Raw genomic sequence first — 57,671 nt, 5'->3', positions numbered from 1 at the left:
CACTAAAAAACTGATGGGTAAGCACTACACCCTGATACAGGGTGGGCATCTGATCCCGATGGAAGTGCCCTTGCAAACAGCGGCTGCAGTTAGGCAGACGCTGACTGAATTGAATTTATATCCGAAATAAAAAATGATGAGATCAAGAAAATTAGTTTTATCTTTGTCTGCGCTGACGACGTTGTGTCTGAGCAGCTTTGCTTTTGCCGACGACAGCCATATCTTGCCATCCTTGTCTGAGTTTGTTCAGGTCAGGGAAGCTGGAAAAACCATCTGGCAACTGGAAATTGAAAACGATAGTCTGTTGATGAATAAGGACGATCGTTTTTATACCAGCGGTAATCATTTGCAGCAAAGCTTTGTCCGTCAGACAGCCGAGCAATCGACCGAATACGGATGGCGTATTGGGCAGGATTTATATACATCGTCCGACATCAAACTACTGCCGTCGCAGTTGGCGCGAAATGACCATCCCTATGCCGGCTGGTTATATGCCGGGGTGTTCGGTCAGAAAACGCAGATGACAGGACGCAGCTGGCGCTGGAGCGTGGATGTTGGCTGCCTCGGACCTTGCGCTGGCGGCGAGTGGACGCAAAATCATCTGCACCGTATTTTGCAGCAGGCGCAGCCTCAAGCCTGGAGCACGCAATTGCGCAACGAGTGGGGTCTGGTTTTGGGTACAGAAATGTCGCCGGGACGTTTATTGCCGTTTGAGGGAGTGGATATTTCGCCACGCTTCAAAGCGCGGTTCGGCAATATATTTACGGATGCCAGCGCGCAGCTGGAATTGCGTGCCGGCACCTTGAATCGTCTGCCGCATCAGCCTGCAAGTTATGCGTTTGCCAGAGCAGAGGCAAAAGTCGTGGGCTATAACGCAACGATACAAGGCGGCTACTTCAATAACGAACAGGGAAAGCTCACACCCAAACGATCAGGGGGAGAAATAGAGCTGGGTTATTTATGGCAGGCTGAAAAATATGCCGTCAGTGCATCCGTGTTGCGAAGAGCAAATGAAATCAAGGAAATATCAGATGCGACTGGCGCGCAGAATTTTGTCAGATTGCAATTTTCTTATGCGATGTAAGGCAAAATAAGTTGTTAGTGCGAAGGGGGAATTCGCGTACATGTCCGAGAGTGATGTATAATTCGAATTTCCCGCTTGTGCCGTTCGGCACCTTCTGCAATGACTAAGTTTGTATTCGTTACGGGGGGCGTAGTCTCCTCATTGGGTAAAGGCATCGCTGCCGCCTCTCTCGCCGCCATCCTTGAATCACGCGGCCTCAAAGTCACTATGCTCAAACTGGATCCGTACATTAACGTTGATCCGGGTACCATGAGCCCATTCCAGCACGGTGAAGTATTTGTTACCGATGACGGTGCTGAAACTGATCTGGATCTGGGACACTATGAGCGTTTTATTTCTTCAAAAATGAAGAAAGTAAACAATTTCACGACCGGTCAGATTTATGAATCCGTGATCCGCAAAGAACGTCGCGGCGAATATCTCGGTAAGACCGTGCAGGTGATTCCGCATATCACCAATGAAATTCAGGAATTTATTTACCGTGGCGCTGAAGGCGCAGATGTGGCGCTGGTTGAAATCGGCGGTACCGTCGGTGATATCGAATCATTGCCTTTCCTCGAAGCCGCACGTCAGTTGAGTCTGCGCGCAGGGCGTAACGCCGCTGCCTTCGTGCATCTGACGCTGGTGCCTTACGTCGCCGCTGCCGGTGAATTGAAAACCAAACCAACGCAGCACAGCGTACAAAAATTGCGCGAGATCGGTATTTTCCCTGATGCCTTATTGTGCCGCGCTGACCGCCGTATCCCTGATGATGAACGGGCGAAAATTTCTTTGTTTGCCAACGTTGCAGAAGATGCAGTGATTTCTGTGTGGGATGCCGACACCATCTACAAAATTCCACAGATGCTGCACGATCAGGGGCTGGATAAAATCGTTTGCGACAAACTGGCTTTGTCACCGAAGCCAGCAGATTTATCTATGTGGGATAAATTGATCTATGCGCTGGAAAATCCAAAAGAAGAAGTCACTATCGGCATGGTTGGTAAGTATGTCGATCTGACCGAGTCTTATAAATCGTTGACAGAAGCGTTGCGTCACGCCGGTATTCATACCGAAAGCCGCGTGAATATCGAATACGTTGATTCCGAAGAAATCGAAGCACATGGTACTAAAGCGCTGGAAAAATACGATGCGATTCTGGTACCAGGCGGATTCGGAAAACGCGGCGTCGAAGGTAAGATTCTTGCTGCGCGCTATGCACGCGAAAACAAAATACCTTACCTCGGCATCTGCCTCGGTATGCAGGTTGCGTTGATTGAATATGCCCGTAACAAAGCTGGACTGACATTGGCAAATTCCACAGAGTTTGACCCTGAGACAGAACAGCCAGTGGTTGCGCTGATCAATGAATGGCAAAATCATGATGGCAAAGTTGAGAGCCGCGATGAAAATTCGGACCTCGGCGGCACCATGCGTCTCGGTGCGCAGACTTGCGACATCAAACCCGGCACGCTGGCTGCAGAAATTTACGGCAACTCAGTGACCGAGCGTCACCGTCATCGCTATGAAGCGAATAATCATTACCTTGATCGCGTAGAAGCGGCTGGTCTGGTTGTTTCTTCCCGGACGGCGACAGAAGGTCTGTGCGAGATCATGGAGTTGCCACGCGATGTACATCCTTGGTATATGGGTGTTCAATACCATCCTGAGTTCAAGTCAACTCCACGTGATGGCCACCCATTGTTCATTTCTTTCGCCAAAGCTGCACTTGCCCATAAAAAGGCTCAAGGAAAATAAGCATGAAATTATGCGGATTTGATGTTGGTCTCGACCAGCCATTCTTTTTGATCGCAGGCCCTTGTGTAATTGAATCTCAGCAAATGGCGTTTGATACTGCAGGTCAGTTGAAAGAGATCACGCAAGCATTGGGGATTCCGTTTATCTACAAATCCTCTTTTGACAAAGCGAATCGTTCTTCCGGTACTTCTTTCCGTGGACTTGGCATGGAAAAGGGGTTGGACATTCTGGCTGAAGTTAAAAAGCAGATTGGTGTTCCAGTATTGACGGACATCCATGCGATAGATGAAATCGCGCCAGTTGCGGCGGTGGTCGATGTGCTGCAAACGCCCGCTTTTCTGTGCCGTCAGACTGACTTCATCGAAGCTTGTGGTCGCTCCGGTAAGCCAGTGAATATCAAGAAGGGGCAGTTTCTGGCACCGCATGATATGGTCAACGTGATTGCTAAAGCGCGAGCTGCGGCGAAAGCGGCAGGCCTGAATGAAGATAATTTCATGGCCTGTGAACGTGGTGCTTCGTTCGGCTATAACAATCTGGTGTCAGATATGCGCTCGCTGGCAATTATGCGTGAAACCAATTGCCCGGTCGTTTTCGATGCAACGCATTCTGTGCAATTGCCAGGTGGGCAAGGTACAACATCAGGCGGGCAGCGTGAGTTCGTGCCTGTGCTGGCGCGTGCCGCGGTTGCGGTTGGTGTGGCTGGCTTGTTCATGGAAACACATCCGAATCCGGCAGTGGCAATGTCTGATGGCCCGAATGCAGTACCTTTGGGACGCATGAAAGAGTTGTTATCCACTCTGATTGATCTGGATCGCGTGGTTAAAAAGAACGGATTCCTCGAGTCCAGTTTTTCATAAATTGACATGTGTATGATACGCCGCAGTTGTCAGTGAATGGCAGCCGGCGAAAGATAAAGCGACGTTTTCTCCGCGATGTCCGGCTCTGTGATGAGTGGGGCGTCGCGATAGTTTTATCTGCAGCTTGGTTTTCCGCTGTGTGCAGAGTCAGAACAGGTTTTACTTTGTTATCTATATTGATCGTTGAGGAGAATTAAATGAGTGCCATCGTTGATATTATCGGTCGTGAAATTATCGATTCACGCGGTAACCCGACAGTTGAATGTGACGTTTTGCTGGAATCAGGTGTCATGGGGCGCGCGGCGGTACCATCCGGTGCTTCTACCGGTTCACGTGAAGCAATTGAATTGCGCGATGGCGACAAATCCCGTTACCTCGGTAAAGGCGTTTTGAAAGCCTGCGAACACATCAATACTGAAATCGCTGAAGCGATCATGGGTCTGGATGCAAACGAGCAAGCCTTTCTTGACCGCACGCTGATCGATCTCGACGGTACAGAAAACAAAGGCCGCCTCGGTGCCAATGCGATTCTGGCGGTATCGATGGCAGTGGCGAAAGCCGCGGCAGAAGAAGCTGGCTTGCCTTTGTATCGTTATTTCGGCGGTTCCGGCGCAATGCAATTGCCTGTGCCTATGATGAACGTCATCAACGGTGGTGCCCACGCAGACAATAATCTGGATATTCAGGAATTCATGATTATCCCGGTTGGTGCGCCGACTTTCCGTGAAGCGATTCGCTACGGCGCGGAAGTATTCCATGCCCTGAAAAAAATTCTGCACGACAAAGGTCTGACAACAGCCGTCGGTGATGAAGGTGGTTTTGCTCCTTCCGTTGATAATCATGAGTCTGCGATCAAAATGATCATACAGGCGATTGAAGCAGCAGGTTACGAGCCAGGTACACAGATCGCTCTGGGTCTGGATTGTGCTGCATCTGAATTCTATAAAGATGGTAAATACCACCTCGAAGGCGAAGGCCTGACTTTGTCTTCCACTGATTTCACTAATCTGTTGGCGACCTGGGTCGATAAATATCCGATTATCTCTATCGAAGATGCAATGGCAGAAGGCGACTGGGAAGGTTGGGCGATTCTGACAGAAAAACTGGGCAAAAAAGTACAGTTAGTTGGCGACGATCTGTTCGTGACGAACACCAAGATCCTGAAAGAAGGCATACAAAAAAATATCGCCAATTCTATCCTGATCAAAATCAACCAGATCGGTACTCTGACTGAAACTTTTGCTGCGATTGAAATGGCAAAACGTGCTGGTTACACAGCAGTGATTTCTCATCGTTCCGGTGAAACTGAAGACAGCACGATTGCTGATATCGCGGTTGGTATGAATGCATTGCAGATCAAAACCGGCTCCATGTCGCGTTCTGATCGTATGGCAAAATACAACCAGTTACTGCGTATTGAAGAAGATTTGGGTGAAATTGCGAGCTATCCAGGCCGTGATGCATTCTACAATCTGAAGTGATCTGGTAACATGGTGCAAAAAAGGGGAACGCTGTTCCCCTTTTTACTATTTTTATTCTGATGTGAGTCTTTGTGCGACTGATTGCTGTTTCCTTCGTTATTTTGCTGGCGCTGATCCAATATCCTTTGTGGTTGGGGAAGGGCGGCTGGTTGCGTGTGTGGGAATTTGAACGTCAGGTCGCTCAGGCGCAAAGTCAGAATGAAAAACTCAAAGAACGTAATGCCAAACTGGAATCGGAAGTCGCCGATCTGAAAACTGGTACCGACTCTGTCGAAGAGCGTGCCCGGTTTGAATTAGGCATGATCAAAAAAGATGAGATTTTTGTTCAGATTCTGGATAAAAATGCGCCATCTCCCGCTTCTGTCACCAGCACTTCTCCCGCCGAAAAGTCGCAAGCCGTCATTAGTCACTGATTCATCCCCGATTTGACGCTGATGCAACGCGGATGTTGTTGCTATTCTTTTTTTCTGTTTTTTTCTTAGTTTTATTAACGTGAAGTTGCCACGTCTCGCGTTATCATAAGAAAACAGTTGAAAAATATCCAATGATGTCAGTCTTTCTGTGTGCCTGAATTCTGCATGATGAAAACGGGCAAACAGCTTGAATGTAATGATGCAGGAGTCGTGAATATGATACGAGTAGTCGCTGTCGTTGGTGCCGGTGCGATGGGGCGCGGCATTGCGCAGATCAGTGCTCAGGCTGGCTTGCAGGTATTGCTATTCGACACAAGTGCGGCGGTTGTTGAAAAAGCCCGGGCTGACATCTTTGCTCAGTGGGATAAGCTGCAGCAAAAAGAAAAAATCACCCATCATCAATGTGCTGTCGCCAAGTCGAAGCTGCATATCGTCGATGAGTTGCAGGCACTGGCTGCTAGCGATCTGGTGATCGAAGCCATCGTCGAAAATCTTGACATCAAACGCGATCTTTTCCGCCAGCTTGATCAGATTGTCCGTGACGATTGCATACTGGCGACGAATACGTCGTCCCTTTCTGTGACGGCGATTGCCGCCTCCGGCAAGCTGCCGCAACGCGTGGCGGGACTACATTTTTTCAATCCCGTGCCGCTGATGAAAGTGGTTGAAGTCATTGACGGCTTGCTGACCGATGCGACGATAGCGCCACGGCTGATGAGTTTTGTTGGCGAACTCGGTCATACGCCCGTCAGGGCAAAAGATACCCCCGGCTTTATCGTTAATCACGCCGGTCGCGCATACGTGACGGAGGCGTTGCGGCTGCTGCAGGAAAACGTGGCGGACTTTTCCCAGATCGACCAGATCATGCGCGACGCTGCCGGGTTCAGGCTGGGCCCGTTTGAATTGATGGATCTGACCGGCCTCGACGTCTCACATCCGGTGATGGAAGCGATCTACCACCAATATTATGAAGAGCCACGCTATCGCCCCAGCGTGATTGCGGCACAACGCGTGCAGGCGGGCATACTCGGGCGCAAGACGGGGCGCGGGTTTTACACGTATCCGCCAGAACCTGCCGCACCACGGCTACCTGACAACACAGCTTGGACAGGTAAAGTCTGGCTCAGTCATGAAAATGTGCTGGCGCTGGATGCCCTGACTGATTTGTTTGTGCGTAGTGACGTCATCATCGATGAGAATGAGACGCCATCGCCAGAGTCGATCTGCATCGTCAGCCCTGATGGCGAGGATGTGAGTACCTGTGTTGCGCGGCTGGGATTAGACGCTCGCCGTACGCTGGGAATCGATAGTCTGACCGGTTGTCACGGCCACCTCAGCCTGATGTTGAATCCGGCGTCCGATCCGGCTTTGGCACAGCGATTGGCGCTGAGTTTGGGTAAATACGGGCAGTCTGTGAGCCTGATACACGATAGCTACGGCTTTGTCGTGCAGCGTATGCTGGCAAGTATCGTCAATGTTGCTTGCGATATTGTGCAGCAGGGCATCTGTACACCGCAGGATCTGGATAAAGCGGTCGTTGCTGGCCTGGCTTATCCAATCGGGCCGCTCGCGTGGGGCGACAAACTGGGTGCTTTGCGTATACTATTGATACTAAGAAATTTGTTGAACAGCACAGGAGACCCTCGTTATCGCCCTAGTCCGTGGCTGGTGCGCAGGGCGCAACTGGGTTTATCGCTGTTGCATGTATCACCTGCAGAAGGAATCTCTGTCAGTTAAGAGATTCCGGTACGGTAGCCCGATACATGGAAAACAAATTTCAAGAGACAGCAATCAGAGTGGAAAGCAGTGCATGAATCAGGATAAATCACTGGCGTATGAAGGCACATCAAAATACGTTGCCAGCTTCATCCGTCCGATGTATCGCGGTTGATGTGTTTGCGAGACTTTGATTTAAAAAATTCAAAAATCATTCAGGAGAATTTGATGGCCAAGGCAGTATTCAGTTGGGAAGATCCTTTATTGTTGTCCTCGCAGTTAACGGATGAAGAGCGCATGGTACAAGATGCTGCCCGCGCTTATTGCGAAGAAAAGTTGGCGCCGCGTGTGCTGGAGGCTTTCCGTCACGAGCGCACTGACCCATCGATTTTCCGTGAAATGGGCGAGCTGGGTCTGCTTGGTTCCATGATCCCTTCCCAATATGGCGGTGCCGGTCTGAATTACGTTTGTTATGGCCTCGTCGCACGTGAAGTCGAGCGTATTGATTCCGGCTACCGCTCTATGATGAGCGTGCAAAGTTCGCTGGTGATGGTGCCTATCAATGAATTCGGTAGTGAAGCGCAAAAACAGAAATATCTGCCGAAACTGGCATCGGGTGAATACATAGGATGCTTCGGCCTGACAGAGCCAGATCACGGTTCAGACCCTGGCAGCATGGTGACGCGTGCCAAAACGGTGCCGGGCGGCTATTTGCTGACGGGTGCAAAAATGTGGATAACCAATAGCCCGATTGCCGATATTTTTGTGGTGTGGGCAAAGACCGATGATGGTCGCATCCGCGGCTTTATTCTGGAAAAAGGCTGGGAAGGCCTGACTGCCCCGGCGATACACGGCAAGGTCGGCTTACGTGCATCGATTACCGGTGAAATTGTGATGGATGAGGTATTCGTTCCCGAAGAAAACCTGTTGCCGCATGTCGAAGGCTTGAAAGGGCCATTCACCTGTCTGAATTCAGCGCGTTACGGTATCGCCTGGGGTGCGCTCGGTGCGGCAGAATTTTGCTGGCACACGGCACGTCAGTACACACTTGACCGCTTGCAATTCGGTCGCCCGCTGGCAGCAAATCAGCTCGTGCAGAAAAAACTGGCGGATATGCAGACCGAAATCACACTGGCGTTGCAAGGTTGCCTGCGCTTGGGACGCATGAAAGACGAAGGCACGGCCGCAGTCGAAATCACCTCCATCATGAAACGTAATTCCTGCGGCAAATCGCTGGAAATCGCCCGCACTGCACGCGATATGCTGGGCGGCAACGGTATTTCAGATGAATACGGCATTGCGCGCCATCTGGTGAATCTGGAAGTCGTGAACACCTACGAGGGCACGCATGATATTCACGCCCTGATTCTGGGCCGGGCGCAAACGGGGATCGCTGCTTTCTGATTGCGTTGCCATTCGAAAAAAAACCGCAGTGTTCGCTGCGGTTTTTTTATTTCTGGATACTGCTGGCAACTGCATCGTATCGGCCGGGTGTGGCGCGCACATCTGCCTTTCAGATTCGATGAAATAGCAATTTCAGGGGAGTATATTGCGTTTTATGCTTATTCTCAGCGTAAATGCTGGGCTTTTAAATATACTCCGGGGAGTATATTTACCCTGTTTTTAACTGTTTTTACCTATTTTTGCCTGCCTGCGACGAGTTTGGAGCAAAGCTGGCGTCAGTGAACTGCCAGCTTTTGACAGGCAGCGCTGAAGAAAAAATGGCGACGAAATGCGTATTCCAGTAAAAACCAACCATTCTCGTTCAATGGCGGTCAGTGATTCCGATCCGCAGTAGTCCATTGATTCCAGTCGGATACCGAAACGCCAGAGGTGATCATGTGAATTTGGAATGATGATTTTATATAACCGACGGCTTTCGCCCCTAAGCGGACGGTCAAACCTACTCCAACTCCGACTCATAAATTTCGGCCTCGTACAAGCTGTTGCCTGATTCAGTGAAATACGCCAACACCATCGGCAACCCAGCCGGACCAGTGAACCCCTGGTCTAGGACGACCAAGTCCCCGATACGCGGAAGTCGACCTTCCGGTGAGAGCACCCTATAGCGCTTTGCGGGCAACTCCACTAGTAGTTTGGCACGAGGGGCGGATTCATTCGAGAACATAGTACGCGCAAGTTCAGAAAATTTATGTGTGTTGAGTAGAGGACAGTTTCTGGCCGAACTTGGCTCACCTTATAAGCCGGCTTATAGTGGGTCTAGGTCAGTTGGAAATTGGCTGGCACGTTGCCAGCCATCATCATCCAGGTCGTCAACTACATCTCGTCTGTGCCAAGCTCGATTCAAGTGTGAAAACACATGAGCAAGGTCTATGCGAAAGTTGACCTCATCATAATCGGGTTCGCTGCTCATCTTCGAAATCAGCGAGGTCAAGTGTTCTTGGGCATCTTCCAGCTCGTACATCAGCATAGCCCAGCCAACCGGGGCCTTTTCATTACTAATCATGCGACAGCCTTAGTTTGTTTTCAATATGTCGTGAACTTCCGCTCCTGGCCATTAGTGGCCTAAATAAGCGTTAAACAAGTTCCACCTGCGGCGACCAAAATGCTTCCAATTACCAACACCTCAAATAATCTTTTTCGTGGTCTAGGTTTATCAATCTTAAGATAGCCGAGAAACCCGATAAAAGTGGCTACGGCAGATAAACACGTAGCGACAACTGTACATAGAATAAATATTGCAAATATTCCTGTACCACAGACAAACTCACCATTACTCGCAAGTTTCTTGGCCCACTGAGAAAATAGCCAATTTTGATATAAAAAAAATACTATTGGTGCGAGTGAAACTGCACCTAAAATCCAGGATCAGCCCCTTAACGTTTTGACTGCTTCAAAAACTCTCACAATAATCCTAATTTTGTTTGGTTTGTTTTCGCCCCTGACAGGCAGCTCCTGGCACATTCTTCCACGGGTACGCCTTGCGCTTCTCAACTGAAGAGGAACTTGCTGACCTCGAGATTGAGCTGGGCGAAAAACGGTTCGCGTTTCTCAATAGTATCTACGACGTTTGGCGGCAGTTCGTTCATGAAGGAGAAGTGACCTGCACCCTCAATAAAACGGGCGTCCACCAGCGAACCCAGGGTGTTTTTTAGAAATACGGTCTGAGACGGGAGGGTAATAGAATCTAGCAAACCGGCCCACGCTTGTATCGGAGTGCGCACCTCATCAAGAGCGCCAGGCACTGTGAAGAAATCCATTGCCGGAGTGAACACCACCATTCGTTCTATTCTTTTGTCTGTTTCAAAGTCTAGCTTTTTGCCGTCATGCATCCACATTTGACCGCCGGCCAAACCAATCAGTATCGCTGAGCCTATCGAATGTCCGACGGCGTAGATAGCTTGTTCCGCTCGCGCTGCGAAATCGAGTGCGAGACGAAGCCTCCGAATCCTCATTGCCAGTTCAGTCGCCGAAACCAAGCGGCTAGTCATCCGCTCGAAGTGGGGCGCTATTACCGTACATCCCTGCTCAGCCAACATGTTCAACAGAGGCATGTGGCGACACGGGTTCCCACCGCCCCCCACTGCGAAAAGTACAGTCCGGGATGCACCAGGTGGCTGGAAGATGGAAACCGTAAATTCTCCCGTATCGTCTTTAAGTACAATTTGCTTGTTCATATTTCCGATATCCGAAAAAAGGCGTTTTATAAGGGCACGATTCATTTGGCAGAACAACATCAGATTGGAGAGTGGCGTGATTGTCCGCATTTGTCCGAACTCGCACTGTGTCCGTGAGGATAGTATCTTGCTTTGCTGAGAAATATGCGAAATTTTATAACTTCGAACGGCGATGCCGACAATTCCACGAACACTAGCCGAGCTTCAAACTATCCTTAGAATGGATGGCATTGGGCCGGAACGAGCGGCATGGTTGGAGCGAGAACAGCCGGCGGAAGTAGATGAGAATACACAGTGAAATAAAAAAAGCTGCCAGAGTGTGGCAGCCTTCTTTGAAAAAGCACGGCAGATCAGTGCTTGCTGTCGCCCGGGGGCAGGATGCCTTCTGCCAATGTTTTAGCAACGAATAACTGGGCGCAATCAACCGGATCGAAACCGTAATGTTTGCCGCAAAAATCGCAATTGATATCGAGTTTGCCGAATTCTGCAATCGCGCTTTCCACTTCATCAATTCCCAGCATTTTCAGCATGTCGCCGACTTTTTCGCGGGTACAGCTGCAATGAAAACTTGGCTGCAGCGGCTCGAACACGCGCAGGGTCTGTTCCCAGAATAAGCGGTGCATCAGCGTGGCAATATCGTGATTCAGCATTTCGTCTTTTTTCAAAGTGTCGCCCAGCATCACCGCGTGATTCCAGGCTTCGGCTTCATCCTCGACCTGCGATTCGCTGCCACCGATTTTCGGTAACTTTTGCAGCAACATACCGCGCGTGACTTTATCGTTTGCCGCCAGCCAGAGTTTGGTGTCGAGCTGTTCTGAGCGCTGCATATAGTTTTCAATGACGGTCGCAATGCTGTCGCCATCCAGTGGAACGATGCCCTGATACGCCTGTTGCCCCGGCATTTTGTCATTCGGATCGAGGGTAATCACGAAGCGCCCATGTCCGTGCGCATGCACCAGATCTTTCAGGGTTTCATGGTCTTCAATCACAGCATCGTCTGCCAGTTTGGCGGTGGCACGCAGGCGCAGTTCAGAGTCGCATTCAACCACCATCAATTTGACCGGGCCATCACCGTGAATCTGCATGATCATCGTGCCGTTGAACTTCAGATTGGCAGAGAGCAGGGCAGCGGCGGCCATCATTTCGCCCAGCATCGTTTGCACCGCAGGCGGATAGGTTTGGTGCGACTGCATTTGTTGCCAGGCGCTTTCCATTTCGACCAGCTCGCCGCGTACGCCAGCGTGTTCGAACATAAATTTTTGTAAGGTATCTGTCATGGTGATTCTGTTTTTCTGAAGCGGGTAAAAATTTTCAGGACCTCGCTAATACAAGCCAGCATCCTTTCATTTTTAATCAATATTAATCAATACGTTTGAGTTGTGTTTTATACGCCTGGCCGCGGCTAGCATAGTTTTCAGCGTTGTAGCGCATGCCCAGAATGTCTTGTTCTGTCAGTTGGCGCACGGCTTTGGCCGGGGTGCCGATAATCAGCGAATTATCGGGGAATTCTTTGCCTTCGGTGACCAGCGCGCCAGCACCGACCAGACAATTTTTACCGATCTTGGCGCCATTTAATATCACCGCCTGTATACCAACCAGTGAACCGTCACCGATGGTGCAGCCATGCAGCATCGCCTGATGGCCTATCGTTACGTTTTTGCCTACGGTCAGTGGATAGCCGGGGTCGGTGTGCAGGATGCAACCTTCCTGCACATTGCTTTTTTCGCTGATCGTGATCAGTTCATTGTCGCCGCGTATCGTGACATCAAACCAGATGCTGGCTTGCGCTTCGATTTTCACCTTGCCGATAATTTTTGCGGTATCGGTGATGTAAGCGGAGGCATCGATTTCCGGCGCGATATCGCCTAATTGGTAGATGGGCATGATAATTCCGTAAAATAGCGGCTGATAAAACTTTGTTTGCGGTCGCTCACACAGGCAAGCGCTGATGTGTGTGACGATAGTAACAAAGACTGCGTTCTGATCTGGTATTGATGCAGCATGACCGTGACTCGGATGAAGCTGCGGACTGGCTGATGCATCGACAAGTATTTAACCCGTTATTTTAACGCTCCGCGCCCGATGATGCCGGAGTAATTAGGATTGACGGAAAATTGCCCCGGCAAGGCGTGGCGACGAAGACAGTACGAATGTACGGCTAGGAGCCATAACGCAGCTGGGGCGGTTTTCCGTTAGTCCGATAATCGATAAGAAGAGTATTTTGCAAACACATTCACCTATGGAATTACGCGCTACGGTGCTGACTGCTCTGTTGGCCAACGACACCGGCGTTAAATGCGCGATCCTACGGGCGATAGCGGATGATGCGCCTGTCGATACGCAGCAACAGTTCGCGATTCCCGACGGCATTCCCGGGCGTCCTGCGAAACCAGAGCTGATTCCACCCGGCCAGGTCGGGCGCAGGTCGATGCAGACGCTGGAGGGCAGACGCATACTGATCCACGCACTCGCGCATATCGAGATGAATGCGATTAATCTGGCGGCAGATATTCTGTGGCGTTTTGCTGGGATGCCAGAGCAGTTTTATCGTGACTGGCTGAAAGTGGCGAAAGAAGAGGCGTATCACTTTCAATTACTGGAAACCCATTTGCATTCGATGGATAGTCATTACGGCGCTTATCCTGCCCACAATAGTTTGTGGGAAATGGCAGAAAAAACCCGCGACGATTTGCTGGCAAGGCTGGCGCTGGTGCCGCGCACACTCGAAGCGCGCGGGCTCGATGTGACGCCGGGTGTTTCTGCGAAGCTCGCGCAGGCAGGGGATAAAGCCGGAGCCGATATTCTGATGATTATTTATCGCGATGAAATCGGCCATGTCGCGATTGGCAATGCATGGTACAAGCGTTTGTGTGATGAGCAGGGGCTGGATGTGATTGCGACCTATGCGCGCCTGGCCACACAATACGCAGCACCGAAATTACGCGGCCCTTTCAATCTGGAAGCCAGACGTAGCGCCGGTTTTAATGAAGATGAGCTGACCGCATTGCATCAGGCTTAATCTGCGTTTCTCTGCCTGATTTGCCAGTTGTCGTTCAAATGGTATTAACGCAAAAAATCCCCGGAAGGCAGCCTTCCGGGGTAAAACCCTCCTGCTATTACTCTTGCTCGCGGCGCATAAGGGATAAACCGCCGCGTGTATTTGCTCTGCATTTAATCTGCGCGCCATTGCGCTCGATCTACACTCAGTCGCCAGCCTTGATGCTGCCTATGCCTTCGACCGATTTACTCAGGCTGCGCGGATTGCCGTAATACGTCAGACTGCCTATGCCCTGCACCGAAGCATTCAGCCTGTCACGCGCATACACAGAAACGGCACCCACGCCTTCGATGTTGGCATCAACACGCTCGGCCAGTAATTCCTTGGTATCGACTAAACCGATACCGCGTGCCGCGAGATGCAGCGAACGGGTTTTGCCACTGGCCACCAGCTTGCCTGCACCTTCATAAGAAATAGAAAAATCATTGGCATTGATATTTTTCAAGCGCGTCACACCTGCGCCTTCCATTTTGAAACTATTTAATTCCGGCACCGTGATGATGACTTGCGCATCATCGGCAATGCGCACCGAATTTTTTTCTTTATACGAGATCAGCAGTTCATTGCCAAATACTTCCGTCACCACCTTGCCGGTAAATTTGTCATTGCCACGGATAGTGATGGACTGCGCTTTGCCAACTTCGACCGTGACATTAAACGCACTGCGGCTGCGGATGGTATTGAAGGCAGGCACATCGCGGCTGACATCTTCTGCCGATGCGATGCAAGAGATGAACAGTAAAGGCAAAATCAACATATAGCGCATGAGGCTCTCCGGTAAAGTTGAAACGGTGGTGATCGAGTATGAATCCTTGCGTCAACGAAGCGTGATCGCTGAGTGATGGGTCAGAGTATGTGCCGCGAAAAATGGAAAGCCCAGCGATTTGCGATGGAATGCAAAATCCGTGGTTTGGGTTGCGTAATCAACGGCCCGCCCGGTGGCGCAGGGTGATGAAGGTTTCCCAGTTCTGTCGTTTTAATACGCTAAAACTGAGGTGCTTTGATCGTGCACTTCGCCTGAGTTTGCTCCCAATGGAAGCGTCAGCGAAAATTAATAACTACAAGCGTTTTGAGAGGGGCAACCTTGTTGCCGGAATTGCATTGATATGTTAACGTTGGTTTCTTTCATTTTGAAAAGTTAGTAACCTTTACCCCCTCCCACACACACTTCTGGAGCAAGCAATGACTACTAAAATTCCCGTCACTAAGCAACAATTACTGGAGATTGCAAATGACGAGTTTGCTAAAGACGCCAACTACAAACCACATCTTAAAATAACAGATGCTAGGTATTTAGGAGACTCTCTGTTATTGGAAATTTCTATAATTAATGACGAGGACGTAGCACCGATTTTAGAGTCTCAAGAATTTGCCAATAGGATTTCCAATAAATATAAACTTATTGATTAAGGAAGTGTGAACTTCCCCTATTTAAAAGAACGCTTAAAAGCGCGGCGCACTTATTCACGTTAAACCACAAGGCTCTATATGCACTATCTACGCAATTCACATGACATAAAAAAGCAGCTTGGAATCTTATTTTCTGGACCGGGAGAAAAATGGGCAGTTGTTGGTTTTGTTGGCTACAACGCATTAGATCATCTTCCTTCTGGCGTCGAGAATCTAAACGTAATATGTTGGCCGAAAGCGGGAGGAACAAATCCTGATGGGGTGCGCCGTCTAATTGACAGCGGAATTTCCGTCTATTTCTGTGATCGCTTACATCAAAAAATATACTGGAGACAAGGCGTCGGCTTAATCGTCGGATCAGCAAACTTGTCTGAGAACGCATTAGGCGAAGGAGGACTCCATGAGTTTGGAGTCTATTGCGATGACACGCATTTTGATATTAATCAGGTAATTTCGGCCCTTGACTATGCAAGAGTTACACCAGAAGCTCTTTCGAAATTAGACGTTGAGCATGCCGCATATGCGCGGCAGAAGGAAAATAGTAACGAAGGTGAATCTAATATAGACCAATCTTTCTTAGATTCTACAAAAACGAGACTTCCAAAACAATGGAAGCTAGTTGTTTGGTCTGAGCTACGAGAGGACAGTACACAAATTCGAGCCGAAATCGAAACCCATTTCGGAAAAAGAAACTGGGCCAATGACAACGACGTTGACTCGGACGCATTTAAGGTTGGAGACTTTGTTCTTCAAGTCAAGACTAATGATGAAGGAATTATTGAGAGAGCAAATGCACGCTGGCTTCTTGTTGATCACATAGTCGGAAAACGTAACAACCGCGTTATTGTCCAAGTACACAAAATAGATAATAGAACACCGCCTCCGTTTGTGATTGACTCCCAATTTCAGAAAAACCTTAAACATGCCTTCAACGCAACCGACGATTGGAATGAAATTCACGACACTGACTACTCAGTTTTGCCGGCGTTCGTTAGTTCAATCAGAGCTTTGTACGGCGATGTGGTCTAACACTGCAATTGATAGGGCCTCACTTCACGCGTCGGCTCATCCGCACCACACGCAAAACAATCATCGTCTTAAACGCTCAGATAATCGCAAACTACCCCGCATGTTTTTCGTAATGCAGCAAATCCATCCAGGCACCGTGACGCAACACGGCCTGTCGCGAATGGCCGTATTGTTGGAATCCGCATTTGCGCATCACGGCCTGTGATGGCAGATTATCGGCAATCACCACGGCTTCGATGCGCCAGAGATTGAGTGAGCGGAACGCCTCTTCGACCACATGATTGACCGCCTGACTGGCGTAGCCTTTGCCGCCGTGTTGTGCGCTGAAGCGATAGCCGAGTGAGGCTTTAAAATAATGTTCGCGTTCTGCGCCGCGCAGAGTCACGCGGCCGACGATGGCATCGTTGACCCAGGCCAGATAGTGATATTCCTTTTGTGCATTTCTTGCCCATTGCGCTTGTTCCAGACTGCTGCGAACGGCTGCGGCGGTATAAAAAGCGTCACCACGACTGGCGATCCATTGTTCAAAATGCGTGCGGTTGTCGAGTTCAAAGGCGAGCAGGGCATCGGTGTGCTCTGGCATGGCGAGTGTGATGCGTAAGTCGTGGTTCATGTGCGTTTCAGATCGGGGTGTTATCGTTTGATGTCTCATTGATGTAGGGCTTACGCAAAGTTGTACCAGCAAGGCATGGCGACGAAGACAGTACGAAAGTACGGCCAGGAGCCACAACGCCGCTGGGGCGGCTTTGCGTAAGCCCTGTGATGGTTCAGCGATATTTCAGCGGTGTTTAAGATGACATATAAGCGTGCCATTCGTTGCTGTTTGCAGTTTATCTGAATCCGGCGGGCTGCTATGATGAAACGGTATTCAACCTGAGAGAAAATCATGCGCGTTCATCGATTGGCGGTCATTCACTGTTTTTTGCTTTGTCTCGCCTGTATTACGCCTTTGATCGTGCATGCGCAGACGCCTGAACTATCGCCGGATGGCGCGCGCAGTATTTTGTTGACGGGGTTTGCCGTGAACAAGCAGGCGCAACTGAAAGACATCGATAATATTGCGCAAGGCTTGCCAAGAGAAATCGGGCATCGCCTTGAAAAGCAGTTATGGAAAGTGAAAACGACGCCGGATTTATTATCGACGGAGTGGCGCTTGTCTCCGGCGAGCCCGCAACTGCTGGGGCAAATTGCCCGCTTATACGATGTGCGTTATGTGGTGGCCGGTGAAGTCCGCGATGCTGGTATCAATACGCAGCCGATGTTGTGGGGATTACGTGAAAAGCACAGCCGGGTGATTGATATTGAAATCAGGGTTTATGATGCGCGCGCTGGCAGCCTGCTGGGGCGTTTTGATTTCAGCAGCAAGGCCAGCGGTGATGTGCTGATCGGGGCGGAACATGTCTTCGCCGGTGATGCGTTCCGTTCAACCGCGTATGGCAAGGCGATTGATGAAGTGATAGAGCAGGCGGCGCAGGCGATCAGCGCCACCTTGCTGAGTCAGGCGCAATGAGCCGCTGCTTATCTGCTACGCCTTCGCGGCTCAATCGCCGTTTTTATTCGCACGTTCCAGCTCCTGCAAACGTAATACCCGCCTTTGCACTTTGCCTGTCGTTGTCATTGGCAGGGCAGCGATAAATTCAATTTCTTTTGGATATTCATACGGTGCGAGTTTGCCGCGCACGTGCGCCTGCAATTCCTTGGTCAGCTTGTCATTCGCTTTGATGCCGGGGCTTAATACGACATAGGCTTTGACCAGATTGCCGCGTTCTTTATCTGGCTTGGGTACGACAGCGACGTTGGCGACTGCCGGGTGTTTGATGAGGCAGTTTTCTATTTCAGACGGGCCAATTCTGTAACCGGCTGCTTTAAACATATCGTCGGCACGCCCCTGATACCAGAGGTAGCCATCATCGTCGCGCAACGCCAGATCACCGGTACGGCACCAGTCGCCGGTAAATTTATTACGGGTCGCTTCATCGTTTTTCCAATAGCCGAGGAAAAATACTGGGTCGGGGTGACCATGAATGTCGTAGCGGTTGACGGCGACTTCGCCGGTTTCGCCAATGCTGACTTCATGCCCGTCATCGTCAATCACTGCAACCCTGTGACCAGGGTAGGGGCGTCCCATGCTGCCGGGCTTTGCGGGCCATTGCTGATGGCTATTGCCGACGATGTAATTCATCTCTGTTTGTCCAAACATTTCATTCGGCGTGACTTTCAGTGCTTTTTCACACCAGTGAAACACAGCATCACCAACGGCTTCCCCAGCGCTCATAATCGTGCGTAATTTCAGCCTATATTTGTCGCGTGGCGCGGGGACTGCCTTCATCATCATTTTCAGGGCAGTCGGAAACAAAAAGGTGTTAGTCACCTTGTATTTATCGAGCAGGTAAAACGCGGTTTCGGCGGTAAATCTGCCGTGATAACCGACGATAGGTTTGCCAAAATACAGTGCCGGTAACAATGCATCCATCAGGCCGCCAGTCCACGCCCAGTCTGCCGGAGACCAGAACACATCGTGTTTTTTCGGGAACCAGTTTTGCGAAGCAACGAAGCCGCTGAGATTACCTATCATCGCTGAATGCGGGATCAGTGCGCCTTTTGGTGCGCCGGTGGTGCCGCTGGTGTAAATCAGGATCGCGGGGTCGGTCGCCCGTGTTTTTTCACAGGTGAATTCGGCGGGCATGTCGGCGACATAGGCTTCCCATTCCAGCGGATGAAAATCGGCAGGCGCATCGGGACAATCGACTGTTATCACCGTTTTTAAATGCGGGCAACGAGCTGCAATCTCCAGATACGCATCGAGGCCACTGGCATCGAGCACCAGTGCGACGGCTTCGCTGTGTTGCAAGCGATACTCAAGCGCTTCCGGGCCAAACAAAAAAGACAGCGGCATCGCAATCGCACCCAGTTGCAGGCAAGCCATCAGCGTAATGGCTGTTTCGGGGCGTTGCGGCATGATGCTGGCGACGACATCGCCGCGATCCACGCCTTGCAGACGGAGTAAATTAGCGAGCTGATTCGCCTGTCTTTGCAGCTCTGCATAGGTCAGACGTCCGCTGATTCCTTCGCTGTTTTCATGAAAAATAGCAACGCGTTTTGGGTCGTCGGCCCAGCGGTGGCAGCAGACTTCGGCGATATTAAAATGTTCGGGAACGTTCCAGCGGAAGTCTTGGTACAGTTGCGGATAGTGATCAGGTGGCGTTGATTTTTTCTTTGAGGATGTTGTTTTCAGCGGCTTCATTCTGTCTCCGTTATAATTATCGAACGGTCGTTCTATTGTTGTTATTGTTTTGACGGCCTACATTTGCATCCTACTGCATATCTCTGCGTCTGAAGATGGATGGCACAGAGTTTCTTGATGAAAAAAATTAATTTGCCATGACAATTGCCCGTAATGCCTCACGCTCTGAATTTATTCCCATCCGTGGTTTGCAATACCATATCCGCCACTGGGGTAATGAAGACGCGCCAAAAATCTTTATGCTGCATGGCTGGATGGATGTGTCGGCCTCGTTTCAGTTTGTGGTTGATCATCTGCAGCAAGACTGGCATGTGATCGCGCCTGATTTGCGCGGTTTTGGTCTGACGGAAGCACCGGGCAGCGATACCTACTGGTTCCCTGATTATCTGGGTGATCTGGATGCGATTTTGCTGCACTACGCACCGGAAGGCGCAATCAATTTGCTTGGTCACAGTATGGGTGCAAACGTGGTCGGCTTGTATGCCGGTGTGCGTCCTGAGCGGGTACGGCGATTGGTGAATCTGGAAGGTTTTGGTTTGCCGACGACATTCCCGGCACAAGCACCGGGGCGCTACGCGAAATGGCTGAATGAATTGCACCAGCCGCCGGTATTGCGCACCTATGCCTCGCAAGCAGAGGTGGCAGCGCGTCTGCAAAAAACTAATCCGCGCTTATCGGATGAGCGTGCGCATTTTTTATCGGCGTTCTGGTCGAAACAGAATGCCGACGGGCGCTGGGAAATTCTTGGTGATCCTGCGCATAAACAAACCAGCCCTTTGTTGTTTCAGGTAGAAGAGGTGATGGCGTGCTGGAAAAAAATCAGCGCGCCAGTGCTGTGGATGCAGGCCGATGATACCGATGTCTGGCACTGGATGGGACCAAGAGAGCAGGCGCAGATAGAAATTGACCGTCGTCTGACCCATATTCCTGATCTGCAAAAAGAAATGATCGCTGATGCAGGACACATGTTGCATCACGATCAGCCAGAATTACTGGCACAATTGATTGAAGCGTTTTTCTTAAAATAAAGCACGTCCGGCACGCTATCGATGGCCGTGTAATTTGTATCAGTGCTGCGGTCTCAAACGATATGTTTTAAAAGATGTCATTTAAAGGATGTGTTTTGCCGGATCAGAATTTATTTGTCTCAACTGTTGACGAAGCACTGCCAGAGCACGCGCCTGACAATGAACAGTTTCAGCGTTGTCTGGTCATGGCGGGCGGTGGTTTTCGGTTTGGCTATTATCTCGGCATGTATCGCGCATGTCAGTTGCAGGGAAAAGCGCCGGATGTGATCGTTGCCAGTTGCGGTGCGGCGATTGCCGGCGCACTGATTCGCCATTTGCCGGACGATGTGCAACGCCTGGCATGGATCAGTTCGCCGCAGATGCATGCATTCTGGCGTGGCTTGCAAGCGAATCCCGATATCAGTTTATGGCGCGCAATCCGGGCCTTAGCCCAGCGCGCTTTGTTCGCCAACGATGCCAGACGTATTCCTGATCTGTTTCAGGATTATTTGTTCGATATTCCACCTGATTTACCGCTGCCGCCGGAAATGAGTTATCCCGCTGCGCCTGCGCTGGCGATTGTTGCGGGGCGTTTGTTATACGGGCAGGACGAAGTAGGCACACTCCGGGGCGGGAAAAAATTATTTGCTGAAACCATTTTTACGGAGCCGCGCGTTGCTGGCTTGTTAGCTGGTATGCCTTCACCGATTGCCAGTGATGCCCACAAAAACAGCGTGGTTGCGCCGCAAATCGAGTTTGAAACGCAGATCGCGGTTGCCGATGCGGTGCGCGCCTCGATTGCGGATATGTATTATTTCCGTTGCCATCAGATCGGTGAGCATCATTATTCGGGCGGTGTGATTGATCTGTTTCCGATAGAAATCGCCCGCCGTCTGGCGAAGGAAGTCATGATGGAACGCAAGGGCTGGTATGGCCGGCATATAGAGTTGCCTGCATTGCGCATGGTGTTGGGCATCAACGGTAATCACCGTCTGCGCCATGTCTTGCAGCAAGAGGCGGATGTCTGGATCGATACTGCGGACATGGAAACGGCACTGGTGCAGTATCAGATCAGCAAGCAAATTCAGTGGCTGCGTAATCGTATCGTCTTGCGTGTGCCTGAGCGTTACGATGACTTTGTTGCGATGGTCAGATTGCAATGGGAATACGGTTATCAACGCGCCTCGCAGGCGCTGGCGCAGGCTGCAGGCAACAGGTGATGACTTTGGTCTGAGCCAGTTCAGGTGCGGCTAATTTCTTTTGATAAGGTCAATTTTGTGCCGCGCTCGGTCTGATACGTGTTTGCCCGCTCGGTCGGATGCCGACATCTGGAGTACACTGGCAGTCTTCCTGTTAGCAGCAACTTTGCGTATTTCTGATCATGAACGAAAAAAATTCCTACGGTTTTACCACGACTATTCTGCATAGCGATAGACAAAAAAACATTGAACACGGCTCTGTCCATAAACCTGTCCATACTTCCGTTTTGTTTGGTTACAAGGACGCGCGCGATTTAGCTGCCGTCTTTCAGGGCAAACAATCCGGTTATCGTTACGGACGTCAGGGTAATCCCACGGTGTCTGCGCTAGAAGACAAAATCACCTGCATGGAAGCGGGTGTCTCGACGATTACCTTTGCGACTGGCATGGCGGCGATTGGCGCGGTGTTTCAGGCATTGTTGCGTGCGGGCGATCACATCGTTTCATCGAAATTCTTATTCGGAAATACGAATAGTCTCTGGCAAACAGCGAGTACACAGGGTTTGGACGTATCTTTGGTGGATGCCACTGCCGTTGCCAATGTTGAAGCCGCGCTGACGCCAGCGACCCGCATGGTGTTTGTGGAAACCATTGCGAATCCGCGTACGCAGATCGCTGATCTCAAGCGCATAGGCCGCTTATGTCAGGAACGCGGCATTTTATTTGTCGTTGATAACACAATCACCTCGCCGTATTTATTTCAGCCTAAGAGCGTGGGGGCCAGTCTGGTCGTCAATTCGCTGACTAAATATATCGCCGGACATGGCAATGTACTCGGCGGGGCATTGACTGACACTGGCTTATTTGACTGGGCCGCGTATCCAAATATTGCCGATAATTTCCGTAAGCAGGCACCTGCTCAGCAAGGCATGGCGCAGGTGCGTGCCAAAGCCTTGCGTGATTTCGGCGCGACCTTATCGCCTGAAGCTGCTCATCAGATCGCGGTTGGCGCTGAAACCATGGCGTTGCGGATGGAACGTGAATGTGCGAATGCGATGGCGATTGCGACGATGTTGGCAGCAGACCCGCGCGTGGCAGCAGTGCATTACCCGGGGCTGGCATCGCATCCGCAACATGCGCTGGCGAATGAATTATTTCTTGCCTATGGCGCTTTGTTCAGTTTTGAGCTGAAGCCGGAAATCGATTGTTTTGATTATCTGAACCGGCTGAATCTGGCCATTAATGCGACCCATCTCGGCGATACGCGTACGCTGGTGATACCGGTGGCGCATACCATTTTCTTTGAAATGGGCGCTGAACGCCGTGCCGAAATGGGGATTGCTGATTCTCTGATCCGCGTTTCTGTCGGCATCGAAGATACTCAGGATTTGCTGGACGATTTCAGTCAGGCATTAAATTCCTGATCATCTGCGCTTGCTGTGACTGCCGCCCGGCGTCTGTTGATGCACAGAATACGTTCAGAAGGTAAAAATATACTGGGGGGAGTATGTTAAAACATGCCTCTATCCCCATTTAAATATGTAGGGAGTAATTGATTTCTGGTCGATACTCCCTATTTAGGACTGACGTAAAATCGCCCCTGCGGCGTTATGGCTCCTAGCCGTACTATTCGTACTGTCTTCGTCGCCATGGTGTAGCCAGGGTTTCAGGCAACATGTTGCCTGCTGGCGAAACGGACATCGCTTACCAGCGATGTTTCCCAAAGCAGAAAAAAGCTTTTTAGTTTTACCGGGGCAAATTGCGTCAGCCCTATTCTTACTCATGTCAGCAGTGTGGCAAGGCTTTTGGCGCTGTTTATGTAGCTCAGCGACCTGCCAGAGATGTTGATATTGTTGTTTTTCCTGATGTAGTCGATGTTGATCTTTCTGGCAAAGGTAGGCGAATGATATTTGGTTTATCCTGGCGTATGACCATGCGCGACTGGCGTGCGGGTGAGTTGCGGTTTCTGATCATTGCATTAATGGTTGCCGTGGCTTCCTTATCTTCGGTCGGATTTTTTACCGACAGGCTGCGTAGTGGTCTGAACCGTGATGCGCATCAGTTGCTGGGCGCGGATTTGCTCGTCAGCGCAGACCAGCCGGTGAAACAGGAATGGCGCACCGAAGCGCAACGGCGCGGCTTGCGTATCGCAGAAACTGTCGTTTTCCCCAGCATGGCAATTGCCGGTGAGGGCGATCAGGCACAAGCAAAGCTGGTGTCCTTGAAAGCGGTCAGTCATGCCTATCCTTTACGTGGCAATCTGAAATTACATCAGCTTGGCGGCGCGCAAAACAAGTCAGGTGCGGCTGAAGTTCTGACGCAGGATATTCCGGCTTCACGCACAGTCTGGCTTGATCCTGCTTTGCAACTGGCGCTGAATCTGACAGTCGGCGATAAACTGAAGCTGGGTGATCTGGAATTCAGTTTTACGCAGACGATTGCGAACGAACCTGATCGTGGCGCGGGCTTTATGAATTTTGCGCCGCGCGCGATGATTTCATTAGACGATTTAGCCGCGACTGGCTTGATACAAGATGGCTCACGCGTAACTTATCGCTTGCTGATGGCGGGTGATGCGAAAGCGATTGCGGCTTATCAGACGCAACTCAAACAAACGATAGAACGTGAACAACTGAAAGGCGTACGCTTGGAATCGCTGGATTCCGGTCGCCCTGAAATGCGCGCGACGCTGGATCGTGCTGAGCAGTTTTTATCGCTGGTGAGTCTGTTGTCGGCGATGCTGGCGGCAGTGGCGATTGCGATGGCCGCACGGCGTTTCATGCTGCGCCATCTGGATGCCTGTGCGATGCTGCGTTGTCTGGGTCTGACGCAAAATCAGGTCAGCGCCATGTATCTGATCGAATTTCTGATGCTGGGGCTGGTCGGCAGCGTGGCGGGCGTCGTGCTTGGTTATGCCGGACATTATGTGTTGCTGGAATGGCTGGGCTCGCTGGTCGCCAAAGATCTGCCGCTGGCGGGCTGGTTGCCTGCAGCGCAGGGTGTTGCGACTGGTTTGTTGCTGCTTGTCGGTTTCGCGTTGCCGCCGGTGATGCAATTGCGCAATGTGCCGCACAACCGCGTCATTCGTCGCGAACAGGATGCACCGCAGCCGCTGACACTGGCGACCTATGCGCTGGGTCTGGCGATGTTTCTTGGTTTGCTGTTATGGCAGACGGGCGATCTCAAACTCGGCATGTTGACTGCGGCGGGTTTCCTCGGCGGCATGCTGTTGTTTGCACTGATTGCGTGGGCGGGCGTGCTGTCGCTCAAACGTATGCGGAATCTGTTTCATTTTTCTGCGTGGCGCTTTGCCGTCACCGCATTGCAGCGGCGCCCGGGTGCTACGGTGATACAAGTCGTTTCGCTGGCATTGGGCTTGATGGCGTTACTGTTGCTGACTGTGGTGCGCGGTGATCTGATCACTGCGTGGAAAAAATCGACACCGCCGGATGCTCCGAATCAGTTTGTCATCAATATTCAGCCCGATCAGAAAGACGAGATCGCGCAGCGTCTTGCGAGCTTTGGGCAGCCACGCATGTACCCGATGATACGCGGTCGTCTGATCGCGGTGAACAGCAACGCGATTGGCCCTGATACTTATGTCGAGGATCAGGCGCGACGCATGGTGGACAGAGAGTTTAATCTCTCGACGATGACAGAATTGCCGGAACTGAATAAGCTGACCGCTGGCAAGTGGTATGACGATGCCAATGCAACGGCACCTGAAGCATCTGTGGAAGAGGGGATTGCCAAAACACTCAAGCTCAAACTTGGCGATCAGTTGACGTTTGATATCGCAGGACAGCAGACCACGGCGAAAATCACCAGCTTGCGTAAGCTGGACTGGGGTTCCATGCGTGTGAATTTTTTCGTGGTGATCAACCCCAAGGCCATGGTTGATATGCCACAAACCTGGATTACCGCATTTCGTGTCCCGCCATCGCAAATGGCGTTCATTAATCAGTTGACGCTGGATTACCCGAATCTGACGGTGGTGGATGTCGGTGCGATGATCAAACAATTGCAGGATGTGCTTGATCAGGTGATTACTGCGGTTGAATTTTTATTTATGTTCACACTGGCTTCCGGCGTTCTGGTGTTGTATGCGGCACTGGCTGGCTCGCAGGACGTGCGTATGCGTGAAGCAGCGTTGCTCAGAGCCTTAGGCGCGACCCGTTCGCAATTATCGCGCGCGCAGTGGGTGGAATTTTTACTGATCGGCGGCCTCGCTGGTTTACTCGCTGCCAGCGGCGCTTCGGCAATAGGCTGGACATTGGCGAAATTCAGTTTCAATTTTGAATGGACGTTTTCACCGCTGGTCTGGATCGCAGGCTTGTTTGTCGGCGCTATCTGCGCGATGATCGGCGGCTGGCTGGGTTTGCGCAATGTCCTGAATCAGCCGCCGTTGTTGAGTTTGCGCGAAGCCTGAAGACAAAATAGCAAATACAAAATTTATAGAAAAAATGTGAAAACAGATTGTTGCGAAACATAAAGGAGTTTGCATGAACCAAAATACAAAAGACACGATCCGTTTGTACGTTGACGCAAAGTACACCAGCCCGTATGCGATGTCGGCCTATGTGGCCTTGCTTGAAAAAGGTGTGAAATTTGAGTTGGTGACTGTCGACCTGGCGGCGAAAACCCATCACCAGACTGCGTACACCAGCATTTCATTAACACAGCGGGTACCGACGTTGGAGCGTGGAGATTTCAGTCTTTCTGAATCGTCGGCGATTACCGAATATATTGACGAAGTTTTTCCGGGGACGGCTTTATATCCGAAGTCGCCAGAACTGCGTGCCCGTGCGCGCCAGGTGCAGGCATGGCTGCGCAGCGATCTGATGCCGATTCGCGTTGAACGCAGCACGCTGGTGAATTTTTATGGACAAAAGTATCCTCCTTTGTCGGCGGAAGCCAAAGCTGCGGCAGACAGTCTGATATTTTTTGCTGAATCCTTATTGCTACCCGGAGCAGAAAACCTGTTTGGCGACTGGAGTATTGCCGATACTGATCTGGCATTGATGCTGAATCGTCTGGCGATGCATGGCGATGAAGTTCCGGCGCGTTTGCGTGACTATGCGCAGCATCAATGGCAGCGTGCTTCAGTACAAAGCTGGGTTCATCAGAAACGTCCGGCTTTATAAAAACCTATCGCAGACGCGTATCTGACGGCGGACAGATAAAATAACAGCAAAACAGTGACTTACACGTTTAGTGGCAAAGAGTGAACAATGAATCAAGACGAGCAAACAGCAAACGCAGCAACAACAACGGCGACAACGACGACAAGCGTTGACATCGAAGAAGAAAAATCCAATCTGTATGAACTGATCGGCGGCGCTGAAAAATTGCGCGAAATGGTTGATCGTTTTTACGATCTGATGGAGCTGGAGCCTGAATTTGCTGGCATACGGGTCATGCACCCGACGCCGCTGGATAGTTCGCGTGACAAGCTGTTCTGGTTTTTATCCGGCTGGATGGGCGGTCCGGATTTATATATCAGCCAGTTCGGTCATCCGCGTTTGCGTGCGCGTCACTTGCCGTACGCGATTGCCAGTGATGAGCGCGATCAATGGCTGCGTTGCATGGCGTGGGCGATGCAGGATGTCGGCATTGCAGAACCCTTGCAACAACACCTGATGCAGTCGTTTTATCAGACCGCTGACTGGATGCGCAACACACCGGGTTAAGCGCGAATGCGGTTCAGGCAGAAAAGCCGCCTGATGTTAGGTGTATCTCTTGTTTTTTTGTAGTCGATATTTTTCATCCATGACTTTATTTGAAATCCTGATTCTGCTTGCATTGGCGGTTCTGATCGTCTTAACCGCGATCGTCTTGCTGCGTCATCGTTCAGGGCAGAGTGACGTGCCGACATTGGATTTGCTGGCGCTGCAAAATTTTTTACAGCAGGCGCAGCAACAGCAAATGCTGAGTCAGGAGCGTACTGAGCGTTCTTTGCGTGAGCAAGTGCAGTCAACCGCGCTGGCAACACGTCAGGAATTAGGTGCCAATTTCAGTCGGTTTCAACAGGGGCTGGCAACACAATTAACCAGTGTGGCGACCTTGCAGAAAAATCAGATCGATGGTTTTTCCCAGCAGTTAGTCAAGCTCAGCGAAAGCAATGCACAGCAGTTGGAGCAGATGCGTCTGGCCTTGATACAGCAAAGCCAAAGTGCGCGCGAAGAGCAGGGCGTCAGTCTGAAAGCATTTGCGGACACGCTGAATCAGACCTTGACCAGCCTGACCGAATCCAATGCCCAGCGTATGGCGGAAATCCGCGCGACGCTGGAACAAAAAATACAGCAACTGCAAATCGAAAATGCCAGCAAGCTCGAGGAAATGCGCAAGACCGTTGATGAAAAACTGCATGCAACACTGGAACAGCGTTTAGGTGAATCATTTAAGCTGGTCTCTGATCGTCTCGAAAAAGTGCATCAGGGGCTGGGCGAGATGCAGCAGTTGGCGATAGGTGTTGGTGATTTAAAACGTGTGCTCACCAATGTGAAAACCCGTGGCACCTGGGGTGAAGTGCAGTTGGAAATGGTGCTTGAGCAAATGCTGACACCAGATCAATATGCGAAGAATGTGGAAACCATACCTGGCACAGGCGAACGGGTCGAGTTTGCGATTAAATTGCCGGGTAAGGAAGATGACAAAGCACCGGTCTGGATGCCGATCGATGCCAAGTTTCCGAAAGAGCAGTATGAGCGTTTGCTCGATGCCGCGGAGCGTGCCGATGCCGAGGGTGTGGCGACGGCCGGTAAAGAATTGGAGCGTGCTATACGTGGCGAAGCAAAAACGATTTCCGAAAAATATCTGTCGCCACCATTGACGACCGATTTTGCAATTCTGTTTTTGCCGACCGAAGGTTTGTATGCGGAAGTCATGCGTCGCCCCGGTCTGGCCGATGAATTGCAACGTTCCTGCCGTGTTTCTATCGCTGGCCCCTCGACTTTATCGGCCTTGCTGAACAGTCTGCAAATGGGCTTCCGCACGCTGGTACTGGAGAAACGTTCATCTGAAGTCTGGCAGGTGCTGGGTGCTGTGAAAACCGAATTCGGCAAGTTTGGCGATGTACTGGCCGCGACCAAACTGACGCTGGAACGGGCGGCGAAAAATATCGACAATGCCGAAGTCCGGACTCGTCAGATGACGCGCAAGCTCAAGCAAGTAGAGGCGTTGCCGACCGATGTTGCGCAAAGTTTGCTCGGCGTTGCTGAAGATGATTTAAGTTCAGAATAGCGATTTCGCAGCATAACTCTTTTTATTCTGCTGCATTTTGAATTGCCCGCGCTCAGATGGATTGCGCCTGATCTGGGCTTGTTTCGTATCTGGCGATAGCATACGCGCTGCGGCCGCTTTGTTTAGCTTCATACATGGCCAGATCCGTTTCAGCGAGTAATTTTTCCGCTGAAAACATGCCCCCGGACGCATAGTTGATACCGATGCTGGCACCAGTGCTTGCGCTGATTCCATGACCAATATCGATAGGGCGACATGCTTCGGTAATGATTTTGCCGGCGATTTCTATCGCCTTCTCCTGATCGCTCATGTCGCATAACAGAACGACAAATTCGTCGCCGCCAAGGCGGGCAATGAAGTCGGTTTTTCTCAATATGCTTGTCAAGACATTGCTGAAATGAATCAGCACCATGTCACCTGCTTTATGACCGTAAGTGTCGTTGACTTCCTTAAATTTATCGAGGTCGATCAATAGCAGAAAAAATGGAGAGGGATGCCCGTGCGCGTTTTCCTTCATCAGATGAGCGAGTTTACGCTCTAAGCCCAAGCGATTGTTCAGTCCGGTTAAATGGTCGGTGATCGCCAGTTGCTGCGCTGCTTCTTCTTTGTACTTGCGCTCAGTAATGTCGTTGATTAAGCCTTGCAGTAACTCATTTTCAGCCACATGCAAAACAATATTGATCCATTTTTTCTCGTTCAGTCTGCCTGGCTCTATGCAAAAATCTTCCGATACCACCCGGGATTCATTTAAGGCCGCATCGATCATCAGATGCAGACGTAATTCCTGCCCGCTGATCAGCTCAAGCAGCGCCGCGGAAGGTGCGCCGTCGTCAGTTGCAATGTTGAGCATGCGTGTCAGAGCCTGATTGTAAGAGAGTAGTTCACCCTTGCAGTTCATTTTGAAAATACCTGTTTCAGCATTTTCAAAAAAGGTTTGAAATTTTCTTTCTTCTAATGCATGTTGAAGCCGCAGATTTTTTTCTTCGTCGAGCGACGAAACCAGATCGGCGATAATTTGATTCACGTCGTTAACTAAACGCCCCAATTCATTTTCCTTATTGTTTTCAGGGTGTTTCAGTAACTCGCCTTTTTGTGGTGACAGGGCATGTAATCTGTCAGATATTATTTTGATCGGGCGCGTAAAAAAGACGAAGACGATCAACGATAAAACAGATGCGATCAGCAAATTCTGAAACAGCAGCAATTCAACAATAAAGAGGGCTTTGTCGGTACTGTTTTTGTTGACGGTCGCCTGATTGATTTCCATGTTTACCGTACATACTTTTTCTCTGGGATTGAACGGCGAGAAAATCTCTCTGCTGATGAAATCCGGATAGTGCTTGAAGATGAACGGCAATTCAAATGATGTGGGAATCGAAGTTTTTTGTGAGACAGCCAGCGTTGTTTTCCCGCTATGAATCGTAACTTTGCTGACGACATTATTTTTACTGATGCCGTTGACGACTTCATTGGCAAGATTTTTGTCAGACAGGTAGCAGGCAATGCTGGCGGTATTTTCTGCCGAATTCAGCAGATCCTGCATGGTGCTGATGGTGTGCTTTTGTTCGTCATCAAAAAAATAAACATAGCTGGCCAATGAAAAAAAGATGCCGATGACCAAGCTGACTCCCAGCAAGGCGAGGGAGCTGCGTATCGCGATATTATTTCGAATAAGTTGGCGCATGCAGAAGGGGAATCAGTTGCTCAGAAGGAGTATGAGTTTAACTCTTTTATCGATTTTCTTACTGTCAATATAGGCAATTGCACCTTTATTCTCACTGACGAGATTGATTGCATCTTCCATGCTGTTGACTTGTAATGGCGGTTGCCCGAGTCCGGAGAAACGTAATCTGGCCCAATACGAATTGATTTCTGCCAGTTCTTTACCTACCAGCAGAGAGTAAAACTGCATTTTTTCATGATGGGTATTACTCAGATCGATGGGCATGCCGGTTAAACCATTCGGTAACTTTCTGGTTCTTCCCATATAAATGTTGATGACTTCGTCTTTGCTGAGTTTGTCTATGCCGCTATTGGGGTTCGCAACCACAGCAAGCTCTGCTGATGCATTGCCGCTGATCAGCAGCAACACCAGACATAAAAATTTGATCAGGTATGGCATGCAGATTCAGAATACAAAATTGTAGGCAACACTCAGCAGGTTCGCATGGCCATCCCATCCTTCTTGTGGATTGCGAACCAGGAAATGCTTCTGACTGCGGATATGATCCAGTTGCACTTTGATATTGGCGTTGTCGCCGAGATCGTAACGGATACCTGCGGTAAAAGTCTGCTGACCGTTTGGTATCAGCTGTTTGTTGATTCCGGAGATTGTATTCTTTAGACGCGGTGACAGTGCCGGGTCTGTCGTTATTTGCTTATCAGCACCTTGCTGGCGGGAAGCTGAAACTGTAGCGTAGGAGGTCCATTTTTTTATGCGGTAACTCATCGTCAGATACGCTGCATCTGAGTTTTGCAATAGCACTGAATCAGATTCTATGCGGCCCAGCATGAATTGCGCCTGAAGCGATCCATGGTCAAGCACGGCGCCAATTGACGTATATTTTAATTTTTTTCCATGCGTAGTCAGCTGATCTGCGATACCCGACGATGCCGGAACGGTTGCTGCGATTGACGGGGATGTTAGCTCTGCCACAATGGGCTCAAACGGCCGGTAGTCGTCGGCGAGTTTCAGTTCAGAATAGCCTGCCCTGATTGTCCAGTTTTTTTGCTGGTACTCAAGATGAGCGCCGCTTAACTCCGAATGATTCAGCGAGTAGTATTTTTCCGGTGACCCGAGGTAAATTTTTTCACGTGCTAATCCATAAAAAAATTTCGCCTTGAGATTACCATTTCCCAGAGGGTGGGACAGCACTGTGTCAACACCGTCAAAATAAGACACAACGAGTCTGCCGAAAAAGTCTACTGGCGGTCGTACCCATGTGTAGGAGTAGCCGATATTTCTGGAATCTGCCAGCATATAGACGTCAAATCCTAAACGCCCTGCGCGTAGTTGAAATTTGTCGTCGGGGCTGTAGCTGGCATAGGCCCAAGTCACAGTGGGGGTGAAATTATCTGCACTTTTCCGGCTGACGACCTGGATTGCCGCATCAAAATTGTCGCTGAAACTGCGGTTGATTTGCAGGCCCAGATTACTGTCGATACCAGCATCGGTCTGTCGCGTGTAGCCAACCCCGGATTCCTGCGATAAATCACGCACAATGTCTGCCTGACGGGTATCGCTGTGTGATATGCCCAGGGTGCCGAAACCCGTAATTGAATAGTCTTTTTCGTCAGCAGCGGCAGTGTTTTGTGTGCTGAGTACGGCAAGCGCCAGGATGGAAAATTTTAATGACCAGGCAGACATAGATGCATTTTTATATTGCGCTACCCGTTGTGTTTAGCAGCGGGTAGCGGATTCCGGCAGTGTTGAATAATGCTCTGATTGTTGTCTGAACAAAGAGCTTATTTCTTTTCAGCTGGCTTTTGTTTGGCGATGATCAGATCTTTGATGCCGTTGTACACGTCTTTAGTCAGAATTTTTTTCGTCAGCAATTCATCTTTACCTTTGTAAGGGCGACCCTTGATGATGGCATCAGAACGGACATCGCCAATTTTTGGCAGGGTTGCCAATTCTTCTTTGCTGGCGTTGTTAATGTCGAGCAGTTCAGTTTTAGCGCTTGCGGAAGCAGAGGCCGCCGCTGGCGCTGGTGCTTTCTTTACCTCATCTTTAGCATGAACGGCACCAGTTGCGAGTAAAGTAAAACCCGCACATATCAACAATTTCTTTAACATATTCTTCATATTAACTCCCATACCAGGTTGAATAACTAAGGCCATGTTGTACGTGATGCGTACATGATTTAATCGATATTTATCGACGAAATGCTATTGGTATGGATAGCATACAGCAGCTATCCATACTCTTGCATCTTATTGCGTTTGCTTTGCTGAAGTAATGAAGACCGGAGTCACGGGAACATTACTCAAACCACCTTGTGTTGATACTGGTACCACGCGGATCAGATCAACCACATCCAGACCCGCAACGACTTTACCAAACACCGCATAACCGGCATTCGTGCTGCTGTAATCAAAAGCAGTGTTATCGACAGTGTTGAAATAGAATTGAGATGTTGCAGAATCGGCGACGCTGGTGCGTGCCATGCCGATGGTGCCACGGGTATTGCTCAGACCATTACTTGACTCAAGCTTAATTGCCGCAGAGGTTGTTGCCAGTTGCAGATCAGAGGTATAACCACCACCCTGAACCACAAGATTGGCTTCAACACGGTGGAAGATTTTATTTGGATAAAATCCGCTCTCGACGTAATTAAGGAAGTTATCAACGGTGACTGGCGCTTTGGCCGGATTTAATTCGATGACGATATTACCTTTGCTGGTACCCATCGTGACTTGTGGCTGAGCGCTCAGTGAGGATGTCAGTGAAGCCTGATACAAACTACCGCCGTTGGCATTGGTGATGGTTGCTACGCCTGTACCGACACCGACGATTTTGCACGTGAATGTACGTTTTGTGGCAGAACCGCCTGCGACTTCCGTCAGGCTAAGGCAGAGTGGGTTAGCAACAGTAATTCCCTTATCCAGATTCTGGCCATTGACTGTCATCGTGTATGTTTTACGATAAGCAATCTGGGAGTTTTCGACGCTGCTGACCGTGGCAAGCACGGTCGTCGTCTCTTTAGATCCACCGCAGCCGCTTAGTAAAACGAGGGATGTACATGTACCCAGTAACCATGTTGAAGCTTTCACTCTGATCTCCGTCTAAATAGAAAAATGAATTGTACTTTGTCTCATGCCAGAATAGCTGGAAATGATGGTTTTATAGCATTCCGTCGAACAGCAGAACTGTGACTTTGTCGCCTGCCGACACCTGATCCTGATCGTGCTGCAAAACGATCATGCAATTGGCTTCGGACATCGAGCGCAGGATACCGGAGCCTTGTGAGCCGGTCACGCTGACTTCCAACTCGCCATTGGTGTTCGTCGTGAGAATGCCGCGTTGGTATTCAGTGCGTCCGGGGCGCTTGCGTATGGCGGTTTTGCTGATGACTGGAATCAACGGTAGCGGTGCTGCATTTGCCCCCATCATGTGCAGCAAAGCCTGGCGTGCAAAGAAATAAAACGTCACCATGACAGCGACCGGATTACCTGGCAAGCCGAACAGATAGGCGCTTTTCCCTTGCGAATGAATTTTGCCGAACGCCATAGGTCGTCCTGGACGCATACCGATAGTCCAGAATGCGACATCGCCCAGCTTGCCCATGATTTGCTTGGTGTAGTCGGCCGCACCGACGGAAACACCGCCCGAGGTGATGATGGCATCGGCGTTTTCGCAGGCGGAGCGGAAAGCGGCTTCCAGCTCGGCCGGATCATCCTTGATGACGCCCATATCTATCATGTCGCAACCAAGACGGCTCAGCATGCCATACAAGGTATAGCGGTTGCTGTCGTACACACAGCCTTCATCCAGTGGTTCGCCAAGTGAGCGCAGTTCGTCGCCGGTTGAAAAAAAAGCGACGCGCAGACGACGCTGTACCGGCACTTCGGCAACACCGAGCGAGGCCAGCAGACCCAGATCTGCCGGGCGCAAAATTTTACCGCGTTGCAAAGCTGTTTTGCCGTTCGCTAGGTCTTCACCTTTCAGGCGCCGGTTGTCGCCTGTACGCACTTTCCCGGCTGGAACACCGACCTGGTCGTCGCTGGCATTTACAGTAAATTCTTGTGGAATCACGGTGTCGCACGACGCTGGCATGACCGCGCCTGTCATGATGCGCACACATTCTCCGGCACCGACGTCGCCGTGATAGGCTCGTCCGGCAAAGGCCGTACCGACTATTCTGACATCACGGACGCCGGTAGCTGGCAGGTCGCTGCCGTTGAGAGCATAACCGTCCATCGCCGAATTATCGTGTGCCGGAACGTCAATACCGGAAACGATATCTGTCGCCAGCACGCGGCCTAATGCCTGTCGTATCGCCAGCTTTTCGATTGCCTGAATCGGTGTGATGAATTGCGCAATGATGTCTTGCGCTTTGGTGACGGGAAGTGCATGCGGATCGTAATCCGACATACAACTGACGATGTCGTGCAAGCTGGATGGGCTGGAAGCGTGAGTCATATCAGGTCTCGAATTGTCGTAGTTCTTGCAGGGTATTAATATTACGAAAGCCAGTATTGTCCTCGAAAACGACTTCAGCAATACGCAAATGTTGGAACCATGCGTCAACTTTGCGTCCGCCCTGCATCAGAAAAGTTGTCAGGTCATCCAGTAACGAGGCTTTCATCAGAGAAAATACCGGATGAGACTGACGGCGGGCAATGCCATCTTCATATTCTGTGGTGACTGCAACTGCGAGATCGGCATCATTACTCAGCAGACCTAACGATAAGCGCTCGGCCAGATCAGTTGGCAAAAAAGGTGAATCGCATGGCACTGTCAGCAGATACGGTGTTTCGCAATGCACCAGACCGGTCTGTACCCCCGCCAGCGGGCCAGCGTAGCCGTCGATCTGATCGGGCCAGACTTGCGTGCCGAAACTTTCATAGACCGCCAGATTCTGATTCGCGTTAATGATCATCTCGCCGACTTGCGGTGACAACCGCATCAAGGCATGCAGTGCCATCGGCGCACCGCGAAAACTCTGTAAGCCCTTATCGACCTGGCCCATGCGGGTGCCACGTCCGCCGGCCAGAATCAAGCCGGTGATCAGTTGTTTGTCTATGCCAGTCATGTTGTTTGTCTTTACTCTGAAGTGTTTGTTTATTGTGGCGCTGATTTTTTGGACGGATCTGCCGCATTGCTGCTTTTCAAGCAGAGCCGTTGCCAGTCAGCCGCCGATGTACGACATTTCTATCTTTTTACGCTGTTCCTGATCGGCATCCGTTTGTTGGCTGCGCAGTTCGGAATAACGATCACTTCTCGCTTGCCAGATGCTGGCGACGACATTGGCAATCGCGAGGTCGGAATGGTTCGCCGGGTCGCGCAACAATGCCCGCAAATCATGGCCGTGGGTGGCAAACAGGCAGGTGTACAACTTACCCTCGGTGGATAAGCGCACACGGCTGCAATCTTGGCAGAACGCATGGGTGACGCTGGAAATGACGCCGATTTCGCTCTCGCTTCCCAGATGCTGCCAGCGTTCTGCGGTTTCCCCTGTGTAGTTAGCGGCCATGGCCTTGAGCGGCATGCCGGCATCCTGAATTCGCTGAACGATCTGCGCCGATGGGATAACTTCATCCAGTTTCCAGCCGTTCGACGCGCCGACGTCCATGTATTCAATGAAGCGCAGTATATGAGGCGTGTCTTTGAAATAGCGTGCCATGGCCGCGACTTCATGGTCGTTGACTCCCGCCTTGACGACCATGTTGATTTTGATCGGGCCTAGCCCCGCCGCCTGCGCAGCATCGATGCCATCGAGTACCTGCGCGACAGAAAAATCGACATCGTTCATACGTTTGAAAATGACGTCGTCCAGCGAGTCGAGTGACACCGTTACGCGATTTAATCCGGCATCTTTCAGGCTTTGCGCTTTTTTTGTAAGTAGCGAGCCATTGGTTGTCAGCGTCAGATCGGGTGGGCTGCCATCGACCGTGCGTAGATTAGCCAGCATCCCGACTAGTCTTTCTATATTTTTTCTGAGCAGGGGTTCGCCCCCGGTCAGGCGAATTTTTTTGACGCCATGTGCAATGAAAATGCGCGCAATGCGGGTAATTTCTTCAAAACTCAGTAATGATGTGTGCGGCAGATATTGATAGTCTTTATCGAAGACTTCTTTTGGCATGCAGTACACGCAACGGAAGTTGCAGCGATCTGTGACCGAAATGCGTAAATCGTGCAATGGCCGCGCCAGCGTATCGCTGAGAAAACCGTCAGGCTCGACGAGCTGGGTCGGTATTTTCAGTTGCGATAACTGCTGTCTCAGGTCGGTCAGGGGGATAAATTTTTCCGTCATTGAAGTGCTAGCTCAGACTGTTTTTTGCATAAGCCGAGACAATACCATGAGAACGAAAATAAGATTTCTCCCCGCTTGTTTCAGGTAGATTCAGATCAATTTTTGGCACAACAAGCCAAGCACGCCAAATATGGCCAGCAAAGTTATTGTGCCGGGTTTGAAGCGAAATACGAGGATACAGGCGAGCAGCGTTAAGGCGATGGCGGGTACATCCCATTGTTGTTGCTCAGTATAAAAAACGTGGCTCGCAAAGAATACTGCCAGGCTGACGATCACGCCGACCACCGCGGCTGAAATAGCACTCAGCGGCGCGGTGAAGCGCAGTTGGTTGCGGGTCGATTCAACCAGTGGGCCACCGGCCAGAATAAAAATAAACGACGGTAGAAAGGTGAAGAAAAAAGCGATACAGGCGCCCAGCAATCCGGCCAGTAACTGGCTTTCTGCGCCCAGCGGCATTTGATTCCAGCCACTGACGAAGCCGACAAAGGCCACCACCATAATCAGCGGTCCCGGCGTGGTTTCACCGAGCGCCAGACCATCCATCATTTGCGCCGCGCTCAGCCATTGAAAATGATCGACCGCTGACTGAAAAACATACGGTAGCACGGCGTAGGCACCGCCGAAACTCAGCAATGCTGTTTTCGTGAATAACCATGCCATCTCGGTCAATGGATTGTGCCAGCCCGTCGCATAAGCAATCAGGCTCCAGCCGCCAGCGCACAATACCAGGCCAGCGAGAGCAACCAGTATCAGATGGCGCAGTGAAAAACGTGCATGCTCCGGCGTTGGCGTGTCATCGTCGATCAGCGCGCGTGGATGGGTTCTTTGTCCGCTGTCTGCCGCTGCGTGTGACGGTGGTAACTGACAATGTTGTCTGAACAAGGCGCCAGCGCACGCGGCGAGCAGAACGATGGCGGGGAAGGGCAGCTTAAGCACGGTGATGGCAATGAAAGCGCAGGCGGCAATCCCTTTCAGGAAATGCGTGCGCAGGCTGCGGCTGCCGATACGCCAGGCTGCTGCCAGCACAATCGCGACGATCGCCGGTTTAATCCCATACAACACGCCGGAAACGATATGGTGTTTGCCGAACACCATATACGCCCACGACAGACCAATCAAAATAAACAGGCTGGGCAGGATAAACAAGATACCCGCCATCAGCCCGCCTATGGTTCTGTGCATCAGCCAGCCGATGTATACCGCCAGTTGCGTGGCTTCCGGCCCCGGCAGCAGCATGCAGTAGTTGAGTGCGTGTAAAAAACGTCGCTCGGAAATCCAGCGTCGCTGATCGACCAGTTCTGCATGCATCATCGCTATTTGTCCGGCTGGACCACCGAAACTGATAAAACCTAATTTCAGCCAGTACCAGAATGCCGTTTTGAGAGAAATAGCCTGATCAGGATGGGTGGTCGGTTCCATGGCGTTGATATTGATGTTGGCTGGTGAGGGTTGAATGCTTAAGATTGCATCGGGGCGGTGATTTCGCGTCAGCATGCAGTTGTCGCGACGCACGGTGTAAAAATGCCTGATTATCGGGATAAATATACTCCCGGGAGTATATTTACAAGCCCTTTAAACATGCTGAGGATAGCCCGATTTATCTAAATAATGGGGGGAGTATCCAATAAAAGTAAAAAAGTCGGCAAACTTTTTGAGTTTGCCGACTTTGTGTAACGCCGCATATCAGCGTTGGATAACCGCGTTATGTTGCGTTTCCGATTAATGGCGCGTTTCAACCAAGACCAAAGGCTCAGTCGATGCCGGAGGCAATGGCTTGCGTTCGCGTGGCACACGTGCCGGCGCTGTTGTCTGACTGACGCTGTCCTGCGCTGCACGCAGCTTCTCAGGGTTGGTCACGGCCAGCTCCAGACCTGCTGCGCTCAGCATTTGCTTCAGTTCTTCAACAGGCATGCTTGCTGCTGCAGGCTTGGTGCGGACTGTTGCTGGTGTTGCTGCCACCGCTGCCGGAGCAGATTCGACCAGCGTTGGCGCTACTGGTGCTGCCGGTACTTCTGCTGCTGTTACTGCTTTTGCTGTTTCAGCTGCTTCTGTTGCGACAACTGCTACAGGCTCAACGCTGGTAACGACGGCTGGTGTTGGTTCAGCCGCAACTGCTACCACTTCAGTCTGCGTTGCTACTGCTGCGGTTACTACCGGTGCGATCACTGCCGGCGCCACGACTTCTGCTGGTGCAGAAGCAGGTGCTGCTTTTACTTCGGCAATCTCAACCGGCGCAGCAGCAACATTAACAACATCGACCGATGCAGGTGCAACTGGTGCGCTGCCAGCTTCTGTGACCGGCGCTGGTGCAGGCGCTGGAGCAACTGATACGGCAGGCGCTTCCTGAACAGACTGAACAACTGGAGTTGCTGCGATAGCTGCTGCTGCAGTTGTAACAGGTACAACAGGTACAACTGCAGGTGCAACTGCTTCGATGACAGGTGCCGGCGTCACTATCGTTACCGGTGCAACTTCACTGCCTGCTTCGGTAGCGACCGGGACAAAGGCTTCTGTGCCAGATTCAGCAATCACTTCGCCTTGCTCATTCAATTCACCTGGTTCGCGATCACGGCGATTGCGGTTGCGGCCACCACGACGGCGACGACGACGGCGCTCTTCGCTTTGCTCCGCATTCTCGTTGTCAGCAACAGGTTCGACACCATTGACGGGCGCGGCTTCCGGAACAACTTGCACTGGCACCGGATCAAGATGCTTCTGAATCAGATCGTCGGTCTTCGCATCGGCTGTCAGTGCTTCTTTGCGTTCTTCGCGCTGACGTTGCTGACGTTCGCGGCGACCTTCCTGGCCTTCTTTCGGCTCACGTGGCTCGCGTGGTTCACGGGCTTGCTTCGCTTGCTTTGGGGGGCGTGTCGATTCTTGCGTTATCGCTGGTTTGTCGCTATCCGCTTTTTCAACTTTGTCGTTACGGCCATTTGCGTTGGTCGGGCGATCTTCACGTTCATCGCGGTCGCGATTGCGACGGTTGCGATTGCGTGGATTGTTGCGTGCGTTACGGCCATTACGGTCGCGCTCAGCCGATTTATCTTCGTTGACGACAGGTGTTTCGACTGTGGCTGGCGCTTCTGATTTGCCGAACAGGAAGCCCATTACCTTGCTGAAGAAGCCTGGCGCAGGCGCTGCAACTGCAACCGTAGTCGTTACCTCTTTGCGTTCAACGATAGGCGCCTGATCAGGCGTGATACTTTTCACGACAGCTTCCTGACGTGGTTTGATATCTTCTTTCTGGCGTTTGCTGTAGCCGATATCAGTATCTGCCTGCTCTGCCATGGCGTAGCTGGCGTGATGTTCTTCCAGACGCGGATCATCTGTTTTCAGACGATCCAGTTTGTAATGTGGTGTTTCGAGATGCGTGTTCGGAATCAGAATCACCGTCACGCGATGACGCGTTTCGATTTTCAGGATTTCGCCACGTTTTTCATTCAGCAGGAACGCAGCAACATCGACCGGCACCTGAACATGGATCGCCGCAGAGTTTTCCTTCATCGCTTCTTCCTGGATGATACGCAGGACTTGCAATGCAGAAGATTCAGTGTCGCGGATGTGGCCGGTGCCATTGCAGCGTGGGCAAGTGACGTGGCTGCCTTCGGACAGGGAAGGGCGCAGACGCTGGCGTGATAATTCCATCAGGCCAAAGCGGGAAATCTTGCCCATCTGTACGCGTGCGCGGTCGTAGCGCAGCGCATCTTTGAGGCGGGTTTCGACTTCGCGTTGATTCTTGGCGTTTTCCATGTCGATAAAATCGATCACGATCAGGCCGCCTAAGTCACGCAGACGCAGTTGACGGGCAACTTCTTCTGCAGCTTCGAGGTTGGTGTTGAATGCCGTGGTTTCGATGTCACCACCGCGAGTAGAGCGTGCTGAGTTGACGTCAACCGAGACCAGTGCTTCGGTGTGATCGATAACGATCGCGCCGCCGGATGGCAATGGTACGGTACGGCTGTAAGCAGTTTCGATCTGATGTTCGATCTGGAAGCGCGAGAACAGTGGTACGTCATCGCTGTAGCGTTTCACGCGATGCACCATATCCGGCATCACATGGCTCATAAACTGCTGCGCCTGTTCGTAAATTTCGTCGGTGTCGATCAGGATTTCGCCGATATCCGGCTGGAAGTAATCGCGGATCGCACGAATGACGAGTGATGATTCCTGGTAAATCAGGAAGGCACCCGGCGTGGATTTGCCAGCGCCTTCAATTGCACGCCAGAGTTGCATCAGGTAGTTCAGATCCCATTGCAATTCATCGACATTGCGGCCTATGCCTGCGGTGCGGGCAATCACGGACATGCCGGTCGGCAGATCCAGCTTATCCATGGTGTCACGCAATTCCTGACGGTCTTCGCCTTCAACCCGGCGCGATACACCGCCGCCACGTGGGTTGTTCGGCATCAGCACCAGATAGCGGCCTGCCAGTGAAATGAACGAAGTCAGCGCGGCGCCTTTATTGCCACGTTCTTCTTTTTCCACTTGCACCATGATTTCCTGGCCTTCGCGCAGGGCTTCTTTGATGGAGGTGTTGCGGACGTCGATACCTTCTTTGAAATAAGAGCGGGCGACTTCTTTAAATGGAAGGAAACCGTGACGTTCTTCGCCGTAGTTGACGAAGCAGGCTTCGAGAGAAGGTTCGATGCGGGTGATGACACCCTTGTAGATATTTGACTTACGTAATTCGCGACCAGCGGTCTCGATATCAATGTCGATGAGTTTTTGCCCATTGACGATGGCAACACGCAGTTCTTCTTGCTGTGTTGCGTTGAACAGCATACGTTTCATGTTTTTACTCCGTGACCTGTTGGTCATCTTTTGTCACACACTCATTCAATGAGCACGCGACTGTACTGATATGGGGATGTATGCCAGGAAGGAGTGCCTGAAGGAGGGGGAAATGCCTGTGGCGCAGCAGGATAATATCGCTATCAGTGATTAAACTGCTTTGCGACGAAAATTAAATTCAATTTTTATTCTGCTTCGCGCCGGGCGCGTCTGATTCTGGTACGAAGTCGAGTGCACATGTCCCCCGCGTTGTCTTATCTTGCTATATTTGTGCAATAGCGAAGTACAACGCCAGGCGATGAGCAACTTTGGTGTCAGACCATCTTATTGTGTTGTGTCTGACGGAATCGCCTTTACTACCAAAATCATCATAGGCAAGCATGCTTATTCATCATAAACCAGCATCTCTTGCCTAACTTATCCTTACTATTCAAACGCTCTGATCCAACCTCGTTTCACTGAAGTCCGACAGCAACAGTTGGTTGCCACCTTGACCCGTCAACGATGCTGCATACACATCTTTTCCATCATATTTGCAAACTGGCGAGGCTGATGGACTGACCCCTGTGTAAAATAGCTGTTTATTTCTATTACACTGCTAAAGCGTAATTGCTGAAGCGAAAATGATTATATATTCAAAATGAAGGACTTAGCGATAATTAATGGGGGAAGGCATCAAAAACAGATGCAAACTACGCCCCCGCAAGAGCCTTCAGCTTCTGCGCCCAGAGTACAGCTCCTGACAATCTCTGAAGAAGAGGCTGGTCAGCGGATTGATAATTTCCTCTTACGTATATGTAAAGGCGTACCAAAAAGTCACGTTTACCGTGTATTGCGCTCTGGAGAAGTGCGCGTCAATAAAGGACGTATAGATCAGTTATACAGACTGGTGGAGGGGGATGTTGTCCGTATTCCACCTATACGCATGGCTGAGCAATCGACGCAAGTTGTTCCTAAACTTGAGTTCCCGATTCTGTTTGAAGATAATTATCTGCTGATCATCGATAAGCCTGCGGGGGTTGCTGTGCATGGTGGTTCAGGCGTCAGTTATGGCGTGATCGAGCAATTACGGGCGTCGCGGCCAGATGCCAAATTTCTGGAGCTGGTGCACCGGCTAGACCGCGAGACATCCGGGATTCTGCTGATTGCAAAAAAACGGACAGCCTTAACAAATTTGCATGAGCAGATGCGTGATGGTCTGACCGATAAGCGTTACTACACGCTGGTCTCGGGCGACTGGAAAAATGCCCGGCAACATGTGAAGTTGCCTTTGCATAAATACACCACGGCTGATGGTGAGCGACGTGTCCGGGTGCAGGCGGATGGCATGGCATCGCACACGATCTTTACACTCAAAAAGAAGTTTAAAGAATTTGCTTTGTTAGAGGCGGAATTAAAAACCGGGCGTACGCACCAGATTCGTGTGCATTTGTCTGCCAGTGGGTTTGCGATTGCCGGCGATGATAAATACGGGGATTTTCCTTTAAATAAAGCATTGCTGAAGGCGACGGCGACACGCGGCGCCCTCAAGCGTATGTTCTTGCATGCTCATCAGATTACTTTCACGCATCCCGAGACCGGCAAACAGATGACAGTTAATGCCCGGCTTCCGGAAGAGTGCGAACACTTTCTGCGCAGTCTGGAGGCGTAGCAGAAAAACTTGAACGTTTATTAATGGTATGATCGAGGTACTCACAAGCAACATCAGTCCCCACCTGAAATGGCGGGGAGTTCATTCTTAATATGGCAAAAAAGCAATTTGATTTTATCGTGTTTGACTGGGATGGCACCCTCATGGACAGTACTGCCACCATCGTCAAATGTATTCAGGCGGCAGCAAAAGATCTGGGCTTGCCCATACCTGGCGATCATTCGGCAGCGTATGTGATCGGCTTATCGCTTCTTGAGGCGATGAAAGCCGCGGTTCCTGATGTTGATCCGAAATACTATCCGCGCATGGTGGAGCGTTATCGTTATCACTATTTGTTAAAAGATCATGAGTTGCCATTGTTTGATGGTGTGCGCGATATGCTCAATGAATTGTCTCAGGATGGTTATTTTTTGGCGGTCGCAACCGGAAAAAGCCGTGTTGGCCTGAGCCGGGCATTACACACGGCCGAGCTGACATCCTTGTTTGACGCGACACGCTGTTCCGACGAGACGTTCTCCAAACCGCATCCGGCGATGCTGCAAGAGCTGACCAGAGAATTAGGGCAGGATATGCAACGCACACTGATGGTTGGTGATACCACCCATGATTTGCAAATGGCAAATAACGCCGGTGCAGCAGCCGTTGCTGTTGAGTATGGCGCACACGACGCGCATTTATTGTCTGGTTTCAATCCTCTGTATTCAGCAAAGACCGTAGCAGAGTTACATCAATGGCTCAGAGAAAATGCCTGAGTGGAGTCGCGTTGAATGAAATCTATTGCAATTTGTCAATCTCAAGAACTGATCAACGGTGGAAAAGGGGTGCGTTTTCCGCTGACGGCAGGCAGTGACGATGCCGTTGGTTTCGTCATTCGCTACGCCGATGAAGTGCATGCTTACCTGAATCGTTGCGCTCATGTGCCGGTAGAACTGGATTGGAATCCGGGTGAGTTTATTGAATCCAGCGGCTTATTCATTATGTGTGCAACGCATGGAGCAATTTATCAGCCAGAAACAGGATATTGCTCCGGTGGGCCTTGCCGTGGCAGTCGGCTCAGGAAAATTGAGGTCAGCGAGTCGGATGGAACGGTTTACTGGCATCCGGATGATTATATTCAGCCTGTAATTGCCTGAAAGAATACAAAGGTAAGATGATGAACGACCCGTTGTTTGAAAAAAAGCCAGCTGACAGCACAGAAAATGCATCTGCATCCTGGGATAGGACAGTGTTAGAGAAGCTGCTGTTCGAGTCTCTGCGTGAGCAGCGATTGCGACGTCGTTGGGGAATATTTTTTAAATTCACCTTTCTTCTGCTTATTCTTGGCGGCTTTTACTATTTTTCCGGTTTTTCAGATGCTCAGACGGAAAATCTGGGGCATCACACCGCCTTGGTTGAAATTGATGGTGAAATTGATGCTGGTGGCAATGCCAGTGCGAAAGACGTGATTCCTGCATTAAATCGCGCATTTGCCGATGCTGGATCAGTGAGTGTGATATTGCGTATTAACAGTCCCGGTGGCAGCCCGGTTCAGGCTGGCATGATCAATGACGAGATTGTCCGCTTGCGGTCGCATTATCCAGACAAAAAGCTGTACGTGGTAGTGGATGAGATTTGCGCGTCTGGTGGCTATTACATCGCCGCAGCCGCCGATAAAATTTATGTCAATAAAGCCAGTGTGCTCGGATCTATCGGTGTCTTGATGGATGGATTCGGCTTCACGGGGCTGATGAATAAGCTTGGTGTTGAGCGGCGTCTGATGACGGCGGGAGAAAATAAAGGCTTTATGGATCCTTACTCACCGCAGACGGAAAAACATAAAGAGTTATCTCAGGCGATGTTAAATGAAATTCATGCGCAGTTTATTGATGTGGTGCGTAAAGGGCGGGGCAATCGCCTGAAAGAAACACCGGAAACTTTTTCCGGCTTATTCTGGATAGGAAGCAAAGCCGTAGAAATGGGGTTGGCCGATGACTTCGGTACCGTTGAGTCAGTCGCACGCGATGTGATCAAGGCTGAAGATATCGTTGATTACACGCAGAAAGAAGGCTTGCCAGAACGTGTTTTGAAAAAATTTGGCGCTTCGGTAGGAAGCGGCGCAGTCAGTTCTCTGTTAAAGAGCAATAGTCTATCAATACGCTGATCTGAATTGATCTATTTTGTTTAGTTGGTTTTTTAAATCTGTCTTCCGGCATACATAGTTTTAATTTTCTTTTCTATCTTTTCCGCTTCATTTATATTGGGTACGTAGCTGGTTCAAAACAGGAGGTCGATATAGACAATATTTCGTTTCCATGTTCGTTGTTCTCTGAGATCCGGACTTCATCGTTGTGCCGGTTTTGTGCGAAGTAGAAGGATGACAATTTGAATTGCTATTTCCATCTTAGACATGGATCAGAGGTTTCTAGGAATCCTCACCTTTCAGGGCTTAAACTTAAAAGACGGTAGTGCAATGCTGCCGTCTTTTTTAATTTTTAAGTCGTGCAGCCTGTCTTTCTTCAGCATCAGTGCTTCAGTTCCCTTTCTGCGTTGCGTCAAATCAATCGGTAATATGCCATTTAATGTAAGATAGCTCACAATACCGCTTTGAATTCTAATTTCCCATGGCAATAACCTTCAGTCACTTATTAGCTCTGTTTTCTCCGGCGCAGAACAGCGCTGAGAAGATAGCTTGCTATCATTGCGGTGAGAAAATGCGTAAGAACAAGGCTATTTACGTCAAATTCAATGGGAAAGAGCAGCCGGTTTGTTGTCATGGTTGCCTGGCTATTCTGCGGACTGTTGAGCAGAACAATATGATTTCAGAATATTTAAAAGCGAAGTCCGTTCAAACGGAAACTTAATCACATTCATGTCTGGTGTTAACCAATCTCCCGCATTCCCTGCAGAGTCTGCAGAAAGTAAGCAACTGCAGCATGAAAAACTCAGCTTGTCCGGCATGCGTTGTGCCGCATGCATGCAACTGATCGAATTTCGTGTCCGTCAGCTTCCTGGTGTCACTGCATTCAAGATTAATGCCGCGAGTCATCGCGCCGAGCTGGCATGGCAGGTGGATAAGAATAATCTCAAAAATATCATTAACTCGATTGTCCAGCTTGGTTACGGCGCGTTACCGGTCAGTTATGACACAGATGAAGCTGAAAAGAAAGAAAATAAATTAGCGATCTGGCGTTTATTTGTTGCCGGTTTTGCGATGATGCAGATCATGATGTATGCGTTTCCTGCTTATCTTGTTCCGGTTCCGCAAGTGGATGGAGATCTGACGCCTGATCTGGATAAATTACTGAAAATTGCGAGCATGCTGATCGCGGTGCCAGTGATAGGCTTTTCTTCGATGCCATTTTTCAAGTCGGCTTGGCGTGATTTACGTAATCGGCATATCGGGATGGATGTACCCGTATCGTTAGGAATCTTGTTGACGTTTTTCGCAAGTGTCTGGGCAACTTTTGAAGGCGGAGCTGTTTATTATGACTCGGCCATCATGTTTGTTTTTCTGTTGCTTGGTGCGAGGCTGATCGAAAGCCTGGTGCAAAAGAAAACGACGGCGGCCTTGCGCGTGCTGACGCAACTGACAGAAGTAGCAGCACAAAGAATGACGAATTACCCACACAGCAGACAAACCCAAACTGTGAATGCGTCAGACTTGCAGGTGGGTGACTATCTGTTAGTTGCGCCCGGAGAGCAAATTCCTGCCGATGGTGTTGTGCTGGAAGGGCGTAGCGAATGTGACGAGGCTTTGATGACGGGGGAGTCCCATCCTGTCGTTAAGGCCGTTGGTGATCAGTTAATTGCTGGAGCAATCAATTTGACTGGCACCCTGACGATGCAGGCATCAAAGGTTGGTAGCGATACTCAATTATCGACGCTGATCAGCCTGATGGAAAATGCTGCAACGGAAAAACCTCCTATCGTTTTACTGGCAGATAAACACGCCAGCCGCTTTTTAACAATTATTCTGATCATTGCTGCTTTCACTGCGATCGGATGGTTTTACATAGACTCGTCCAGGGCACTATGGATAGCCGTGAGTGTGATTGTGGTGACTTGTCCTTGCGCCTTATCTTTAGCGACACCGGGAGTCATGTCAGCTGCAATCGGGTTGCTGGCAAAAAATGGCGTGCTGATCAGAAATGGCAAGGCGATACAGGCAATGGCGGAAGCGACACACTTTGTCTTTGATAAAACCGGTACACTCACAGTCGGTAAGTTACGTGTATCCGATACGATGGTTTTAAGGGAGTATGTACAGGCTGAGGCTATTGCATTTGCTATGGCTTCCGGCTCTACACATCCTGCCGCAAAGGCAATTGCAGACAGTTTAGCTGCGCAACATGCACAGTCGTCAGCTATGAACTCAGCGATGTTGCAAGAAATCGCTGGAGGTGGCGTAGAGGCGGAGATCGGCGGTAGGCTCTATCGCCTCGGCAATGCGGATTTTGTGTCTGAGATCACACACACCGATTTTGTTGCGCCTGCTGCTTGTGTGAATAAAACACTGTCAATGCTGGCAGATAAAGATGGTGTGATTTTGTTGTTTGCCATGGCAGATGTCTTGCGCGATGATGCTGTTGAAGCAATACAAAAACTGAAGACTGCCGGAAAAAAAATAGTGCTGTTGTCAGGTGACAGAGATGATGTGGTGATGGCAGTTGCGCAGCAATGTGGAATCACTGAAGCCCACGCCGGCTTGAGTCCGCGTGACAAATTCAACGTAGTACAAAAGCTTCAGGCAGATGGTGCACGGGTTGTAATGGTGGGGGATGGGATGAACGACGGGCCAGTCCTGGCGATTGCAGATGTGGCTGTCGCAATGGGGCAAGGCGCACCAATTTCTCAGACCAGAAGCGATTTGTTACTCATGTCAAACCGATTAAATGACCTTACCTTTGGGTTTGTTGTCGCGAACAAAGCATTCCGCTTAATCAGGGAAAATCTGGCATGGGCAGTTCTTTATAATCTGATTGCGATTCCTGCTGCTATCATCGGCTGGCTGGAACCCTGGCATGCTGCATTAGGCATGTCGTTGAGCTCGCTGTTAGTCGTTTTAAATGCACTGCGTTTATATCTTTTACCGCAGCCGGAATTTGTGATGACGGAGACCTTGAATTAATTATGGATATTTTGTATTTGCTGGTACCTGTGAGCCTCGTACTTGTTTTTGCAATTGGTGCCTTATTCTGGTGGGCGGTGAATCATCGTCAGTTCGACGAGCTGGATCAGGAAGGACAGCGCATTCTGGACGATGTCGAAGGCTGATCGGATCATTTTTCAGCGACGATATTTCTGATTGCCTCTTGCATACTCTTGTCATTAATTCCGTGTAGGTGGATTTCCTGAGCCTCCATAAACTGAGAAAAATTTTTGTTAATTGATTTGTGATATGCCGGATCGTAGTGTTCCTCAAGTAATTTCCTCACCAGCGTCTGAATGTCATGCTGAGATGCGAGTGTTTTCCATTGAGTGATTTTTTCTTTGCCATGTATCGAGGTTAAAAAATCTAATTGCTGACCCAGATGTTCCGTATCACTAACGAAGTGTGCATAATCTTCCACGAGTAAATTAACCCGTTCCCGGATGTCGAGTTTCAGAGAGAGGCATGCTGCGGCTCTGATTCCGTCCATAATAGAATCCGGTACCCGCAGATTGCCAACTTTCTTGCTTTCGGCTTCGACGTATACATGTTGAGTTTTATTGATCTTGCGTAAAGTTTCCCAGATGCGACTTTCAAAATGTTTTTGTGAGGGTTGTTTTTCATTCGGAATATCACCCAGTACTGACCCTCGGTGACATGCAAATTTTTCCAGATCCAGTACTTGTTGCCCGACGCTATTCAGTGCTGCCAGTAACCGGCTTTTAGCACTACCGGTTGGTCCGCATAAAACCTTCCAGTTGATTCCTTGCGCGAGAAGCGGAATGTTTTCGTTAACATGCTGGCGATATGCTTTGTAGCCCCCATGTAGCTGCGCTGCAGGCCAGCCGATTCTGGAAAAAATGTGCGCCATTGAACCGCTACGATTACCTCCGCGCCAGCAGTAAATCAGTGGGCGCCATTCTTTTGGCTTATCCTGAAATAGATGGGTCAGGTGATTTCCTATATTGATCGCCACCAGCGCTGCGCCAAGGCGTTTGGCTTCAAATGCGCCGACTTGCTTGTACATCGTGCCGACACGGATTCTTTCCTCGTCATTCAGAACCGGGCAATTGATGGCGCCAGGAATATGATCTTCAGCAAACTCGGATGGGCTACGGACATCAATGATGCAATCAAACTGATGTAAGTCCGATACGATGCCATCAAAAAAACAGACCTCAGGGTATTTCATAAATTATTTTCTGAGTAATGGGTAAAGGCGTGGCCAGACATTATTGAGGATAATAGGGTGTGCTTTTGCTACAGGATGGATTCTGTCTGCCTGAAAAAAATCATTTGAATCGGCGATGCCTTGTAGCAGGAAGGGCACAAGTACGATTTTCTGTTCGGTGGCCAGTATGGAGTATAAGGAGAAAAATTTCTGCGCGTATTCTTTCCCGTAATTTGGCGGTATTTGCATACCGGTAAGGATCACTTGTGCCTTTTCTTTTTTTGCGGAGGTAATCATGGCGCGAAAGTTATCTTCGGATGCTTTCAATGACAAGCCGCGCAAGGCATCATTGCCGCCGAGTTCGATGATCACAATGTCCGGATGATGTTTTTCCATTAAAGAAGGAAGTCGGGTTTTCCCACCGATAGTGGTTTCTCCGCTGATACTTGCATTGATAACCTGAGCACTTATTTTCTTTTCAGCCAGTTGCTTTTCCATCAGGCTGACCCAACCTTCTCCTCTCGCCAAGCCATATTCGGCTGAGAGGCTATCGCCGAGCACGAGTATGGTTTTTGATGCAGAATGAGCGTACGCAGTCGTCATTCCCAAACTGACAACGAACACTATTTTTAACAGTGCAGATAAAAATTGGTACACAGATCGAAAAGACAGCATGACACATCCTAAAGAATCAGCAAAAGTAGCAATTGAAGTAAAAAATATTGTTAAGCAGGTCGATGATGCGACTGGCCATTTAACGATACTGAATGGTATTGATTTTACCGCGCATACGGGGGAGACGCTTGCGATAGTTGGTGCATCTGGTTCTGGTAAATCTACCTTGCTTGGTATTATCGCCGGGCTAGATGTGCCGAGTTCAGGTCAGGTGTTGTTAGATGGTGTTAACCTGTTTTCCTTAAATGAGGATGAGCGCGCCAGATTTCGTAAGGAGAAATTGGGTTTTGTTTTCCAGTCTTTTCAGTTGCTGGCGCATCTGACTGCACTTGAAAATGTGATGCTGCCGTTAGAGTTGCGTGGCGATAAACAAGCCAAAGAAAAAGCAGAAGCCATGCTCGATAGAGTAGGGCTTGCTGCACGCCTGCGGCATTATCCAAAGTACTTGTCCGGAGGCGAGCAGCAGCGCGTGGCGCTGGCTCGCGCTTTTGTGACTGAGCCGCCGCTCTTATTTGCAGATGAGCCAACAGGTAGTCTCGATGCGCAGACGGGCGAATCGATTATTCAATTGATGTTCACGTTGAATCGTGAACGACATTCAACTCTGGTATTGGTCACGCATGATTTGTCGATTGCGGCGAGGTGCGGCAGAACATTGAAGATTTCAGCCGGGCATTTGGTGAAAGAATAACCGGGTGGTCAGGAAATAACTGTTCCTTATATTTCCTGACCGTTGAGGTCCGATAGGATTATTTTTCCATCGTCAAAGATGCCGAGCCATCCGCCTCTGTGCTTGTCTGTATCAACATCCCAGTCCGGCAGTACATAACGATATTTGCCCATTTCTGGGTGTCGTGCGGGTCTGTGCGTGTGACCATGAATCATGATGTCACAAGCTGACGCTTCGAACAGCTTTGCAATGGCATCACTATTGACATCCATGATGTCGCTATCTTTTTTTGCTTGTTCGCTTTTGCTGTTCATACGCATGCTTTGAACAATCAATTTTCGCTCAGATAACGGTCTGCTCAGAAATTGTTTTTGCCACTCCAGATTGCGCACCATAGTTCGGAATTTTATATAGTCAGTATCGTCGGTGCATTGAGCATCACCATGACAAATAACGATATTAAGCCCGGCAATGCTTACTGTGCTGGGATCTGGGAGGGGGGTGGCGCCGGTCGTTTCTGCAAAAAGACTGCCTGCTAAAAAATCCCGGTTTCCGGCGATCCAGAATAGCTCGACGCCTGACGTAGACAGGACTTCCAGCGCAGACACGATCTCTTGATTGTAGTCATCTGCAATGTCATCATCGCCGACCCAGTATTCAAATAAATCGCCAAGAATATAGAGCTGTTTTGCTTGCGTTGCTTTTTGCCTCAGAAAAGCCAGAAAGGCAAGGGTTGTCTTTGGCAGGGTGGGAGACAGGTGGATATCGGAAACAAACAGCGCAACCAATTCTGGTTGCGCTAGTTCCTGTGATTGCTGAGAGTTCACTGTGTTGCGAAGCTTTTATTTAGACCACTTCTGCTTTTTCGATGATCACGTCTTCAACTGGCACGTCCTGGAACATGCCTGAGCGTGAGGTTTTTACGCTTTTGATTTTATCAACGATATCGGTGCCTTCTGTTACTGTACCGAAAACGCAATAACCCCAACCGTCCTGACCTGGATAGTCTAAAAAGCTGTTATTGGCTGTATTGATAAAAAACTGAGCGGACGCAGAATGCGGTGCGCCAGTGCGTGCCATTGCGATCGAGTAACGCTGGTTTTTGAGTCCGTTGTTAGCTTCATTTTCGATTGGCGCTTGCGTTTCTTTTTGTTTCATGCCGGGTTCGAAGCCGCCACCTTGAATCATAAAGCCATCGATGACGCGATGAAAAATAGTACCCGCATAGTGACCGGATTCAACATACGCAATGAAATTAGCAACGGTCTTCGGTGCTTTTTCTGCATCCAGTTCGATTTTGATAGCGCCTAAATTTGTAGTCAGAATGACAGCCATGATATTCCTTGGTAATGAAGTGAAGATAAAAGAAGATTATTTAACAATGCTTGCAGATTCAATGATGATGTTTTGTTTAGGCACATTTTGCATCATGTGCGCGTCGCCGGTCTCTACGGCTTTGATTTTGTCGACAATATCCATCCCTTTGATGACTTTGCCGAACGGTGTGTAACCAGCAGTCGCGAGCAAGGCTTTGTTTCTTGGTGCTTTAACCATATTGCCACGGTAGTTGAACTCTACGGGATCACCGTCTGGCAATATCTGATGATTTAAAAATTCGTTATTTTTTACATTAATAAAAAATTGCGCTGTCGCAGAGTTTGGATCTTCGGTTCTTGCCATAGCAATAGTACCAAGCTCATTTTTCAGACCCTTATCCAAGGCGCGACGTGCTTCTAAAGGAATAGGTTTGCGTGTTTGCTTTTCCTTCATATTTTTATCATAACCACCACCCTGGATCATGAAGTCATTGATGACACGATGAAAAATCGTTCCTTTGTAGTGTCCGGCTTTAACATACTTCAGAAAGTTGTCTACGGTATTGGGGGCAGCATCAGGGTAAAGTTCCACTACGATTTCTCCCATGCTGGTTTTTATGGAGACTTTGGGTAACTCTTCGGCCATTAAAAGCTGTGAACTGAATAAAGTTACACCAGCAAAAATAAAACCTGAAATTTTTTTGTACAAGGATGTCATTTTTTTTCGCCTGTTATACGTTCGCTTCATACACAATTCGCCATTTGGCTGCTTCTTTCCTCCAGTATTGCCTTTTTCTGGTACTGGCCCTGGCTTTTCCTGAGGTAACTTCTTGTGTGAAGGTGCTGACGATCATTTCATCTTTGCCTGGATAAATAAAATGCGTCACGTCCTTCACTTTAACAATGGGAGTAACCCAGCTATCCCATGTTTGTCTTTGTTTGGAAAACCATGAGTTTAAATCTTCCCCTTGATTTGCCCTGAAATTTCTCGAGTAATTTGCAAAAATCCGGTTGGCATTCTGGCTTTCAAGATCAAGGCGCCAGTCTTCCAGTAACTTTGCCGCAAACTGTTTGTCAAGACTCCATTTTGCTTGATTGACGAATTCAATGTGCTCACTGATGATGACCGGAGTTCTGCCTATATCTACCGATGCAGCGATTTTTAAAAAATCTGGATTCGTCAGTACGACGCAGCCATCTGATGCTAACGGCGGTCTGCTGAAACTACTGGAGGGCATACCATGTAGCCAGATGCCAGAACCACTGCGACCATTAATTTTATCCCATTCATTAGGATAGTTTAGAGGAAGTGCTCCCGGGCCGTAAAAGTCGGGAAGCTTGCTTCCGGATAAGCGACTGGTAATGTAATAAACTCCGAGCGGGGTTTTTTGATCCCCCTCCTTAAATTTATTTGTACCAAATTTACCCTGACTGATGTAATGGTCACTGACAAGCCGGAGTTGTCCTGCATTGTTTTCATAGAGATATAAGCGAGATTTTTTTGCGTCGACGAGAATTACTTGCTTTTGATCTTCACGTAGTTGAATAACTGGTCTTGGAAGTAAGTCTGGAGCCGGGCGTTCGCGAAAAGATCTGATCCTCGCTGCAGCTTCATCACGTAGTTCTTTTAATTTTTCACCCTGAACATTCGCCCCCGCTCCAAAACTGGCTACCGGGCGGGTGTGCATGAGTAACAAGTCACCCCTGATCAGGTGCGCTAATTGAAAGTGAGGATAGGCATCGATTAACTCGTCAATTTTAACTTGAGCGTTCTGAAGCTTATTTTCTGCAAGGCTTTTATAAACTTCAATTAAAAGCTGGTCAGGATTTGCTGTGCTTGAAATTTGTTCAGAAGGCATTTTTTGCGGGCGCGTTCTGGCCATCGCATCAAATGTACCGATGCAGATTGAAATACAGTAGATAAGAAGGGCGCAAACAACCCGCTTCGTGGCTATGTTGACGACCGAAGCATTTCTATTGACAGCGAAAAACATCAGCTACCCGCGCGCTCCTGCTTAATTTGCCATTTACCATCTTGCTTCGTCATATTGATGGTTTTGCGGCTGTTGGCAGTCAGGCGGTCAGAGGTGTATATCTGGCGGAATTTAACAGTTGCATTGTTGCCGTCGATGTTGACTTTGGCACTTTCAATTTTTACGCTGATGCGACCTTTTCCTTCAATTCTCTCGCGCCTTTCCTCTGCCCATGCTTTTCGCGATTCGCCTTTAGGTGTCTGGAAATCTTTGGCATAGTGCGCCAGATAGGCGTTGGTATCTTTGTTGCTCCAGGCTTTCGCCCAATTTTCAATGGCTTTCATCACGTCATCTTCATCCTTTTCCTGGATTTGTGACGCTTTTGATTTGCTAGTTATTTCGGCTTTAACCGGTTCTGGTTCGGCCTTTACTGGCGCAGTTGCCTGCTTTGTTGGAGTAGGAGCGACTGGCGCCTTCGCAGACGCCGCCTGTGCAATTTGTATTGCTGGCGATGGGCTTGTTTTGGGGTTTGTTCCACCTGTGGTATTGCCAACCAGATTGCGAACTAAGGTCAGTTTTAACTTAGCAGTGGCGTTTCCCGAATCCAGTTGCAGCGCCTTGTCGTATGCTTGGCTGGCTAACTTCGCGTAGACGTCACCTAAATTTTCGTGCGCTGTGCCATACGTAGGATTTGTTCTGATTGCCATTTCCAAAGATGCCCGGGCTTTATCATATTGTCCTGATGCAGCATATAAAACAGCAAGATTATTATATGGTTCAGGCAATTCCGGATAGTCGTCAGTTAACTTGGTGAAAATATTAATTGCTTCAGCGCTTTTGTTTTGTTCAGTAAGAATCAAGCCTTTTAAAAAACGCATTTGAGCGTCTTTAGGGCGAACAGCCAGGGCACTGTCTACTTTTTGAAGCGCTTCAGATATTTGGCCTGCGCGAAGCAATTTTCCTACATCGGCTGCATCGTCAGCGAAGGAGGGGGCGGAGAATAAGGCGAAAGATAAATTTGATATGACGAAAACACTTTTTAAGATTTGGCGCATGGCGTTCTGGCTTGGATTTATCTGAGATTGACTGAACATAAGAGCGGCAATGTTATACTAAAGCTATACGTAAGCGTCATCTTATCAAATAAGTGTGCTTATTGGGCTTTTGCTCGAGCAAACATCAGATATTCGTGAGTTCGTCTTTATTTTTGGTCACAATGGAATACCTTATGTTTTGAATATTCCGCCCATTTCGAATAAGTCTGAGTTTTATCGCTAGGGAAATAGCTACAGATAAAAGACGAAGGCAGTATTTTCCTATTGATTTGGTTTGAGAGTGAACGGATGCTGGACAGAATGGGCAATTTTGATATTTAATCTGCTCCGTTTGAATATTTACGGCATTTCTTTGAGAAAGTCCTGATTATTTATTTGCAAAGTTGTTCCATCACTAATTTTGTATTGTGGGGTTGCGGGCAGATTGAAGTTATTGCGCACGAGGGCTTCAACGCGGCAAGCGATCTATGCAGGTGAACTATATATATTGACTTCGTCAATCCGTAAGAATTTTCTCAACTCGTGTGGATTTAAGGAGGCACGATGACTAAAACGACATTCCTGAGTTTTGAGCAGTCAATAGCTGAGCTCGAAACTAAAATTGAAGAGTTGCGCTTCGTACAGGATGACTCTGCTGTTGATATCTCCGAAGAGATTGACCGGCTTTCCAAAAAAAGTCAGATGCTGACTAAAGATATTTATGCAAAGTTGACTCCTTGGCAGGTATCGCAGATATCTCGTCATCCGCAGCGCCCATATACGATGGATTACGTCAACCACGTATTTACCGACTTTCATGAACTACACGGTGACCGTAGCTTCGCTGATGATCAGTCGATTGTTGGTGGTTTAGCTCGTTTTAATGGACAGTCCTGCATGGTCATCGGCCATCAAAAAGGACGCGATACAAAAGAGCGGGCCATGCGTAATTTTGGTATGCCAAAACCCGAAGGCTACCGTAAAGCCATGCGCTTGATGAAGCTGGCAGAAAAATTTGACATTCCTGTCTTCACTTTTGTTGATACTACCGGTGCGTGGCCTGGGATTGATGCGGAAGAACGTGGTCAATCGGAAGCAATCGGACATAATTTGTATGTCATGGCTGAGCTGAAAGTGCCGCTGATCACAACAATTATTGGTGAGGGCGGTTCTGGTGGCGCTTTGGCTTTAGCTGTTGGCGATGCAGTATTGATGTTGCAGTATGCGACATATTCCGTTATTTCTCCTGAAGGATGCGCCTCTATTTTATGGAAAACATCTGACCGAGCGTCTGATGCCGCAGAGGCACTGGGACTGACAGCGCACCGGTTAAAGGCAATGGGATTAATCGACAAAATTATTAATGAACCACTGGGTGGTGCGCACAGAGATCCTAAGCAGATGTGTTCTCTGGTTAAGCGTGCACTGGCTGATACACTGCGCCAGTTCCAGGGCGTTAAAACTAAAGATTTACTTAGCGCTCGCCATGAAAAACTGATGAGTTATGGTAAATTTAAGGAAACAAAGATTTCTGAATGAATCAACGTGGTAACAGCGGTGCTTTAACGCACCGCTTCTCTGAAGTACTGGACTCCTATTTTTCAGAGTTAGGAGTTGAGTCAGTCCCCGGGATGGCTATTGCATTTAGTGGCGGGCTTGATTCTTCCGCCCTCCTTATGCTGGCAATTGAGTATTGTCGTCTCCGTAAAATTCCCTTGGTTGCAATTCATATACATCATGGACTCAGCACAAATGCTGATTCATGGCTTGAGCATTGTCGATCAGTATGTCTTGCACATAACGTGACTTTTTTATATAAAAAAGTCACGCTTGATGTGACTAAAAAAGAGGGAATAGAGAGCAGTGCACGAAGTGCTCGGTATCTGGCTCTTGGGCGAATTTGCCAAGAGCACCAGATCAATTTTTGCCTGACGGCTCATCATCAGGATGATCAGGCTGAAACTCTTTTAATGCAGATGTTGAGAGGTTCTGGTGTCGCCGGGTTATCAGGGATGGATCGATTTAATACTGCAGAGAGTTTGCTTGGTGTCGGTACCCTGATGTTAATGCGTCCTTTGTTGCAAGAAACCAGGGGCGACTTAGAGCAATTTGTTGATTCGCGCGATATTTTGCACATACACGACGAGTCAAATGATGACGCACGATTTTTG

Annotated in this window: 53 protein-coding genes (2 of these 53 running past the window's edge); 29 read left to right on the top strand and 24 right to left on the bottom strand. The window is 49.6% G+C overall.

Annotated elements, in window-relative coordinates:
• From H8K38_RS14825 to H8K38_RS14790, 8 genes are all read left to right on the top strand, one after another.
• Nucleotides 1-130, top strand: partial view of an alpha/beta fold hydrolase gene (locus tag H8K38_RS14825; protein WP_255422996.1) — the 3' portion only. It extends 725 nt beyond the left edge of the window; only the last 130 of its 855 coding nucleotides appear in the window; its start codon lies beyond the left edge, outside the window; its stop codon occupies nt 128-130.
• Nucleotides 131-133: 3 nt separating this feature from the next.
• Complete coding sequence (locus tag H8K38_RS14820; protein ID WP_186885600.1) at nt 134-1,084, top strand: lipid A deacylase LpxR family protein; 951 nt, start codon at nt 134-136, stop codon at nt 1,082-1,084.
• Between the two features lie 99 nt (nt 1,085-1,183).
• Nucleotides 1,184-2,821 carry a CTP synthase gene (locus H8K38_RS14815; RefSeq protein WP_186885599.1) on the top strand — a complete coding sequence of 546 codons (1,638 nt, stop codon included), beginning with the start codon at nt 1,184-1,186 and terminating at the stop codon, nt 2,819-2,821.
• 2 nt (nt 2,822-2,823) lie between these two features.
• Nucleotides 2,824-3,678, top strand: a complete 855-nt coding sequence (gene kdsA / locus H8K38_RS14810) for a 3-deoxy-8-phosphooctulonate synthase (protein WP_186885598.1) — start codon at nt 2,824-2,826, stop codon at nt 3,676-3,678.
• Nucleotides 3,679-3,875: 197 nt separating this feature from the next.
• A complete protein-coding gene (gene eno, locus H8K38_RS14805) occupies nt 3,876-5,159 on the top strand; it encodes a phosphopyruvate hydratase (RefSeq protein ID WP_186885597.1) in 1,284 nt (427 codons plus the stop codon).
• 71 nt (nt 5,160-5,230) lie between these two features.
• Nucleotides 5,231-5,572, top strand: a complete 342-nt coding sequence (ftsB, locus tag H8K38_RS14800) for a cell division protein FtsB (RefSeq protein WP_186885596.1) — start codon at nt 5,231-5,233, stop codon at nt 5,570-5,572.
• Between the two features lie 216 nt (nt 5,573-5,788).
• Complete coding sequence (locus H8K38_RS14795) at nt 5,789-7,309, top strand: 3-hydroxyacyl-CoA dehydrogenase (protein WP_255422995.1); 1,521 nt, start codon at nt 5,789-5,791, stop codon at nt 7,307-7,309.
• Nucleotides 7,310-7,516: 207 nt separating this feature from the next.
• The gene (locus H8K38_RS14790; protein WP_222610865.1) at nt 7,517-8,692 is read left to right on the top strand and encodes an acyl-CoA dehydrogenase; all 1,176 of its coding nucleotides are present in this window, start codon (nt 7,517-7,519) and stop codon (nt 8,690-8,692) included.
• An 805-nt stretch (nt 8,693-9,497) separates the two neighbouring features.
• Here H8K38_RS14790 and H8K38_RS14785 read toward each other — a convergent pair.
• From H8K38_RS14785 to H8K38_RS14770, 4 genes are all read right to left on the bottom strand, one after another.
• Nucleotides 9,498-9,755, bottom strand: a complete 258-nt coding sequence (locus tag H8K38_RS14785) for a hypothetical protein (RefSeq protein ID WP_186885594.1) — start codon at nt 9,753-9,755, stop codon at nt 9,498-9,500.
• Between the two features lie 484 nt (nt 9,756-10,239).
• Nucleotides 10,240-10,926 (bottom strand): hypothetical protein, encoded by a 687-nt coding sequence (locus H8K38_RS14780; RefSeq protein WP_186885593.1) that lies wholly within the window; start codon nt 10,924-10,926, stop codon nt 10,240-10,242.
• Nucleotides 10,927-11,276: 350 nt separating this feature from the next.
• Nucleotides 11,277-12,203, bottom strand: a complete 927-nt coding sequence (gene hslO / locus H8K38_RS14775; RefSeq protein ID WP_186885592.1) for an Hsp33 family molecular chaperone HslO — start codon at nt 12,201-12,203, stop codon at nt 11,277-11,279.
• 82 nt (nt 12,204-12,285) lie between these two features.
• Nucleotides 12,286-12,810: a gamma carbonic anhydrase family protein gene (locus H8K38_RS14770; RefSeq protein ID WP_186885591.1), complete on the bottom strand. Its 525-nt coding sequence runs from the start codon at nt 12,808-12,810 to the stop codon at nt 12,286-12,288.
• Between the two features lie 355 nt (nt 12,811-13,165).
• On the opposite strand from H8K38_RS14770, the gene H8K38_RS14765 reads away from it, so the two are divergent.
• Entirely contained in the window at nt 13,166-13,945 is a 780-nt protein-coding gene (locus H8K38_RS14765; protein ID WP_186885640.1) for a ferritin-like domain-containing protein, read from the top strand.
• A 184-nt stretch (nt 13,946-14,129) separates the two neighbouring features.
• On the opposite strand, the gene H8K38_RS14760 is transcribed toward H8K38_RS14765, so the two are convergent.
• Entirely contained in the window at nt 14,130-14,750 is a 621-nt protein-coding gene (locus H8K38_RS14760; protein ID WP_186885590.1) for a GIN domain-containing protein, read from the bottom strand.
• Between the two features lie 416 nt (nt 14,751-15,166).
• On the opposite strand from H8K38_RS14760, the gene H8K38_RS14755 reads away from it, so the two are divergent.
• A complete protein-coding gene (locus H8K38_RS14755) occupies nt 15,167-15,394 on the top strand; it encodes a hypothetical protein (protein ID WP_186885589.1) in 228 nt (75 codons plus the stop codon).
• A 78-nt stretch (nt 15,395-15,472) separates the two neighbouring features.
• Nucleotides 15,473-16,423 (top strand): phospholipase D family protein, encoded by a 951-nt coding sequence (locus tag H8K38_RS14750; RefSeq protein WP_186885588.1) that lies wholly within the window; start codon nt 15,473-15,475, stop codon nt 16,421-16,423.
• 91 nt (nt 16,424-16,514) lie between these two features.
• Here the strand turns inward: H8K38_RS14750 and H8K38_RS14745 are convergent, their stop codons facing one another.
• A complete protein-coding gene (locus tag H8K38_RS14745; RefSeq protein ID WP_186885587.1) occupies nt 16,515-17,036 on the bottom strand; it encodes a GNAT family N-acetyltransferase in 522 nt (173 codons plus the stop codon).
• 273 nt (nt 17,037-17,309) lie between these two features.
• Between H8K38_RS14745 and H8K38_RS14740 the strand changes: the two genes are divergently transcribed.
• Nucleotides 17,310-17,933, top strand: a complete 624-nt coding sequence (locus tag H8K38_RS14740) for a flagella assembly protein FlgT middle domain-containing protein (protein ID WP_186885586.1) — start codon at nt 17,310-17,312, stop codon at nt 17,931-17,933.
• A 30-nt stretch (nt 17,934-17,963) separates the two neighbouring features.
• Here H8K38_RS14740 and H8K38_RS14735 read toward each other — a convergent pair whose 3' ends face one another.
• Nucleotides 17,964-19,667 carry an acyl-CoA synthetase gene (locus tag H8K38_RS14735; protein ID WP_186885585.1) on the bottom strand — a complete coding sequence of 568 codons (1,704 nt, stop codon included), beginning with the start codon at nt 19,665-19,667 and terminating at the stop codon, nt 17,964-17,966.
• 137 nt (nt 19,668-19,804) lie between these two features.
• Between H8K38_RS14735 and H8K38_RS14730 the strand changes: the two genes are divergently transcribed.
• From H8K38_RS14730 to rmuC, 7 genes are all read left to right on the top strand, one after another.
• Entirely contained in the window at nt 19,805-20,695 is an 891-nt protein-coding gene (locus H8K38_RS14730; RefSeq protein ID WP_186885584.1) for an alpha/beta fold hydrolase, read from the top strand.
• Nucleotides 20,696-20,769: 74 nt separating this feature from the next.
• Nucleotides 20,770-21,894 (top strand): patatin-like phospholipase family protein, encoded by a 1,125-nt coding sequence (locus tag H8K38_RS14725; RefSeq protein WP_186885583.1) that lies wholly within the window; start codon nt 20,770-20,772, stop codon nt 21,892-21,894.
• Between the two features lie 161 nt (nt 21,895-22,055).
• Nucleotides 22,056-23,297, top strand: a complete 1,242-nt coding sequence (locus H8K38_RS14720) for a cystathionine gamma-synthase family protein (protein WP_186885582.1) — start codon at nt 22,056-22,058, stop codon at nt 23,295-23,297.
• A gap of 479 nt (nt 23,298-23,776) precedes the next feature.
• The gene (locus H8K38_RS14715) at nt 23,777-26,302 is read left to right on the top strand and encodes an ABC transporter permease (protein ID WP_255422992.1); all 2,526 of its coding nucleotides are present in this window, start codon (nt 23,777-23,779) and stop codon (nt 26,300-26,302) included.
• 73 nt (nt 26,303-26,375) lie between these two features.
• Entirely contained in the window at nt 26,376-27,017 is a 642-nt protein-coding gene (gene yfcF, locus H8K38_RS14710; RefSeq protein ID WP_186885581.1) for a glutathione transferase, read from the top strand.
• 87 nt (nt 27,018-27,104) lie between these two features.
• A complete protein-coding gene (locus tag H8K38_RS14705) occupies nt 27,105-27,563 on the top strand; it encodes a group II truncated hemoglobin (RefSeq protein WP_186885580.1) in 459 nt (152 codons plus the stop codon).
• A gap of 79 nt (nt 27,564-27,642) precedes the next feature.
• Nucleotides 27,643-29,115 (top strand): DNA recombination protein RmuC, encoded by a 1,473-nt coding sequence (gene rmuC / locus H8K38_RS14700; RefSeq protein WP_186885579.1) that lies wholly within the window; start codon nt 27,643-27,645, stop codon nt 29,113-29,115.
• A gap of 52 nt (nt 29,116-29,167) precedes the next feature.
• On the opposite strand, the gene H8K38_RS14695 is transcribed toward rmuC, so the two are convergent.
• The 10 genes from H8K38_RS14695 to H8K38_RS14650 all read right to left on the bottom strand — a co-directional run bounded on the left by H8K38_RS14695 (nt 29,168) and on the right by H8K38_RS14650 (nt 41,882).
• Entirely contained in the window at nt 29,168-30,799 is a 1,632-nt protein-coding gene (locus H8K38_RS14695) for a sensor domain-containing diguanylate cyclase (protein ID WP_186885578.1), read from the bottom strand.
• Between the two features lie 12 nt (nt 30,800-30,811).
• A complete protein-coding gene (locus tag H8K38_RS14690; RefSeq protein WP_186885577.1) occupies nt 30,812-31,237 on the bottom strand; it encodes a hypothetical protein in 426 nt (141 codons plus the stop codon).
• A 6-nt stretch (nt 31,238-31,243) separates the two neighbouring features.
• Nucleotides 31,244-32,482, bottom strand: coding sequence for a porin (locus tag H8K38_RS14685; protein WP_186885576.1), 1,239 nt, complete (start codon nt 32,480-32,482; stop codon nt 31,244-31,246).
• A 98-nt stretch (nt 32,483-32,580) separates the two neighbouring features.
• The gene (locus tag H8K38_RS14680; RefSeq protein WP_222610864.1) at nt 32,581-32,919 is read right to left on the bottom strand and encodes a helix-hairpin-helix domain-containing protein; all 339 of its coding nucleotides are present in this window, start codon (nt 32,917-32,919) and stop codon (nt 32,581-32,583) included.
• Nucleotides 32,920-33,048: 129 nt separating this feature from the next.
• Entirely contained in the window at nt 33,049-33,888 is an 840-nt protein-coding gene (locus tag H8K38_RS18735) for a peptidylprolyl isomerase (RefSeq protein ID WP_370587103.1), read from the bottom strand.
• 70 nt (nt 33,889-33,958) lie between these two features.
• On the bottom strand, nt 33,959-35,257 hold the full coding sequence (gene glp / locus H8K38_RS14670; RefSeq protein ID WP_186885574.1) for a gephyrin-like molybdotransferase Glp: 1,299 nt from the start codon (nt 35,255-35,257) through the stop codon (nt 33,959-33,961).
• 1 nt (nt 35,258) lies between these two features.
• Nucleotides 35,259-35,870, bottom strand: coding sequence for a molybdenum cofactor guanylyltransferase MobA (mobA, locus tag H8K38_RS14665; protein ID WP_186885573.1), 612 nt, complete (start codon nt 35,868-35,870; stop codon nt 35,259-35,261).
• Nucleotides 35,871-35,966: 96 nt separating this feature from the next.
• Nucleotides 35,967-37,091 carry a GTP 3',8-cyclase MoaA gene (gene moaA, locus H8K38_RS14660; protein WP_186885572.1) on the bottom strand — a complete coding sequence of 375 codons (1,125 nt, stop codon included), beginning with the start codon at nt 37,089-37,091 and terminating at the stop codon, nt 35,967-35,969.
• Between the two features lie 90 nt (nt 37,092-37,181).
• The gene (gene chrA, locus H8K38_RS14655) at nt 37,182-38,510 is read right to left on the bottom strand and encodes a chromate efflux transporter (protein ID WP_186885637.1); all 1,329 of its coding nucleotides are present in this window, start codon (nt 38,508-38,510) and stop codon (nt 37,182-37,184) included.
• A gap of 300 nt (nt 38,511-38,810) precedes the next feature.
• Nucleotides 38,811-41,882 (bottom strand): Rne/Rng family ribonuclease, encoded by a 3,072-nt coding sequence (locus H8K38_RS14650; protein ID WP_186885571.1) that lies wholly within the window; start codon nt 41,880-41,882, stop codon nt 38,811-38,813.
• A gap of 685 nt (nt 41,883-42,567) precedes the next feature.
• Between H8K38_RS14650 and H8K38_RS14645 the strand changes: the two genes are divergently transcribed.
• From H8K38_RS14645 to ccoS, 7 genes are all read left to right on the top strand, one after another.
• A complete protein-coding gene (locus tag H8K38_RS14645; RefSeq protein WP_255422991.1) occupies nt 42,568-43,533 on the top strand; it encodes an RluA family pseudouridine synthase in 966 nt (321 codons plus the stop codon).
• 92 nt (nt 43,534-43,625) lie between these two features.
• Nucleotides 43,626-44,285, top strand: coding sequence for an HAD-IIIA family hydrolase (locus H8K38_RS14640; RefSeq protein WP_186885569.1), 660 nt, complete (start codon nt 43,626-43,628; stop codon nt 44,283-44,285).
• A gap of 15 nt (nt 44,286-44,300) precedes the next feature.
• Complete coding sequence (locus tag H8K38_RS14635) at nt 44,301-44,666, top strand: Rieske 2Fe-2S domain-containing protein (protein WP_186885568.1); 366 nt, start codon at nt 44,301-44,303, stop codon at nt 44,664-44,666.
• Between the two features lie 20 nt (nt 44,667-44,686).
• Nucleotides 44,687-45,673 (top strand): S49 family peptidase, encoded by a 987-nt coding sequence (locus tag H8K38_RS14630; protein WP_255422990.1) that lies wholly within the window; start codon nt 44,687-44,689, stop codon nt 45,671-45,673.
• A gap of 460 nt (nt 45,674-46,133) precedes the next feature.
• Nucleotides 46,134-46,373 (top strand): heavy metal translocating P-type ATPase metal-binding domain-containing protein, encoded by a 240-nt coding sequence (locus H8K38_RS18730; RefSeq protein WP_186885566.1) that lies wholly within the window; start codon nt 46,134-46,136, stop codon nt 46,371-46,373.
• Between the two features lie 8 nt (nt 46,374-46,381).
• Nucleotides 46,382-48,640, top strand: coding sequence for a cation-translocating P-type ATPase (locus H8K38_RS14620; protein ID WP_186885565.1), 2,259 nt, complete (start codon nt 46,382-46,384; stop codon nt 48,638-48,640).
• A gap of 2 nt (nt 48,641-48,642) precedes the next feature.
• Nucleotides 48,643-48,786: a cbb3-type cytochrome oxidase assembly protein CcoS gene (gene ccoS, locus H8K38_RS14615; RefSeq protein ID WP_186885564.1), complete on the top strand. Its 144-nt coding sequence runs from the start codon at nt 48,643-48,645 to the stop codon at nt 48,784-48,786.
• A gap of 5 nt (nt 48,787-48,791) precedes the next feature.
• On the opposite strand, the gene mnmH is transcribed toward ccoS, so the two are convergent.
• Nucleotides 48,792-49,853: a tRNA 2-selenouridine(34) synthase MnmH gene (gene mnmH, locus H8K38_RS14610; protein WP_186885563.1), complete on the bottom strand. Its 1,062-nt coding sequence runs from the start codon at nt 49,851-49,853 to the stop codon at nt 48,792-48,794.
• A gap of 3 nt (nt 49,854-49,856) precedes the next feature.
• Nucleotides 49,857-50,489, bottom strand: coding sequence for an arylesterase (locus H8K38_RS14605; protein ID WP_370587102.1), 633 nt, complete (start codon nt 50,487-50,489; stop codon nt 49,857-49,859).
• Nucleotides 50,490-50,505: 16 nt separating this feature from the next.
• Here H8K38_RS14605 and H8K38_RS14600 point away from each other — a divergent pair, with 16 nt between their 5' ends.
• Nucleotides 50,506-51,198, top strand: coding sequence for an ABC transporter ATP-binding protein (locus tag H8K38_RS14600; RefSeq protein ID WP_186885561.1), 693 nt, complete (start codon nt 50,506-50,508; stop codon nt 51,196-51,198).
• Nucleotides 51,199-51,224: 26 nt separating this feature from the next.
• On the opposite strand, the gene H8K38_RS14595 is transcribed toward H8K38_RS14600, so the two are convergent.
• The 5 genes from H8K38_RS14595 to H8K38_RS14575 are packed head-to-tail and all read right to left on the bottom strand — an operon-like array spanning nt 51,225 to nt 55,521.
• Nucleotides 51,225-52,004 carry a UDP-2,3-diacylglucosamine diphosphatase gene (locus H8K38_RS14595; protein ID WP_186885560.1) on the bottom strand — a complete coding sequence of 260 codons (780 nt, stop codon included), beginning with the start codon at nt 52,002-52,004 and terminating at the stop codon, nt 51,225-51,227.
• A gap of 19 nt (nt 52,005-52,023) precedes the next feature.
• Nucleotides 52,024-52,512, bottom strand: coding sequence for a peptidylprolyl isomerase (locus H8K38_RS14590; protein ID WP_186885559.1), 489 nt, complete (start codon nt 52,510-52,512; stop codon nt 52,024-52,026).
• A 36-nt stretch (nt 52,513-52,548) separates the two neighbouring features.
• Nucleotides 52,549-53,211, bottom strand: a complete 663-nt coding sequence (locus H8K38_RS14585; protein WP_186885558.1) for a peptidylprolyl isomerase — start codon at nt 53,209-53,211, stop codon at nt 52,549-52,551.
• Nucleotides 53,212-53,224: 13 nt separating this feature from the next.
• Nucleotides 53,225-54,487, bottom strand: coding sequence for a murein L,D-transpeptidase family protein (locus tag H8K38_RS14580; protein ID WP_255422987.1), 1,263 nt, complete (start codon nt 54,485-54,487; stop codon nt 53,225-53,227).
• Nucleotides 54,487-55,521, bottom strand: coding sequence for a tetratricopeptide repeat protein (locus tag H8K38_RS14575; RefSeq protein WP_186885557.1), 1,035 nt, complete (start codon nt 55,519-55,521; stop codon nt 54,487-54,489). The genes H8K38_RS14580 and H8K38_RS14575 overlap by 1 nt, the downstream gene beginning before the upstream one ends.
• A 543-nt stretch (nt 55,522-56,064) precedes the next feature.
• On the opposite strand from H8K38_RS14575, the gene H8K38_RS14570 reads away from it, so the two are divergent.
• A complete protein-coding gene (locus tag H8K38_RS14570) occupies nt 56,065-57,039 on the top strand; it encodes an acetyl-CoA carboxylase carboxyltransferase subunit alpha (protein ID WP_186885556.1) in 975 nt (324 codons plus the stop codon).
• On the top strand, nt 57,036-57,671 hold the 5' end (the start) of the coding sequence (gene tilS / locus H8K38_RS14565) for a tRNA lysidine(34) synthetase TilS (RefSeq protein ID WP_186885555.1). It continues 774 nt past the right edge of the window; 636 of the gene's 1,410 nt are visible here — the first part of the coding sequence; its start codon is at nt 57,036-57,038; the stop codon falls past the right edge of the window. Before H8K38_RS14570 ends, tilS begins: the two co-directional genes overlap by 4 nt.

This window comes from Undibacterium sp. FT79W (genome assembly GCF_014284215.1).
GTDB classification, from domain to species: Bacteria; Pseudomonadota; Gammaproteobacteria; order Burkholderiales; family Burkholderiaceae_D; genus Undibacterium; species Undibacterium aquatile.
The sequence above is the reverse complement of the archived record's forward strand: the minus strand, read 5'-3'. Positions and strand labels throughout refer to the sequence as shown.

Bases quoted from the DNA above. Each gene is read 5' to 3' on its own strand.
- H8K38_RS14820 (WP_186885600.1), top strand. From the start codon at position 134: ATGATGAGATCAAGAAAATTAGTTTTATCTTTGTCTGCGCTGACGACG.
- H8K38_RS14815 (WP_186885599.1), top strand. From the start codon at position 1,184: ATGACTAAGTTTGTATTCGTTACGGGGGGCGTAGTCTCCTCATTGGGT.
- kdsA (WP_186885598.1), top strand. From the start codon at position 2,824: ATGAAATTATGCGGATTTGATGTTGGTCTCGACCAGCCATTCTTTTTG.
- eno (WP_186885597.1), top strand. From the start codon at position 3,876: ATGAGTGCCATCGTTGATATTATCGGTCGTGAAATTATCGATTCACGC.
- H8K38_RS14795 (WP_255422995.1), top strand. From the start codon at position 5,789: ATGATACGAGTAGTCGCTGTCGTTGGTGCCGGTGCGATGGGGCGCGGC.
- H8K38_RS14790 (WP_222610865.1), top strand. From the start codon at position 7,517: ATGGCCAAGGCAGTATTCAGTTGGGAAGATCCTTTATTGTTGTCCTCG.
- H8K38_RS14785 (WP_186885594.1), bottom strand. From the start codon at position 9,755: ATGATTAGTAATGAAAAGGCCCCGGTTGGCTGGGCTATGCTGATGTAC.
- H8K38_RS14780 (WP_186885593.1), bottom strand. From the start codon at position 10,926: ATGAACAAGCAAATTGTACTTAAAGACGATACGGGAGAATTTACGGTT.
- hslO (WP_186885592.1), bottom strand. From the start codon at position 12,203: ATGACAGATACCTTACAAAAATTTATGTTCGAACACGCTGGCGTACGC.
- H8K38_RS14770 (WP_186885591.1), bottom strand. From the start codon at position 12,810: ATGCCCATCTACCAATTAGGCGATATCGCGCCGGAAATCGATGCCTCC.
- H8K38_RS14765 (WP_186885640.1), top strand. From the start codon at position 13,166: ATGGAATTACGCGCTACGGTGCTGACTGCTCTGTTGGCCAACGACACC.
- H8K38_RS14760 (WP_186885590.1), bottom strand. From the start codon at position 14,750: ATGCGCTATATGTTGATTTTGCCTTTACTGTTCATCTCTTGCATCGCA.
- H8K38_RS14755 (WP_186885589.1), top strand. From the start codon at position 15,167: ATGACTACTAAAATTCCCGTCACTAAGCAACAATTACTGGAGATTGCA.
- H8K38_RS14750 (WP_186885588.1), top strand. From the start codon at position 15,473: ATGCACTATCTACGCAATTCACATGACATAAAAAAGCAGCTTGGAATC.
- H8K38_RS14745 (WP_186885587.1), bottom strand. From the start codon at position 17,036: ATGAACCACGACTTACGCATCACACTCGCCATGCCAGAGCACACCGAT.
- H8K38_RS14740 (WP_186885586.1), top strand. From the start codon at position 17,310: ATGCGCGTTCATCGATTGGCGGTCATTCACTGTTTTTTGCTTTGTCTC.
- H8K38_RS14735 (WP_186885585.1), bottom strand. From the start codon at position 19,667: ATGAAGCCGCTGAAAACAACATCCTCAAAGAAAAAATCAACGCCACCT.
- H8K38_RS14730 (WP_186885584.1), top strand. From the start codon at position 19,805: ATGACAATTGCCCGTAATGCCTCACGCTCTGAATTTATTCCCATCCGT.
- H8K38_RS14725 (WP_186885583.1), top strand. From the start codon at position 20,770: ATGTCATTTAAAGGATGTGTTTTGCCGGATCAGAATTTATTTGTCTCA.
- H8K38_RS14720 (WP_186885582.1), top strand. From the start codon at position 22,056: ATGAACGAAAAAAATTCCTACGGTTTTACCACGACTATTCTGCATAGC.
- H8K38_RS14715 (WP_255422992.1), top strand. From the start codon at position 23,777: ATGATATTTGGTTTATCCTGGCGTATGACCATGCGCGACTGGCGTGCG.
- yfcF (WP_186885581.1), top strand. From the start codon at position 26,376: ATGAACCAAAATACAAAAGACACGATCCGTTTGTACGTTGACGCAAAG.
- H8K38_RS14705 (WP_186885580.1), top strand. From the start codon at position 27,105: ATGAATCAAGACGAGCAAACAGCAAACGCAGCAACAACAACGGCGACA.
- rmuC (WP_186885579.1), top strand. From the start codon at position 27,643: ATGACTTTATTTGAAATCCTGATTCTGCTTGCATTGGCGGTTCTGATC.
- H8K38_RS14695 (WP_186885578.1), bottom strand. From the start codon at position 30,799: ATGCGCCAACTTATTCGAAATAATATCGCGATACGCAGCTCCCTCGCC.
- H8K38_RS14690 (WP_186885577.1), bottom strand. From the start codon at position 31,237: ATGCCATACCTGATCAAATTTTTATGTCTGGTGTTGCTGCTGATCAGC.
- H8K38_RS14685 (WP_186885576.1), bottom strand. From the start codon at position 32,482: ATGTCTGCCTGGTCATTAAAATTTTCCATCCTGGCGCTTGCCGTACTC.
- H8K38_RS14680 (WP_222610864.1), bottom strand. From the start codon at position 32,919: ATGAAGAATATGTTAAAGAAATTGTTGATATGTGCGGGTTTTACTTTA.
- glp (WP_186885574.1), bottom strand. From the start codon at position 35,257: ATGACTCACGCTTCCAGCCCATCCAGCTTGCACGACATCGTCAGTTGT.
- mobA (WP_186885573.1), bottom strand. From the start codon at position 35,870: ATGACTGGCATAGACAAACAACTGATCACCGGCTTGATTCTGGCCGGC.
- moaA (WP_186885572.1), bottom strand. From the start codon at position 37,091: ATGACGGAAAAATTTATCCCCCTGACCGACCTGAGACAGCAGTTATCG.
- chrA (WP_186885637.1), bottom strand. From the start codon at position 38,510: ATGGAACCGACCACCCATCCTGATCAGGCTATTTCTCTCAAAACGGCA.
- H8K38_RS14650 (WP_186885571.1), bottom strand. From the start codon at position 41,882: ATGAAACGTATGCTGTTCAACGCAACACAGCAAGAAGAACTGCGTGTT.
- H8K38_RS14645 (WP_255422991.1), top strand. From the start codon at position 42,568: ATGCAAACTACGCCCCCGCAAGAGCCTTCAGCTTCTGCGCCCAGAGTA.
- H8K38_RS14640 (WP_186885569.1), top strand. From the start codon at position 43,626: ATGGCAAAAAAGCAATTTGATTTTATCGTGTTTGACTGGGATGGCACC.
- H8K38_RS14635 (WP_186885568.1), top strand. From the start codon at position 44,301: ATGAAATCTATTGCAATTTGTCAATCTCAAGAACTGATCAACGGTGGA.
- H8K38_RS14630 (WP_255422990.1), top strand. From the start codon at position 44,687: ATGAACGACCCGTTGTTTGAAAAAAAGCCAGCTGACAGCACAGAAAAT.
- H8K38_RS18730 (WP_186885566.1), top strand. From the start codon at position 46,134: ATGGCAATAACCTTCAGTCACTTATTAGCTCTGTTTTCTCCGGCGCAG.
- H8K38_RS14620 (WP_186885565.1), top strand. From the start codon at position 46,382: ATGTCTGGTGTTAACCAATCTCCCGCATTCCCTGCAGAGTCTGCAGAA.
- ccoS (WP_186885564.1), top strand. From the start codon at position 48,643: ATGGATATTTTGTATTTGCTGGTACCTGTGAGCCTCGTACTTGTTTTT.
- mnmH (WP_186885563.1), bottom strand. From the start codon at position 49,853: ATGAAATACCCTGAGGTCTGTTTTTTTGATGGCATCGTATCGGACTTA.
- H8K38_RS14600 (WP_186885561.1), top strand. From the start codon at position 50,506: ATGACACATCCTAAAGAATCAGCAAAAGTAGCAATTGAAGTAAAAAAT.
- H8K38_RS14590 (WP_186885559.1), bottom strand. From the start codon at position 52,512: ATGGCTGTCATTCTGACTACAAATTTAGGCGCTATCAAAATCGAACTG.
- H8K38_RS14585 (WP_186885558.1), bottom strand. From the start codon at position 53,211: ATGACATCCTTGTACAAAAAAATTTCAGGTTTTATTTTTGCTGGTGTA.
- H8K38_RS14580 (WP_255422987.1), bottom strand. From the start codon at position 54,487: ATGTTTTTCGCTGTCAATAGAAATGCTTCGGTCGTCAACATAGCCACG.
- H8K38_RS14575 (WP_186885557.1), bottom strand. From the start codon at position 55,521: ATGCGCCAAATCTTAAAAAGTGTTTTCGTCATATCAAATTTATCTTTC.
- H8K38_RS14570 (WP_186885556.1), top strand. From the start codon at position 56,065: ATGACTAAAACGACATTCCTGAGTTTTGAGCAGTCAATAGCTGAGCTC.